The organism is Segetibacter aerophilus (assembly GCF_007991655.1).
Classification (GTDB): domain Bacteria; phylum Bacteroidota; class Bacteroidia; order Chitinophagales; family Chitinophagaceae; genus Segetibacter; species Segetibacter aerophilus.
This window is the reverse complement of the sequence record NZ_BJYT01000004.1, coordinates 111,868-169,538: the sequence shown is the minus strand read 5'-3', so window position 1 is coordinate 169,538 and position 57,671 is coordinate 111,868. Positions and strand designations below refer to the sequence as shown.

Sequence of the window (57,671 nt, the reverse complement as noted above, 5' to 3'; positions counted from 1 at the left end):
ATACAGAACTATGCTATTATTGATGAAATTGATATCGATTTCTCAAATACCCTAAATGTCATCACGGGTGAAACTGGCGCCGGAAAAAGTATTTTAATGGGAGCTCTAAGTCTTATTTTGGGCGAAAGAGCAGATACTTCCTCTCTCCAAAACCGGGAAAAAAAATGTTTTGTCGAAGGATTTTTTTCGGTTGATAATAAAAAAGCAGTTGAGAAATTTTTAACTGAAAATGAATTTGATTTCGAAGAGGAATTGGTCATTAGAAGAGAAATTTCTGCAAGTGGTAAATCGAGAGGTTTTATAAATGATACACCCGCAACCGTTCAGCAATTAAAAGAGCTTGCGTCATCTCTTGTTGACCTTCACCAGCAATTTGATACCCTAGAGTTAGGCGATTCCGATTTTCAACGGCAGGTTCTAGATGGATTGGCAGGAAACGCGGAGCTATTATCAACCTACCAAAAAAACTTTCGCAGTTGGGATAAGCAAAAGAATGAACTTGAACAATTGCAGAAACAAAAGGAAACCTTTCAAAAAGACTTCGATTACCACCAATATGTTTTTAATGAACTTGACCAATTGAGTTTATCGGAAAATGAGCTTGAAAACCTTGAAAGTGAGCTTCAACTCCTAACAAATGCTGAAGGGATTAAAATAGCGCTAACCAAGGTATATTTTGAATTAAAGGAAAGCGAACAACCAATTGTACCTCAGCTTAAAATACTGGCGAATCAACTAAATGCTTTTTCAGGATATCACAAAAATCTGCCTGAATTGGTTCAAAGGCTTCAAAGTGCGCAAATAGAATTGCAAGACCTTGCAGACGAAGTAGAAAGTTTAAACGATCAAACGAATTTCGACCAGAAGAAAATTGACCAGGTAAACGAACGACTTTCCGCGGGTTACAAAATGCTCAAAAAGCATGGCGTTCAGACCACCAACGATCTCTTAGCAATAAGAAATGACCTATCACAAAAACTGGAAGCTGTATTGAATATCGATGATACTATTTCAACAAAAGAACAGGAAGTAAAAGCTTTATTACAAAAAGCAGAAGACTCCGCAAAAACACTTTCAACAAGGAGAAAAAAAGAAATACCATCTCTTGAACAAAAGGTAAATGCACTACTGCACCAGGTAGGTATGCCTAACGCAAGACTCAAAATACAGGTTGAGCCTGCTCCTTTAAATATTTATGGCACCGATGCGATTGAATTTCTTTTCGATGCAAACAAAAGCAATCGATTTGAACCAATACGGAAAGTTGCGAGCGGTGGTGAACTGAGTCGCTTAATGCTTTGCATAAAATCGCTCGTCGCCCAATCCATTGATTTACCTACCCTGATTTTCGACGAAATCGATACCGGCATTTCAGGTGAAGCAGCAAAACAGGTTGGGTTCATAATGAAAGACCTTTCTTCAAACCGTCAATTAATCACCATTACACACCAACCACAGATTGCAGGTAAAGCGGATGCGCACTTTTTCGTCTACAAGGAAATAAAAGACGATGCGATAAAAACAAACATTAGACTACTGTCGCAAGACGAAAGAATAACCGCCATCGCACAAATGTTAAGCGGCGAAAAACCTACCGCAGCTGCCCTGGAGAATGCTAGAGAAATGGTGATGAACTAAAGAGGAATTTTTGATTGTGAGATGTAGTTATTTATCGATTTTATCCAACGTTCCAACAGCTAAATCACCAACTCTCAAAATCGCAAAATCAGCAATCTAAAATGTATGAAGAACGTTCCTCACTGGCAGCTGTTTGTTCTATTGTACCTGCTGATGGTGGCTGTGCCTGTTTATTTTGCTCACACTTTCTTGAAGCAACGAGCTTATGCTAATCGAACTTTCGGTAACCTCATCTTATATTTTGCGGGCGTGTTAGCTACAGGCTTTATTATGCACTCTTTTTCTACCTGGCTGTATTTTACATTCTTTTTTCAGAATAGGAATTGAATTTCTATTTTTACCACTTGTTAATAAAAACAAAAATCAACTCGTAATGGCATACAACTTATTGAAGGGAAAGAAAGGTATCATTTTCGGTGCATTGAATGAACAGTCGATTGCGTGGAAAATTGCAGAAAAATGTTATGAAGAAGGAGCACAAATTGTGTTGACAAATGCACCTATCGCTTTACGGATGGGTGAAATAAACAAGCTTGCAGAAACATGTGGAAACGCCCCGGTAATTCCTGCGGATGTTACCAGTAACGATGATTTAAAGAACTTATTGACAAAAAGTATAGAACATTTTGGAGGACAAGTTGACTTTATATTGCACAGCGTAGGTATGAGTATGAACATGCGCAAAAACAATCATTACACTGCCTTAAACTACGATTTTACACATAAGACTTTCGACATATCAGCAATGAGTTTTCATCGTGTGTTGCAGTTGGCTTACCAGATGGATGCAATTAGCGAATGGGGAAGCGTAGTGGCGCTTACTTACATTGCCGCTCAAAGAGTGTTTCCCGACTACAACGAGATGGCCGACGCAAAGGCTTTGCTGGAAAGTGTTGCAAGAAGTTTCGGCTACCAGTATGCGAAAAAGAACAAAGTGCGGATCAACACTGTAAGCCAGTCTCCTACCCGCACTACGGCCGGTAGTGGTGTAAAAGGTTTTGAAGGCTTTATTTCATTTGCAGAAAAAATGAGTCCCCTCGGCAATGCAACTGCTGAAGATTGCGCAAACTACTGCGTTACCCTATTTAGTGACCTTACCAAAATGGTTACTATGCAAAACCTGTTTCACGATGGGGGATTTAGTTTTACAGGCGTCACAGCCGAAGTGATCGAACAAATGGAAAAATAATCTTTTAAAAATTCTCCTCTTTTCGGGGAGTTTTTTTTTAAAGAAATATCGATACTTGCTTCGGTCTTTCATAGCAACATCGTTGCGTCGCAATCACTTCCACAAAAAAACTTTTTGGAGCTTCGGCCCCCCCACTATCAGTTCTCATAACCCTAACCCGCTTCCAAGCAACATTTAAGATGATAAACTTGTCAATCAGTTTACTTGAGATACCTGCTTACCAACTTCATTGGTTTGATTACATTGGTTATTTTGGTTCGTTTCTAACCTCCATTACTTTCATTCCACAAGTATACAAAGCATGGAAAACCAAAAGTGTTGGAGACCTAAGTATCTGGATGATGTTAATTGTAGTTTTAAGTACTATCGTCTGGCTTGTGTATGCATTTGCAATTGGAAGTGGACCGGTCATAGTGGCTAACACAATTGTCTTTATCCTTTCGCTGATACTTATCTATTTTAAGTATAGGTTTAACCGGTAATTGAAAGATAGGCGGCACGTCGCCAAGAAAGTTTAAGAAGATTAAGGGGCGGCTGACACGAAAACAAACGGTTGTAAAAATGATGCTATAAATATTTGCCATAATGAAAAAACAACTGCTTTTGTGTGCATTCCTTGCCATTGCTGTTTTCGCTCGTGCACAGGATCCGCTGCAAGACTTTTTAGATTCCATTTCCGGAAAATTAATTACTGAAATTCGTACGCAAGGCCGGCCAAAGGCTTTGCTGGAAACTGATAAATCGATCTTTAAAGCTGGAGAAAATATCTGGTTTAGAAGCTTCCTCGTAAACTCCATTTCGCAGAAAGTAACAAGGCAAAGCAAATATTTATTCGTTGACCTGGTCGACGAAAAAGACAGCACTATTACCTCCCTATTGTTAGATGCCGCAAGACAACAACTAAATTCTAAGATTACTTTACCAGCGGCCATCTCCCCCGGCTACTATTGGTTAAGGGCTTATACAAGACAAATGGCAGAAGGAGATTCTACCAATGCTGTTGTAAAACCTGTTTATGTAGTTGGATCCAATGGTAGAGTCATAACAAAACAATCCCCGGCAGCAACGGCACCGGCAAGCGGAGATCCGGTAATACAATTTTATCCCGAAGGTGGCAGCATCATTACAGGAGCAAATTCAACCGTTGCTGTTTTAATAAAAGATGCACAGGGAAACCCGATCGCCGCCGAAGGAGTTGTCAAAGATTCAAGAGATACAGTTGTTGCCCGCTTTACATCTAACAATCTCGGTCTTGGCAAATTTGAATTTACACCTTCCTACTTGAGAAGATACAAAGCTTCTTTTAACTGGAATGGAAAACAGACGACCAGCCCCTTGCCACCCTTCAACTTTTTCGCAGGACAAATAGCTGTCTTAAAACAGGAAAACGGAAGCAAGACACTGAGAGTATTACTAGAAGATAGTATCTACAAGAAAAATGTAGTTACCTACCTAGTTGGGGTGAGTAAAGACAGTTTGTGCTACGTTGCTATTGGCCGCGGATTGTATGAAGTATCGATACCGGAGCAAAAATTCCCAGAAGGAATTGCTACATTTTATCTACTGGACAACCACGGAAAGCTGCTGAGTGAAAGGAGTATTTATATGAAAGAACACAACGTTTTAGTAACTCCTACCCTGCTCAAGAATACCCTTTCAAAAAGAGAAAAAGTTGCTTTAAATATTTCAGTTACTGATGCTAACCATCAGCCCATTCCCGCGCTGCTTTCTGTAGCAGTTACAGATTCTGCATTTGTAATTCCTGCTGACAGACCTATCACTGATCCATTAAGTATTTTAAAGCAGGTAAATATCTCCTCTTCCAATTTATTAAGAAGTATGAATGCGGAAGAGGTAGACCTCCTGATGCTTCTGGTTAACAATACATTCCCAAAAGGTGGCAGTTATAACGCTAAGCAAACTTACAGTTCTGATGACAGCCTGCTGTTTATAAAGGGCAAAGCAGTGGATACAAAAGGAAGCGCAACTCCAAATAAAATTTTATCACTTATATCAAATGACGGAAAAGGCACTTTTTTGTTTGATACTACGGATGCCGGAGGAAAATTTATTTTTCCCGTATTTGACTATAGTGATAGCACAGAGTTCGCTATACACGCACGGGATATCAACAGCACTACAGAAAATATTAGCATTCAACGAGAGCCGCTACACTTTCCGTACTTTAAAACACCTGTTACCCTGAAAAATTATTTTCCGTACACCCCGACTTTTAGCGGTAAATATAAAAATGCCTACTTGGATTCAAGTCTTGACTATGCAGGAAAAGATTTGGCAAACTCAGTAATCGTCAAAGCAAAAAAGAAAAAAGAGGTAGCCTACAACGAAGCTTTAAGAGTGAGTCCTTCATCTGTGGTGATTGCAGGAGATCAACTTGATGAAAGAAGAAGTGTAGGCGACATTGTACAAAATGCTTCAGGCGTTCATATGTTAAATCGATTTTTGGTAATAGGGGGTCTTACATCAATAAAAACACCTGACGCCAGCTCCGAACCCTTGCTTCTAATTGATGGAGTACAAGCGCCGAATATGAGCGGCGTTAATGAGAGCCCGGTTATAGCAGCACTAAATAGTATCAACCCAAAAGACATAGATTTTATAGAAATCCTAAAGGGGCCCGAGGGCTCTAACTATGGTATCAGAGGCGGAAATGGAGTGATACTTGTGAACATGGGTCATAACCGCCGCGATGATTTCAGGCGCAATGTGGGCGGCCTGCAAACTTTTTTCGCAAAAGGAATTTCTAAACCTTCATCGTTTCCACTGATTAATTATGATTTGAAAGAAGTTAAGGCTATTCCGCAGGTTGATAATCGTTCCACTATTTATTGGAATGGCAGCGTACTGACCGGCACACAAGAACCTGTAAGTCTTAGCTTCTTTACAAGCGACATTCCCACTACTTATAAGATTACCATAACTGGTGTTACCATACACGGCGACCGCATATACAAAACCCTTACTTTCTATAATAAATAGGTTATAAGAAGCAACACATTAAATTAAGAACTAGTCTAAAAAGCTAAATAAACCCACAGAATGGTCTTTAAGGCGATTAGCTTACATTCATACAATCACAGCTTTAAAGCATTTTTGATATAAAATAAGATTAACGTTAAAATGAAGATTTACCTGGTCCCGTTCTTATTAATCTTTTTTATTTCACCCGCACTTAAAGCTCAGTTCTGTAATGGCAGCTCCGGAGATCCTATTGTAAATGTCACGTTTGGTACCCGCCAGGCACCTGTACCCAAAGAAAAAACTTCTCTATCCTTTGTAGGTGGTTGCCCGTTCGACACAGGTTCATATACTATCCGAACTTTAATATTTGGTTGTGGCGAAACTCCTGATGCACATTCCTGGCACATTTTGCCCGGCGACCACACACGAGATGTAAACGGACAGTATATGCTGGTGAATGCCTCGTGGGCTTTAGGTCTTACACATGCCCCGGTAATTATACATTTAGATACGGCAACAGGTTTGTGCCCAAACACAACTTATCAATACTCCGCCTGGCTCGCAAATGTGATGGGTAACCTGGCTTGTGGTGGTAAACCTCTTTTACCGGATATTACTTTCACTGTCTCGTCACTTTCAGGCGTAGTCTTAGCCACGTCAAAAAGTGGAAAGTTACCTGTCAGAGATGGAAGAGTTTGGCAGCAGAACGGTTTGACTTTTACCACTCCGCCTAATATAGACGCGGTTGTGCTGACGCTTTCGACAGATCCTGAACGTGGTTGTGGAAATGCTTTTGTAGTGGATGACATTACCCTTAGTATGTGTGGACCAGCAGTGCAAGCAACGATTGATGGTAAAACTGAACCTGCAAATGTTTGTGCAGACTATACCAATCCGTTTATTCTTAATGGTTCTTATGCAACAGGCTTTAAAGATCCCGTAGTTCAGTGGCAAAACAGTCTCGATAGTGGCAAGACATGGAAGGATTTGCCGGGCATAACAACTTTATCTTACGCCGTTCCTCGCAGAAGCATCGGCACTATTCTGTACCGTATGGCGGTTGCAGAGCGACAAAATATTAACTCGTTGAATTGTCGTGTCGTATCTAATCCGATTTATACTGAAGTTCATCCTGTGCCACCGCATCGTGCACCCCAGAATGTTATCGGTTGTCTTAGTAAGGATTTGCATTTACCCGAAACCGACCCATCCGCTTTGAACATTCAATGGACAGGACCGAATGGTTACTCGTCCAATGATTCAAAGTCCGTTGTTCCAAATATTAAATATGCTGACACCGGGATTTATCGCCTACAACAATCGTTTTATTTTGGTTGTACTTCAATAGATACTTTTAAATTAAATGTCTTTCCATCGACCACTATTTCGACCCAGAGCATCTATTCAATCTGTGAGGGGAACTCCGTTCAACTTTCTGCTTCAGGCACAGGCACTTTCAAATGGATGCCTGCTGTCGGACTATCAAGTGATGCCGTAGCTAACCCGATTGCATTGCCTCGCGACTCTACTTTATATAAAGTAATTGTTACCAATACTTACGGTTGTAAAGACTCAGCTGAAGTTCAAATCAACGTTTTTAGAAATCCTGTTGCCAATGCCGGTCCTGACCGCACCATTGTCCTTGGTGACACCGTTGTATTAAATGCCTCCATTAAAGGAACTGCAGTAAATAGCTCATGGAGTCCACCAACTTCCCTCGACAACGCTCAATTGGTTTCACCAAAGGCTTTCCCTAAACAAAACACAGCATTCACCCTTACGGCAACTTCTACCGTTGGGTGCGGCACCTCTTCTTCGACTGCCACGGTAAAAGTTTACCGGGACGTGTACGTTCCCACTGCGTTCACTCCAAATGGCGATGGAACAAACGATTTCTTTAAAGTCTTTGCTGCAGATGGCTATCGCCTGATTAAATTCATTGTCTACAACCGTTGGGGACAGCCTGTTTTCTCCGCGAAAGAGACTACCGAAGGCTGGGATGGAAAAATGAACAACCAGCAACAGCCAGCAGATACTTATGTCTATTATCTTGAAATTGAAAATACTCAATCGAAAAAAATAGTAAAGAAAGGAACGGTTACTTTGGTGAGATAGAAACTTTCGCGGTCGTTCACCACTAGCTATAACTAAGCAACCTATAAGATAGAAAAAACATCTTAAGGGATGAGCCTGAGTGGACATCAACAACAGCAAAATTATTTTGGAAGAATTAAAAAACTGGCTTTAAAATGTCGAAAGAACAGGTGAAAAAAGGCACCATTGAAGATAACATTTGCGGTCACACTACTCTTTGTATCTAACCTATTATTTTCGTTTTCTGCATTGAACAAAGCCAAACAAAAACCAAAATGGAAACTGGCATGGAAGGACGAATTTAATTATGAGGGATTTCCAGACAGCACTAAGTGGAGCTACGATGTGGGTGGTGAAGGATGGGGTAATGAGGAATTACAATATTATACGAAACAACGAAAACAGAATGTTGCTGTTTCGAACGGCTGCCTTTCCATAACAGCAATTAAGGAGAAGTATGAAGGCAATAACTACACTTCGGCGAGATTAGTAACAAAAGGAAAGAAAGATTTTAAATACGGTAAAATTGAAATTAGAGCTAAGATTCCAAAGGGAAGAGGCTTGTGGCCCGCCTTCTGGATGCTGTCCTCAAATGAGCCTAGAATATGGCCGGATGATGGAGAAATAGATATTTTAGAAAATGTTGGATATACGACAGGAGAAATTACAGGTGCAGCTCATGTGAGAAGAAATAAAACCAGCAATGCAATTATTACCAGCTCAAATAGTACGAACATCGAGGGTGCTTCTGATGCCTTTCATGTATACAAATTAATTTGGACGCCAGAAAGATTAGAATGGTATGTAGATGATAAGCTATTTCATTTTTACGACAAGGCCGATCGACCTCCTTTACATTGGCCTTTTAATGGAAATTTCTACTTAATCCTGAATGTTGCAGTAGGCGGAAGTTGGGGAGGAAAAAACGGCATTGACGATACAGTATTTCCACAATCGTTCGTTATAGATTATGTTCGTGTGTACGAAGATCAAAATCTTTAACTCGGCGAGACTTTTATAGCTGAACTATCAAGTATTCTAGAGTTTTGACCGTATTACGAAAATACCAGCAGGTAACAAGACACGCCCGCTAATTTGCTAACCCGTTAAGTTGATGATGAAGAAATTTGTACTTGTTGTATTGCTATTTTCCTGTTGTCGCCTATTTGCTCAACAACCTGCCTTTTCATTAGACGGAACTTTTCCGAATTTGTATTTTAATCATACGGTAATACACGGCCAGAATTTCCTGAGCCTTGCAAAAACCTATAATCTCTCGCCCAATATAATTGCCTCGTTCAATAAGCTTAGCCTTGGTGTTAATCTGAGGGAGGGAGAGGTGATCAAAGTTCCTGCAGCACGTACTAATTTTTTTTACCGGCTTCAGCCAAATTCTTTTCACGAATATATTCCCGTGTTTCACCGAGTAACCGAAAACGGGCCATTAAGTACAATCAGTAAAAAGTATGGAATCCCGGATACGACGATACAAAGGATGAATTCGCTTTCAACCAAAACGGTGAAAGCAGGCGATCAGTTAACGGTTGGTTATTTGAAAATTAGAAAAGACTACGAAAATATTTCAAACGCTCCCACTCGACCTGACACTATATCTCCCGCAGCCAGTAGCAGCCCTACATCAACACTTAAAAGTACAGCTGCCCTCCAGGACACGACTATCTCCAATGAGCCTGATGTAAACTCGGATAAACTTTTTGAGCAGGCACGTCGTATTGCCTTTGATAAAAAAGATTACGCTACAGCTTTGCTGCTTTGTTTTCAAGCCCTTAAAAAAAGTCCGGATTACAGCGACATTAGGATTTTTGCAGGAAGAATATATACGTGGACCGACAAATTAGATAGCGCTGTTGCCCAGTTTAACTATGTTCTTGAACACGAACCGGATAACAAGGATGTGTATGTTGGCTACAGTGATCTTCTTTATTGGAATGACCAATACTCTAAGGCGTTAGAAGTATGTGATAAAGGCTTGTCTTACTATGGAACTTCTAAAGACCTTTTAATAAGAAAAGTAAAAATATTAAGGGCTTTAAAACGACCGGGTGAAGCGCAGGAAGTATTGGAACAACTTTTAAAAATCGATCGTACAAATACGGAGGCAAGAGCATTACTGCAAAGAAACAAAGATGAGGTTTTGAAAAACAAGTTGGGGATGTCGTACGAGTATAACTATTTTGATAAACAGTTTAATGATCCGTGGCACATCGCAAGTATAGACTATAGCCGGCAAACCAAAATGGGTTCCGTCGGAGCACATCTTAATTATGCTAATCGATTTAGATCGGGGGGATTACAATATGAACTTGATGCCTATCCACATATTTCAAAATACTTCTATAGTTATATAAGTGGAGCTTACTCAACTAACGTAGGTGTATTTGCAAAGTACCGAGGCGGTTTTTCCCTTTATAGTATCTTACCAAAGAGCATGGAGGGCGAAGTTGGAATCCGGTACCTATACTTTTCTGACGCAACTTTAATTTACACCGCCGCTATAAGTAAATACTATAAAAGCTGGTTATTCACTGCCCGTACCTACATAACCCCTGGAGAAAAAAGCACCTCCCATACTTACAACTTTACCACCAGGTATTACTATGGCGGTGCGGATGATTATTTCTTAATAACGCTCGGCCGCGGTATTTCCCCTGATGAAACAGGGGCCGTTTTGCTAAATAACAAAGAATTTGATAAGCTGGTAACACTAAAGACTACAATTGGATTTAGGCACGAGTTTAAAAAGAAATATTTGCTCACCCTGGATGCGGGATGGATGAACCAGGAGTACAGGCCTAAAACCAAGGGCAATCAATTATCAACAGGCATAAGCTACCAGGTTAGGTTTTAAGGAAACATGAAAAGGAAATTACTTATTTTCTGTCTTGTAGCCATTATTTCAATTCCTTTTTGGATGTGGGTAGCATGGCTAATTACCCCTAATAAGAAAATGGTGGTAGCTATTATAGACAAAACAGAGTCAGTTCGCGAGGGTCGACAACATCTGTCACTGACGTGGGTATTGAATAATGAGAAATATAGCAAAACGCATAAAAAGCTTTACGACGTTAGCAACGATTACTATGGCTTTTATCCGACAAAAAAATCTGAATTTAAAATTAAAGGGCTCGAACGATTTTCTTCTTCTCAATTGGAACAGCTAAGTAACGACTGCGATGTTGCTTATTATGCGGATACATACGGTATCTATAATAAGGACTGGGCAGAGCAGAACAACTTACCCGAGCGAGGTGCAGGAATGATTTATGGGGGGATGAGTCAGCAGGATATTGATTTCCTGAAAAAGGTTAAAAGCAAAAAGAAACTTGTTATTTCCGAATATAACATTCTCGAGTCGCCAACTACTGCCGAGATTAGAAAGCAATTTGAAAACCTATATGGATTCAAATGGAGTGGATGGACATGTCGCTATTTTGATTCTTTTGATCCTTCCGAAAACAAAGACCTGCCTTCGTGGGTTGTTAATAATTATAAAGTTAGAAATGCCGGCAAATGGCCATTTACAAAATCAGGGCTTGCTTTTGTAAGTAGCCTGGGGGAAGTTGTTATCTTGGAAGACCTTGTTCACTTAGATAATCCATTGCCATTTATTAGTCTTTCCAAGGGCGAGCAAACCAACTTTCATTTGAAAGACAACGTCAAATTTCCGTTTTGGTTTGACATAGTGGTACCCGATGCTGCTATCAATAGAGTAGTGGCTAATTTCAACATAGGATTTAATCAAAAAGGCCTCGACGAACTTAATAAGCATAACATTCCCACAAATATTCCGGCAATAATTAGTCACGAAGGAAACGACTATCAATTCTATTATTTCTCCGGAAGCTTTTCTTCTACCAACACACTCTCCGCTTCTTCATCGCATTACAAATGGATATCTGCTTTTAAATATTTTTTATATAACGAAGATGATACATTAGAAAGCATCAGTTTTTTTTGGACCTTCTATCAACCGCTAATGGTGACAATCTTTGAAAACTATTATAAAAAAATCGGTACCTATCGAGGGAAATAACGATTGTAAATTGAGTCTGGCAAAAGGGGGGCACCGTTAATAGCCCTCTCGTTCTTCTTTTTAAACTCGTTAAATGAGTGCAGCATTGTTGCGGCCTTAGCTTCATCTTCAACCGGAGACGATTTCAGGCCCTGCTTCAGCTTAAAGAGCTGCAAATTGTTCAATAAAATATCCCCTTCTAAAAAATCAACCAATTCTGTTTTTGTTTGAAGCAATGGATAAGCATGCTTGCTATTTAAGGATCGCATCGTATCTAAACCACTTCCCATCCATGACACCAGGGAAGGTAACTGTACGGGGTAGTTAGCTTTTATGTAAGCTAATATACTTGGCGTAATATCGAAATGCGTTGAGATTGAAGAGATTTTTGCAGTTCTTGTAAGCAGAGGAGAATATATTAACATCGGCACATGATACCGGTCTATTTTACTTGCCATCGGTATTTCGGGCATACGATGATCGCCTGTTATGAAGAAGATAGTATTATTAAAATCAGCCCGTTTAGAGTAGGTGTTAATAAAGTTTCTGATAGCATCATCAGTATAAAGGATACTTGCATATTGATACTTATAATCTCTATACTCCTTCTTTCTATCATCTTCAAAGCCTAGTTGCTGCAGCCGCCCTTCAAACTTATCCAGGTATTGTTGCTGATCATTAACCAAAAAAGGCGTGTGTGTCGACACTGTTAACACAATATCTAAGAAGGGACTTTTCGCAGCAGTTGTACGGTCGTTAAAATACTTTCTGAACAGCTCTTTGTCGCCGTATCCCCATGAAAATCCGTTGACACTTTTTGGCATTAAAGCATACCCGGGGCCAAAATTCGACTCATCGGTCACCTTATCAATATTGCTCTTTTTAAGAAACAGCTGCATATTGTCAAACCTCGAGTCCCCACCATAATAGAAGGAAGTATGATAGCCATTTAGTTTAAGTAAACTGATAAGAGAGAGATGGGGCGGCATTTTATCACCTGCTTCTGCAAAACCATTTTTATAAAAAGGTAGTGAGCCAATTACGGAAGGCAATACTGCAAATGTCCTACCTCCTTCACTTAAAAAATTCTCCCAGTAAATACTTTCATTAGACAGAGAATCGATAAAAGGAGTAAAATTTCCAAGGTAAGCTCCCTCATTAGTGAACGCTCTACCTAAACCTTCAACCAATAGTATTACAATGTTAGGGGGGCCATTTTCCTTACGCAGGAAAGGAGATAAAACATCATGAGTACTATCTCTATGAAGAAAAGGATAATGAGATTCATCTATATAATCAAATCTTGCTATGGAAGATTCTCTATCATCATCATCACCGATATAGGAGTCCGCATAAATATCGGTTTCAGTTTCTTCGGGAAAAAAATGCTCAAGTGATTGAGTTAAAAAGAAACCAGTTTTATTAATGGAAAGATTGTTGAGAAACTCTGAACTTTCGGCAGCACGGGGAACAGCAATAAAGGAACTGAGCGTGACAGATATAGCAGCTGTTATGGCAATTAATAACAATGCTCTTTTACCTATTTTAATTTTTTTAGGAATGAAATAAAAACCAGCCGCGCAGATCATAATTAAAGCAAGAACGCCGAAAACAAGTGCCATTGATACATGCCCGGACGCGCCAATTGTCTGCTTGATTTCTGCAAAAGAATATCCGTAAACATCGGCTCCCAAAGGCACTAAAGCCTGTGAAAAATAGAGTGTAAGAGATAGTTGGAGAATAAGATAGATGAAGACAATTCCTCCAAATACTATGTTGCTTAATTTTTTATTTAGAAAAAACAGAGGAAGAAAGATTAAAAGCTGAAGGGCGCAAAACCTACACCAGAAGAATAAGTCGGTTAGGAAAGCAGATCTATAAAGAGTAAACAAGCGTACTTTAGTCGAATGGAAATAAAGATTGTAATTAAGTTCAAACAACCGGAGCAGCAGAACTATAAATAAACAAATAATTGACAATAAGGCAAATGACTGTAAGGCAATAAATAATCGTTCTGATATTCTTTTAAGCTTTCCTGTAATCTCCATTTACGATACCTGGTTTTAATTCTAAAGTCTTTGTACTAAATCCGCTTCTTGTCATTTCGCCCCAACTTTTCTTATTTCTTAAATAATCAACCATTCCCATAATACTCGACCAAACCATAAAAGGATGGAACAAAAAAGGCTCTGTAACGGCAACTAATAAAAGCTTTAAAATATCACTCCTTCTTTTATACTGATGATAGCTTAGTACTTCCATTAGAATGGCAAAAGACGAATACATACAGCCAAACGAGATCATAAATAAAAGCATTGAAAAGAAAAACTTCCACTTTATTATTCCTAAAATAGTTGCTGTTAAAAATATCGAGAAGCCGACAAACTCGATAGCGGGGCCCATCATTTCAAAAAAGAACCAGTAAGGATAGCTGATGTAACCCATCAGCCCATAACGTTTGTTAAAGAAAATTATTTTATGTGCTAACAATGTTTCTATCGTTCCGCGCATCCACCTGTTTCTCTGCCTACCAAGAACTTTATAAGTTGATGGAGCTTCTGTCCAACAAAGAGGATCGGGGATGTATTTGACACAGTGAGGTTCATTTGTTTCAACCATATATCTTCTCATTCGCACAATTAACTCCATGTCCTCTCCCACCGTTTTCGTATTATATCCACCGCATTTGATTACAATCTCTCTATCAAATGCACCGAAAGCACCAGATATTAAAAGCAGGCCATTTAATCTTGTCCACGCCATCCGGCCCAATAAAAACGAGCGCAAATATTCGAGCGTTTGAACCCTTGCCAAGTAATTCTTTGGCAAGTTGACCTTCACTAGTTTTCCATCTTCAACCACACAAGAATTGGCAATTCGCACTACCCCCCCAGAAGCTATCACCCTGACTTTTGGATAATCGATAAGGGTTTTGATAATCTTCAAAAGCGCATCCTGCTCCAGAATGCAATCAACATCAATTGCAACAATATAGTCTTTTGAAGCAATGTTGATGGCAGCATTCAATGCATCAGCTTTACCACCATTTACTTTATCAACTATTATCAATTTCTTATAAACGGGATTTGTACTTTTATAGACCCCTTTTACATGCTTTGACGGAAGTTGTTTTTCGATAAAAAAATCAACCTTTCGTAATTCATAGGCACTTATCAACTTTTGCAGTGAGTCGTCCGTACTTCCATCATTGACGATGATAATTTCAAGGTTACTATAGTACATTGATAAGAGTGAACGCACATTGTCTATTATTCCAACTCCTTCATTAAAAGCCGGAGCTATAATGCTGACTGAAGGACCAAGCTCTGAGGTGGCTAATAAAGAATAGTCAGTTGAATTATTTTTTTTATAGTTCCTTAAGGTTTCACCAATTGAAACTATGGCAAACAGCACGTAGAAAACCAGCATGCAGGCGCAATAAAAATAGAGGATGTCGGTTAGCATTCCCGCAAGTATTTCAAACCATATCATAATTAAACCCCTGATTTTATATGAAGAAAAATTTGAGAATACTGGCCACCTCTCCTGCCGCAATATTCTTCAAGCAAATAGTTGCCCTTTGCCCCCAGTTTGCTCAATGCTTTTGCCGCAGAAATTTTTAGCGTATCGTCATCCACGGATAATACATCCAGTAGAAAATCTAACTGGTCCTGGCTCCCGATTTCTCCCATAACTTTTACAATCGATATTTTATTTTTCCGTGACTCAGTTGCAAACTTTCTCAATAGTATATCCACTGTATACTCATTATGTATCTCTTTCAAGCATTTAATGGCGAAAAAACGAATAGTCTCATTTTTATTTGCCAGGCACTTTATCACCTCGCCGTGCATTGTCCTCTGTTGAAATAGACCAATTAGTTTAAGGGTGAAAATGACGGATGATTCGTTGGGAGAGGTAAGCAAGAGATGTAAATCAGGAATGTCGGAAAAAGGCAGAGTAGATAGCATACTTAACAATTTCATTTGCTGCCACTCAGAGATAGGATAGTTTAAGACATTTAAAAACCACAATCCACCAAAGCCTGACAGGCGTACTAATGCACATTGCGCTTCCATTCGTATTAATTCATTTCTACTGTTTATCTCATGAAAAATCTCCGTCATTTTATGATTTTGCTCCATAATAGCCAACTCCTGAATCCCTTTTACAACATCGTTCCAGTTTTTGCTTTTAAGCTTTTTAGAAGAATCATCGTTCATGTTAAGAGACACGTATAGCTTAAGGAATTCTTCACCTGCTTTGCCTTTTATACTTTTACGTCCATTGATAATTTCATCTATTATAAATTGTCGACCTCCTTTTTTTGCCATTTGCTTTTTTAAGAAGTCAGATGTGGATAGACTTCTATTTAGGTTTTCTGAAAATGTTTCTTCACGGAGAACTTCATTAATTAGCACCTTACGAATTGATGCCTTTAGTTGAGTATGTAATACCTCTTTTCTATTTCTTAATGCTGCAACAAAAAATATAATTACCAATAAAAAAAAGGTAATAGCTAGTTGAATTTCCACAAGAAAGAGAACTTTTCTTTCCCGGGTTGCAGGGCGCGGTTGAGGCTTTTTTATTTCTACCAGTGCAGGTCTTTTTTCTTTCAAAAGAGTCGACGAAGAGTTGACGATCTTAGGAAGGACAATAGCAGCCCTAATGGCTGAGACAGTATCAGCACCCCCTACTACAGCTGACGCAAGAGCTTTTTGTGGTACCGCTATCGCAATTGTAATTGCAGGTTTTAGGTCTGTTATTGCAGCTTTTTTGCCAGCTTGTTTAACTTGTCCAAAGTGTCTAATACCAGCAGGTACAACTGTTTCAACGACCTCGTTATTCACTTCATTGGTGTGTAAGTATCCGACTAAAAGCGGTGACCCGTTTACCCGCCTGATTAATGGGTTATTTCCATTTTTTTTATATCGAATAAGTCTTCCAGGAATTCCTTTAATTTGAAAAAGCGGCACTAAATGTTCGTTAGTAAAAGCGATTTTATCTATTGAAGAATTGCGTTTAGTTAAAGGAATGGTTAGATATTTAGGAATGACGTCACCGTCGTAATATTCAAGATTATTATAATCAGCAATCTCTTCTCCTGTCAGGCCATAGCTTTTACCAATTGAATTAAATGTCTGGTGTGGTAATACTATGTGCTTTAGATGACTATTAGGGAAGGTGCTGTTAGGGCGCTGTTTCTTTTGGGCAATTAAAAAAAAACAGTTGAGACAAATAACCAGGGTTAAAAAACTTCGGAAAAAAATATTTTTAGGATAGCGATAAGAAATGAAAATGGAAGGCATTGAGTGTTTACAGAGGTTGACCAGTTAAAAAAAAATAACTACAAGCGCTTTATTTGTCAAAGCTTTTCATCTAATTGGTATAATGTGTTTCGTGCCTTCACTTTTACAAGCCGCTTAACTCTCAGAGAAAGTTCAACAAGACTAAAGGGCTTTGTTAGGTAATCATCTGCCCCTAATTCAAAAGCCTCTTTTACAGCACTTTCTTGCCCCATCGCTGAAAGAACTACTACAGCAATTTTTTTATTAACTCCATTTTTTATTTTGGCTATAATCTCAAGACCGGAGTAAAAGGGCATCATTACGTCTGTTATAATGATATCAGGAAGATATTCTTCAATTTTTTGAATTGCCTCTCTTCCATTGTTAGCTGTTATTACCTGGTATCCTTCTTTGATAAAAAAAGTTTCCAGGGTCATTAATATCATTGGATCATCTTCAGCTATTAATATTACCATACCTCAAGTCTTAATAGATCATCTTTAAAGAGACGAAAGTCCTCGAAAAAAGATAATCATGATTTTGCCTAAAGACCAAGCACGCTTATAAAACAAGCGTTTTAGCCTTTTTAGAATAATTAATAAAAAATCGTAAGAAGTAAGTTTTACGAAAAACTTATTTGAGGAATTTCAATGAAGTGGATTAGATCTTCTTATAGAATAATAGCTGAAACTATTGGGGGATTGTATTCGATTAAGAGGACTTTTAAACTGCAATAGTAGCATATAAGAGCATTGCGTTATGATAATGTGCTATTATGAAACAGCTCGTTAACAACTCTCTTAAGCTTTCTATAAACGTAAATAATAAAAAGTCAATCAAATCTGTTCAAATATAACTTATAAAAGTCAACGTTGCAATCTTAAAAAGGTATTATATGAGGAATTATATAGTACTCTTTTTAGGTCTCTTATACGATAATGTTTACTTCAGAAGAAATTCGATTCATCAAATTAGAAACTAAATAAATTACATTTATAACAAATCAATAAAGTATAACAGGCTTCGAAAATGAGACGTCCAAATTGCTACTTTTTAGGATTAATATTATTCTCAAACTTCATCTTAAATTCTTTACTGGGTCAATACAGTCGCAGGCAAAGCTTCAACGAAGGTTGGAAGTTTTTTAAGGGAGATATTTTAAATGCGGAAAAAGAAGCTTTGGATGATAAGGCATGGCGTGAACTTGACGTGCCCCATGATTGGAGCATTGAAGATCTTCCTAATCAATCAGACAGTGTTATTGGACCTTTTTCAAAAGCCAGTGTTGGAAGTACATCAACAGGTTATACCGTAGGTGGAACTGCATGGTATCGCAAGCACTTTAAAACAGCCGGCAATGGCAACAAGAAATATTCAATCTACTTTGATGGGGTTTATATGGACTGTGATGTGTGGATCAATGGAAAGCATCTTGGCAATCATCCTTACGGCTATACAGGTTTTAGCTACGACCTTACGCCTCATCTTCATCTTGCTAAAGATGGACGGCAAAATGTACTTGCTGTAAGGGTACGAAACGAAGGCAAGAATACACGGTGGTACAGCGGATCGGGCATTTATCGCAACGTTTGGCTAACAACAACCAACTCTGTTTTTGTGAAGGAACACGGTGTCTTTATAAGCACAGTAAAAGCTTCTGACCAGGCTGCTGATATAAAAATCAAGACCATTGTGTCTAGTGATGTAGGAACAGCACCTGCGACACTGCTAACAAGAATAAAAGATAGAGCAGGCAAAATTGTTTCATCAGTTAAATCAACTTTTATACTCGAAAAAGAAAATGCAAAAGAAATCGTTCAAACTATTAACATAAGTCACCCTTCGTTGTGGTCACCTGATCATCCTTCTTTATATACAGCCGAGACAGAGGTTTGGAGAAATAACCGGGTAATAGATCAGCTCGCAAATTCCTTCGGCGTGAGATCCGTTGAGTACAGCGCAACAAAAGGTCTTTTAATTAATGGAAAAAAAACGTTGTTGAAGGGCGGATCCGTTCACAACGATAACGGGCCGTTAGGCAGTGTTGCGATACGACGTGCAGAAGAAAAGAAGGTAGAACTGTTAAAAGCTTATGGCTTCAATGCAGTTCGTACCAGTCACAATCCTCCTTCTAAGGAATTTTTGAATGCCTGCGACAGACTGGGATTATTGGTAATTGACGAGGCATTCGATCAATGGCAGTTGCCAAAAAATCCGCAAGACTATCACCGGTTTTTTAATAAATGGTGGCAAAAAGATATCACGTCTCTTGTTGAACGTGATAGAAATCATCCCTCCGTAATTATCTGGAGTATTGGTAATGAAATAAAAGAAAGAGTTGACTCTTCGGGACTGGCCATAACTAAAAAATTAAAAGATGAAATTTATAAGCTTGATGGAACAAGGCCTGTGTCTGAAGCGCTTTGTGACTTTTGGGATAACAAAGGTTATAAGTGGGATACTACTGAAAACGCTTTTAGGCTTTTTGACATAGGCGGCTACAACTATATGTGGCAACAGTATGAGCCCGACCACAAAAAACACCCCGACCGCGTTATGGTCGGCACTGAGTCATTTGCTAAAAATGCTCTTGATAACTGGCAACAGGTAGAACTGCATCCATACGTATTGGGAGATTTTGTTTGGACCGCCATGGACTACATAGGAGAAACAGGTATTGGTCATGCAGAGTTAGATACGGTTGTTTCGGTGATAAAGAAGTGGCCATGGTACAACGGTTATTGTGGCGATATAGATTTGATTGGAGGTAAAAAACCGCAGTCCTGGTACAGAGATATTGTTTGGAAGCGAAGCAACCTGGCAATGCTGGTACATGCACCAATACCACAAGGGCACAGAGAAGTTATTACACAGTGGGGATGGCCAGATGAATATCCGACATGGAATTTTGAAGGCAGCGAAGGAAAGGAATTGCTTGTAAACGTGTACTCAAATTACCCCTTAGTTCAGGTTGAACTAAACGGAAAGGTTATCGGTGAAAAAGCGGTCTCGTTACAAACCAGGCTAACTGCCGATTTTAATATTTTGTATGAACAAGGAGTTTTAAAAGCGTATGGGATAGAGGAGGGTAAAAAGGTCGATTCCTTTACATTGGCAACAACGGGAAAGCCTGCGGGAATAAGACTGAGAGCCGATCGAAGTTTAATAAAAGCTGATCGAAATGACCTTAGTTATATAACGGCCGAAGTTATTGACGAAGCTGGAAGTGTGATACCAAATGCGACAATCCCTGTATATTTTACTATCACTGGCAATGCAAACATAGAAGCAACAGGAAATGCAAATCCTGCAGAAATGGCAAGTTTTAAACAGTCACAAAGAAACACTTTTCGGGGAAGATGCCTGGCTATAGTGCGACCAGTCGGAAAGCCAGGCAAGGTGATTTTAAAAGCTAAAGCACAAGGATTGAAGTCAGCAGAAATATTGATCGAAATAAAATAATGCCCATTTTACTTCGATAGTACCAGCTCTCAACTTAGAGCTAAATCGGCATGGTTTGTAAATGTTGCAGATTGCGTTTATGTACAAGAGTGCGACGCAACGGAAGTACATAGATATTATTAGCTGGGTCAAAAAAATTAATAACGCTGCCAGGTTTAAATGAAAACTCACTTCATTAAGTGGTTATTGAAAGCTACAATCAGCTTGAATAAATCTTCATACTCGTTTAAAGGCAATGTCTCAGCCTTGTCAAACACGTCATGATACGCCTTGATACCGCCCAGCGTGTATAGAAAAAAAGCCGGAACTCCTTTTTCTGTAAACCAGTAATGATCGCTGTTAGCAGCTTTGCCCAGGGCTTTGATTTTAGTGAGATAATGAGCGCTGTCATTTACCGCATTGAGGACACTAAATTGCTTTGGAAACTCGGTAGCATTTACCACAGTGATGCCCTCATCACCCGTTCCTTCAAGGTCGAGGTTTAACAGGAACCGGATATTTTTTAGAGGGAAAAGTGGATGTTGGATAAAGTATTTTGATCCCAGCAAACCTGCCTCCTCACCCGCGAAAGAAATAAACGCGATCGTAAAAGGCTGTGGGTTGGCTGAATAGTATTTGGCAAGACCGAGCAGCAAAGAAGTGCCGCTGGCGTTGTCATTCGCGCCCGGAAAATAAGTATTCGCACCCATGCCGCCGAGATGATCGTAATGAGCAGAAATGACAATGATAGAGTCAGGCTGCCGCGTTCCTTTAACCCAGGCACAAACATTAGCAGTTTTAAAGTCAGCTACTTGTTGACTTTCTATATCGGCCTGTATGGTAAACGGAATGTCGCCCGCAGCTTTCTTGTCTAATTGAATACTCGTGTAATCAGCTGCTGCAGGAGCTACAGACCACGTTAGTTTATTTTCGAGAGAAACAATAATGCGGTAATTGGGATTAATGAAATGGGTGCTGTCTTTCTGTTCGAGTTTTGCAGTCGCATGCACGCTACGACTATCGGGTGTTACAATGAAATCTTTACCAGGCACCAGCTTTTTGTTGTTGATCATAACCGCCATTCTTCCGGGGAAAGTGTTAACGGGATAACTAAAAGCCTGTAAAAAAGATTGATTGCTTATGGGAACCAAACCAAAGCCGGCAAATTGTTTTGCGATAAAATCAGCAGCTTTAGCCATTCCATTATTGGTATAACCGCGTCCCCAGAAGTTAGGCGAGGTAAGGGTATCAACCATCTTACGGGCAAAGGCAACATCCTGCGATGACGAGCGAAAAGACACAGATAGCAACAAAAGAACAAGCAATTTTTTCATAGGATTATTTGAGCTGAGCTACTAACGAATAATGAACTGGTAAAAGTCTACAAACTCTTTTCGCCAAGTTGCCTCGTTGTGTTTGCCCAGTGGATTCATTAAGCGGCGGGTCTCGTAGTTTCCCTTTTTCTCGATTGTAGCAATCATCTTATCCATGTCAGGAACCATCGCCTCACTTTCCTTTCCGCCTGCATAGAAGTAAAACCTTTTTATGGCCCTGCCCAAATCTGCTTTGGCAACCTCATCATAAATAGCAGGTGCAGTCCAGAATGCAGGGGAAAAAATTCCTGCTCCTCCAAAGACCTCTGGATATTTGATTACGGCGTACAGACTTATTAGTCCGCCCATGCTGCTGCCGGCGACAAAAGTGTGGGTCGAGTCTTTTAACGTCCTAAACTTTTTGTCGATAAAAGGCTTTAAAGTAAGCGCAAGAAAGTCGACATATTTGCTCCCCTCTCCTTTTCCATAGTTCTTAAAATCGTAGGGGTTGTATTCCGTCATTCTTTTATCGCCGCCATTATCAACACCAATAATAATTGCTTCTTTTCCTGTTCGGCGGGTAAGCGTATCCAATGCTTCGTCTATACCCCATTCGCCAAAAGGTGCCGTTTGTTCGTTGAACAAATTCTGGCCGTCATGCATGTAAATGACAGGATATTTTTTTGTGCCGGTTGCATAGCTCTTAGGCAGGTACACCCAAATCCTCCGCTTCCTGTCAAGCTGCGGAATTACAAAGGCTGTATCAAGCACCTTCACTTGTGCAGTCGCTGTATTTGGCTTAGGCTTATCAGGATAATCATCCTTCCAACCCGGAACATTGAAATCTTGTGCTACATCTTCCTTTACAATGATTTCGTGGTTTGGTACGTCTTCGCCTTTTGCAGTTGTCTCTACTTTATCGAAGCCACCACGAGTAAACTTGAATTCATATTTTCCCGGAGCAACGTCTTTTAAAATGATAGCTCTACGCGAAAGGCCGAAAGGCTTTAGCTTATATTTTTCATCCCTTGGGTTCCAGTTATTAAAATTACCCGTCACATAAATATCATCCAGCTTCTTCGCGCCCACCTCGTTCACAACCAATCTAACAGTATACTGACTGTAACTTTCTTTCCCAACTATGAAAAATAATAATGCTACCAGGAAGTGTTTCATTTCATGAAATTAAATGTTTCAGTCTAACTTGACTCGCTGGTAGTTAGAAAGGATTTGAATTAGGTTTTTTTTAAGAAGTAACTATTTTTATAAAATGAAAGTGAGAATATCAGGCAATAAAATAAGGTTCCGGTTGAAAGAACCCGAGGTAAAAGAATTCCAACAAAAAGGTACTGTTTCCGAGATGCTGGAATTTGGAAGTGATGAAAAGGATCAACTAAAATTTACATTGGCTGAAAATGAATTAGACGAAATAAACATCCGGTTCGTGCAGAATGAAACAACTGTATCTGTCCCAAAAACAAAAGCTGATTTATGGACCTCCACAGAACTGGTAGGTTTCGAGGCAGAGGTAGATACAGGAAAAGGTAAAACAGTTTCAATTTTAGTAGAAAAAGACTTCATGTGCATGGATGGACGTGAAGAAGAAAACGTTGGATCTTATCCCAATCCACTTGCTAACCTTTAGCAACGTAATCTAAATCTTCGACCTTAGTTTCCCCACTTTTAAGCCTCTTACAGTTTGAACCTTTTGAGGATAAAAACCCGCTTTTGTTTAATATCCACCCGTTCTCTGCAATAATTAATAAAACATGTGGTGGCATAAGTTGTGCAAGTATTGTAATTTGCATGAAATTTATAAAATGAAGCTTTTTGTAGCCGGACTTCCCAGTGATTTTGATGATACCGATTTAAAAGAAATGTTTGAATTGTATGGGGAAGTCATTTCTGCAAAAATTGTAATGGACAGGGCAACGGGAAAAACCAAAGGCTTTGGTTTTGTAGAAATGAAGAATAAGGCAGAAGCACTTGAAACGATCGAAGCACTGGACGGCGCCGGCCTTCCACGCGGAAAAAAGATAGTTGTGAAAGAAGCAGAAGAGCAACCGCCAAGGAACAGCAACTTTAACCGAAGTAATAATAACAGGGGATTTAATAATAACAGGTATTAGTTGCTTTTACGACCCATCAGCTAATGACCTTTTTCCCCTACATTTTCTCCAACCTTAAGAAGAATTTTTTCACAGGCAGAATAATTAATACCACAAAAATCCGTTAGCATACTAATAACTCTGGCACAGTTAGTGTTTGAAACATACTGAATTAAATTATTGGCACCGGCACTACTCTTTAAGAAGGACATAGGCCGGTGCTATCTATTTAGGCTTATTGTAACCGTTAAACCACTTGGTAAGAAGTTTTAATTGACCATTACCTCATCAATAAATATCCAAGGTTTTTCATCTTTAGCCTTTTCAGCTGCACTTCTTTTATCTTTGCTCTTTTCAGCTATAGGTTCTGCGCCTTTAACCTTTTCTTTCTTTGCTTTCTCTAATTCCGCTTTTTTAATTTTGGCCTCTTCAATTTTGGCTTTTTCACGTTCATCTTTGAGCCATGCCGGTATTTTGGATATAGGTTTTGCTATGATTTTAATAAAGCTAACGTTAGTTGGAGCAAATTCACACGTTATGGGAAAATTGTCATTAGGATCACCCTTAACGGTAGGTTTGGGCGAAAGGTGCATTAATAGCTTCAATTTATTTTTATCTGTCCCTCCCCAGATCTCAACACTGGCAGGTGGGAAAATGAGTCCTTTTACGTCACGTAGCGTGCTTAAAATCACGGAAGTTGCTGGTATTGGTTGCCTGAAGAAAAGTAGGGCTTCTAAATTATTATCCCTGAAGCCCAGCCATTTTCCTGAACCCCTTCCCGGGTCGCTTTTCACCAGGTCATTTAATGTCCGGCCTTCCTTCGCTTTATATTTTGCGTCCGCCGGTTTTAGCAATTCAATGCTATCAGGAACATAGCGACTTGTAAAAAAATAACGTGAAACAACATCGCTGCTATACCAGCCCGGCTTTACGGCCCTCGTTTTTAGCTCAAACATCTTCTGTACCTGCAAGTCGTTTTTAAAGATCGGAGAAGATATGCTGTCAGGATCGGTGCCATCAGTTGTATAGCGAATAGCTGTTCCGGGAACATAGTGTTTTAATTGTACAGCTACAGGTTTTGTAACAATTGAGTCCCCATTTGCTATGATCGGTGGTGTGAGTTTCATTACTACTCCCGCAGCATCGAAACCTGTTTCAAAATGTATTTTACCTTGTTTGTTTATTGCTGCCAATGCAGTTGGAGAAATTCCCGTATTCCAGATAAAAACCGAACGCAGCTTTGGAAACTCCTGCAAAACTGCTAATTGTTTAGCCGTAACCGCTGTGCCCGTTAGCGACAGGCTTTTAAGCAGTGGAAGCTTTTTTAATTGGTCAAGGGTATTACCGGTGATGGCAGAATAGTTCAGGTTAAGTGTACGTAAATTAGTAAAGCGCGCGATCGTTTTTAGATCTTCATCTTTGACTGGCATCTTACTAAGATTTAGTTCGACCACCTGTTGATCTATGTCAGCAAGTTCCGCTAATTGCTTACTGCCAAAATAAGGACTATTGTAAAAATTAACTACAAGAGCAGGAGATTTCGCAGCGATGGGGTAAATAACACGATTTGTATTATTAAGCTTTTTTATAGTGTTTTCATTTGCAGCGGTAAAGTCATATTTTTCTTCTGAAAAAGCTTTTAATCTTTTGTAGGCAATTGTTCTTAAAGTATCCGAAGGAGGTAATTCAATTACCTTTTTATTCATATCAGCTCCCCCTTTGATCCACCTTTCGAGTATCACCATTTCCTCATCAGTTAGCTGAGGTTTCCCTGAAGGAGGCATATGTTCCTTTTCATCTTCGGGTAAATGTATCCGCTGCATCAGTAAACCAAGATCTGCTTTCGTTGTGTCCCAAAGCCTACCATCTTTTCCACCCTTTAATAGTAAACCCGCGGTTTCCATCACCAACTCTCCTTTAGCTTTTTTGCTGTTGTGGCAAGACAAGCACTTAGCCTCCAATACGGGTTGTACGACATCAGCGTAAACAAAAGCTTCTTCAAATAGAACTGTCTTTCGCTCTTTTTCAGGTGTTATTGGTGCCATCAAAAAATTTTCTCCATGCGTGATGGCTGCGCCTAAATCTCCTGCAACTATGATTGTTATCAGCATAACAAATGAAGCCGAAATATTAAACCACCTGCTTACGTTTTTTGCAGTACTTATCCAGTACCAGAAAATCAGCAAAAAAGCAATGATGGAACCTGCCCATTTGTGTGTTTGCAAAGCGTCTGGATCATACCCCGGTTCGCGTGATAAGAGAAGGCCACACAATGCTGTGATAACAGAAGTGATAGAAGATAATAGTAAAAGATCGGATGCTATCTGTTTGTAGTGACTATTGCTGACTGCAAATAAGATCCATAATACGTACAAGACAATAAGTGCTATCGGAAAATGGAGCAATAAGGGATGCATCCTCCCTCCCACCTGCAACCATGCAGGAATCACCATTTTATCACTGAGTAATAATAAAAAAAGGAGTAAACAATTAAGTGCGAAGGTGATATTGAAAAAAGCGTTCTTCCAGCGGGTCATGTAGGTTTAGGGGTTTAAACTAATCAAACTACCGGTTCCAATTTATAAGGATACACGTGGCCGGAGTTCCATTGGGCCACATACATGTTTTGCTCGTCGTCAATGCACACGTCATGGGGATATTGAAATACATCGCTGCTTTGGTGCATTTCACCAGGCTTACCATTCTCATAAACGGCGGGAGTACCTCCTAAGTTAGAGACGACTTTAAAATTTTTATCTAACACCGTTACCCAACCTGAAGGCTTATCAGGAGCGGAACTGCTTTTTAAAACAGCAGCATATAAATGGTCTCCGTTGATCACCGGCCGACAAACCCATGCACCAGGTAGTGGAACAGTATTGATGTATTTACCATCCATTGTGTACCTCTTGAAAGCATTTTGCTGACGGGAGGTGACAATTAAAGTTGTTTGTTTCTTATCTCTTTTATCTACACATATTCCGTGAGCGTTCAACAGGTTTTCATCCTTATCGCCCCTGCCGCCGAAATGCCTGATGTACTTACCCGAATGATCATACTGTATGATAAAATCTTTTCCGTAGCCATCTGCCACATAAATATCTCCGTTCGCTGCAATGGCTGTCTCAGTTGGAATGTATTCCTCCGCCTTCGTATATTTTTCTGTTTCTTTCGGGTAATCCAATGTCATCAATACACTTCCTTTGAGATCGGTCTTAATAACCTGGTGGCGGTTGTTGTCGCAAATAAATAAAACTTCATGGCCGTTCTCGTTGAATAACGTCAAGCCATGTCCGCCCGGATACTCATGCCCCCAGGTGTCAATCAACTTACCTTTTTTATCGTAGATAATAATGTTGTTTTTCACTTCATTGGTCAGCAGAATTATTCTCCCTTTGCTGTCCTGCACCATTTCATGGCAATCTTTGACTGGGTTCTTGGAGAAGTCGACCTGGCTCCATGCTTTGTTGATGCGGTATTGTTTTTTACCCTGCCCCAGCATTAGGTCGTCCCTCTTATTTGCTTTCAAAATGGCGGGAGCACAAAACATTCCTGCTGCAGCTAAACCAGTGTTCCGGATAAATGAGCTTCTTTTCATCGGGATATTTTAAGCGATTAAATCTTTTACTACTTTGCCTGATACGTCTGTAAGCCGGTACCTGCGCCCCTGGTGCTTATACACCAATTTCTCGTGATCGAGGCCCATCAGGTTTAGTATGGTGGCGTGAAAGTCGTGCACGTGCACCGGGTTCTTTACAATGTTATAGCCGAACTCGTCTGTTTCGCCATGTACAATACCGGGCTTGACTCCACCTCCCGCCATCCACACTGTAAAACACCTTGGGTGGTGATCTCTACCATAGTTGTCCTTTGCAAGTTTTCCCTGGCAATAATTAGTTCTGCCAAATTCTCCGCCCCATATCACCAATGTCTCATCTAATAATCCACGTTGTTTTAAATCGGTTATCAATGCTGCAGAAGCCTGGTCAACGTCCTTGCATTGCCCTTTTATTTGTCCGGGTAAGTTATCATGCGCATCCCAGCCTTGGTGATATAACTGAACGAACCGCACACCATTCTCACTTAATTTCCTTGCTAACAAACAATTTGCGGCAAAAGTCCCGGGAACTAAGGACTCCGCCCCGTACATTTTGATGATGGACTCCGGCTCCTTTTTCATATCAGTGATATCAGGAACTGCGGTCTGCATCCGGTAGGCCATTTCGTACTGCTGAATTTTTGTACTGATTTCCGGGTCACCGAATTCTGAATAATTCTCCTGGTTTAATTCGGCCAGTTTATCCAACATTCTCCTTCGGTCTGTTTTATCCATTCCCTCAGGATTATTGAGGTATAACACCGGATTTTCACCACTGCTAAACTGTACTCCCTGGTGGATCGAATCTAAAAAACCATTTGACCATAATTTGGAATAAACTCCTTGACCGTTGCCCTTTCCCTTACTTAGCAATACGCAAAAAGCCGGAAGGTTTTTATTCTCACTTCCAAGTCCATAACTCAGCCACGAACCCATGCTGGCCCTGTTACCAACCTGCGCGCCAGTTTGGAAGAAAGTCAGCGCCGGATCGTGATTAATCGCCTCAGTGAACATACTTTTTACGATGCACAAATCATCTACAACGCTTGCTGTGTAAGGTAGAAGCTCGCTTATTGTAGCCCTTGCCTGCCCATATTCACTAAACTTAAAAGTTGTTCCCGCTAAAGGAAATTTTTTCTGGTTTGCCGTCATGCCTGTTAGGCGTTGCCCCATTCGTATTGATGCTGGTAAATCTTCGCCATGCATTGTTTGCAACATTGGCTTATAGTCAAACAAATCAAGTTGCGAAGGAGCACCGTTTTGAAACAAATAAATGATCCTTTTCGCCTTGGGCGCAAAGTCCGGCAAGCCTGTAATTAAGGCCTCTTCCTCTTTACTTTGAAACAGGTCGGGAATAAGCAATGAACCTAAGGCCGCGCTTCCTATACCAAGACTCAGCCTTGATAAAAAACGCCTTCGGTTCATATTCAGCCTATGCTCGAAAAATTCTTTGTTCATAACAAACTTTTTATTAGCAAGATCCTTCTCCATCCCATCCTTACTAATTATGTTTTTGTAATTGTTTCCTCCAGGTTATATATAGCCTGGATGGTCTTCATCAACGCTGCCGTTTTTATTGCGTCAATCTTTTCATTCACCTGGCTTTCACCCACAGCTATGGTTGTTTTTGCATCCATTTTCTTTTGTTGGTATAATTGAAATTCCTCGTCATAATAGCTTTCCAAGATCTTCGTTTCTTTATCTGTAGGTTTTCTACATACGACCAGTCGAAATGCGGTAACAATATTATTTTTCGCATCACCGGATTTTGCAACAAGGCTTTGAGACAATACCCGTGATGCCTCTAACACCGTTGGATCATTCATCATCACGAGCGCCTGCAAAGGTGTGTTCGTCTTAGATCTCTTAACCTCGCATTGATCCCTGTTACTTGCATCAAAGATCATCATAGAAGCAGGTGGCACAGTTAGCTTAATAAACGTGTACATGCCCCGCCGATACAAATCCTGTCCATGATCCTGCTCGTATTTCGCCAGCACACCACGGCCCGAAGTTGCGCCCTCCCAAAGACCAGGAGGCTGGTATGGCTTTACACTTGGACCCCCAATTGTATTGTTAAGCAACCCGCTACTAGCGAGAACAATGTCGCGTACAAACTCAGCAGGCACACGATAACGAGGACCTCTGGACAACAAGATATTTTCGGGATCCTCTTTCAATTTTTCAGGTGAAACTTTTGAAGATTGTCTGTAAGTTGCAGACATCATTATTTTCTTCATCAGCCTTTTTATATCCCAACCGCTTTCCATAAAGTCAACAGCAAGCCAGTCAAGTAATTCCGGATGAGTTGGTAGTTCTCCCTGCATTCCGAAATCTCCTGTTGTTTTCACGATACCTCTTCCAAAGAGTTCCTGCCACATCTGATTTACAAAAACCCGGGCAGTTAAGGGATTGCTTTTATTGGTGGTCCAAAGGGCAAGGCCAAGCCTGTTACGGGCTAGCTTTACCGTATCGAAAGGCATTACTGCAGGTATCGCATTAGGCATTACTTCCACTGTTGGATTGTCGTATGCTCCCCGTCCAAGTATGAATGTTTTACGCAAAGAATCACGTTCGCCCATCACTGATACCGTTAGCTTACCTGTATCTTTTTTGTTTATATAGGACAGTATGTTATGAACATCCGAGTCAGAAATAGCCAGAATAGGATTTTTAGCAGGCTTTGAAGTCGACACATCACCCTCATATCCTTCTTCTTTGGTATTATTGAAAAAGGCAAACAAATCATAATAATCCTTCTGACTAAACGGATCATACTTATGATCATGACACTGTGCACACTCAATCGTCACGCCCATGATTCCCCTGCCATATGTTTTAGTTTTGTCTAAAATGTATTCTATCCTGTATTCCTCAGGCACTACCCCACCCTCTTCTGTGTACTTATGGTTGCGAAAGAAAGCTGTAGCCAGCACCTGCTCTTTGGTGGCGTTAGGTAGCATATCACCTGCCATTTGCCAGGTAAGGAATTTGTCGTAAGAAAGGTTGGTATTAAATGCATGAATAAGCCAGTCGCGCCAAGGCCACTGCGTTCTGATATTATCATCCTGGTAACCGTAAGAGTCAGCATACCGCGCAATGTCGAGCCAATGAACTGCCATCTTCTCTCCATACCTTGGTGATTTCAGTAATTCATCCACGATTTTTTCATATGCATTGGCGCTATTGTCTGCAAGAAATTTATCCATCATTTCTACAGAAGGTGGAAGACCTGTGAGATCAAAGGAGACTCTTTTGAGCAGTCGCTCTTTATCAGCTTCTTCATTTGGCCGCAGGTTTTGATCTTCCATTTTTTTTGCTACAAAAAAATCGACCTCATTCTTGCACCATTCCTTATTTTCTACTGTAGGCAGAGCAGCCTTTTTAGGAGCAACAAAGGCCCAGTGTTTTTCATACTTCGCCCCTTGTTCGATCCATTTTTTTATTAAGGCAATTTCATGATCGTTAAGAACAGCCAAATGAGACTCAGGCGAAGGCATCAGATACGAAGGATCTTTGGAAGTAATTCTTTTATACAACTCCGATTGTTCAGGCTTACCTCTTACAATTGCCAGTGCACCCTTTGTCTCTTTTAAGGGCGCAAATGCAGAATCTTCAATATCGAGTCTAAAACTTGCTTTGCGCTTGTTGGCATCAGGGCCGTGACAGGCAAAGCATTTATCTGATAGAATGGGACGAATGTGATAATTGTAACTGACGACCTCGGGCACTGAGTTAGTAGCAGCAGGACCTTTGCTATTACAAGATAAGATGAAGCCGGCAACAGTGGCAACCAGTATTGAGATAATTATGAATACTCTTTTATTCATATGATGGCAAGTCGTTTAGATGAACCGGTTTTCTTAAAACAGGTTAGAAAAGTACGAAAAAAAGAAGAATTGTCTGTAGAAATTAACAACCCTTGCAGATAGAGCAGGGAGCTAAACAAAGCATTAAAAAACAACTGCAGCTTCAGGCTAGTGGCTTTTCTTGTAGTGCTCTAATAAAGCATCTCCACCAAAATCGTGTTGCAGATCACGCACGACTGTATGCACGTGGTTTCCGTTGTTTTGGGTGTTGTCATATTCTATGATGATAGTCGGACCTTTTATCCTGTAGTATCTTTTATTTCCTACTCCATTTTCTTTGCTTCCGGCCCAGGCAAAGATTAATTTATCCATACCAACCGCCTCAATATCATGCATCATGCTGTTGGCAAACAAGCGGGTATAACGATGGATATACAGGCTGAGCAATTTTATAAATATTGCTTTTTGCGATGCAGTCAAAGTTGAAAAAGCGATGCCGTTAGTGTTGTCGATCATTGCCTTCCTGCTATTGACTGTGATGATATCTCCCGGAGCTTCTGTTTCGATAATTGCTTTTGCAAGCTGCTCTGCATTCAGCGCTTTCAAAAACTCGAAGGCCAGTTCATTTTCTTCTTTTAGGATTTCGAGCCCTTTTTCAGGTCCGCTTAAAACTATCGCCGGGTTAGCTCCCATAAACCCGGGCGTGCCCGATACAATCTTGTTATTTTCTGAAGAGAAGCTGAAAGATAAATGATGTCCATCAAGACGCCAGCCCCATACGGAAGAAGCAGAAGGCGTTCCGAAAAGTGTGAAGTAATATTTTCCCGGATCTCTGTAGTGATCGCTTTCCTGCCTGTTTTCAATTGCCTTAAGCACTGTTTCAAGCGCCATTATCTGGCTTGCTTTCTTATATGCATTTTCGCTTAGAGCAGACTTCACCAGGGCGATTGCTGCATCTTTTTGTTGAGCATTTAGTTCATTTATCGAAATGCCCTTTCGATCATTTAAAGGAACGTAATGCCACCTATATCTTTCGGCTGAGTCGAAAGGATATTGAGCCTGTGCTTTCTGGTTGTTATCCAGCGAATTCAGAAAAACATTCGCGGTCTTATAAAGATCGTTTCCCTGTGCAGAGGTTGAAAAGGAATCAAGCAACAAAAGCGATACAATTATTAGTAAAATTTTCATTATGGTAAGTTAGTTTATTATGACTTACAGCAGAAGTCTGTTAAAAACATCAATAGTAGCTGAGAGACGACTTGTTCAATTTATAAAACATCAGTACAAGAGTGCGACGCAACGAGGTTCAATAGCAGCATTATCGATGGCAAAAAAAAAATTTGCAGCAACCCTCTTCTTACTTAACCCTGTTAAAAACAAACAGGTCTTTAAACGCCCATTTGCCTTCGGCTAAGTTACCGCGCATAATAGCGAACTGATCGTTAGAACGTTTTTCGTAGATGATCCTCAAGTCTTCACCTTGTTTCTGAAGAACTACTTTGCCCTTACTTGCCTCGACAAAATTGTATTGGTCGAATTTTTCCTTTTCCTCCATTCCTATCATGCCCGGCTTAAAGTGCTTTACTCTTGACACAAGCCCCTGTTCGCTTTGCTCATACGCCAGAAGCTCATACATACTTGCTTTGTTTCCGCTCATCATCCTCATAAAGCCTAACATGTTGTCGCCATCTTGCGGCATCCATTCTCCTTCCACAGTCCGATCACTCATCGTTGCCTTCCAATGACCTTCTATGAAACTAAGATCAGACAAGCTGCCCGTTTTCTGTTGAGCCCAACTTTCTTCTACACTCGTAAGAGCCAACAAAAAGAGCAACGGTAAAAGAGTTTTAAAAAGAGGATGCTTCGAAGATTTGCTATTCATATGATGCTTGTTAGATGATAAACTTTTACTAAGATAACGAGTGCCACCTGAATCTGAATTGAAGCTTTGATTTAATTTTTAGAGGCGAATGAGGCGACGCTATAAACTTTAAACATTATTGTTTGTTGTAAAAACAATCAAATTATTAGCAAAACTTAAAATGTCTAATAACGGCCGTTATAGATATTTTTGCTGAAATAAATCAAAAAGATAAATATGAATAAGGCTTTTTTGTTCTCCCTCTCTTTCGTTTTACCTGCATTATTGGTTCTGTCACTTTCTTCTAATTGCCAAACTCAAACCGGCTCTGCTCAACAACCCACTTCAGACTCTTCTCAATTTACTGTCGAGAAATTGTATGGAGACTTTGCTAATCCATGGGGAATGGTTTGGCTTCCTGATGGAAGAATGCTTGTAACGGAACGTGCCGGTGAGATACTGGTTTTTAAGAATGATAAGTTTACTGGAGAAAAACTGGTTGGCGTGCCGAAGGTTTTTAGCCAGGGACAAGGTGGTTTACTTGACATAAAACTTCATCCTGATTATAATAAAACAAAATGGATTTATATATCTTATTCAAAGCCTGTTGAAGGTGGTGCTACCACCGCTATCATGAGGTTTAAATTGGCCGGAAACCAGTTGACTGACAAGCAGGATATTTATATGGCAAAGCCTTTTTTAAAGGCTGATTTTCACTTTGGAAGCAGGATCGTTTTTGACAAAAAAGGTTTTCTTTATTTCAGTTCCGGTGAAAGAGGAACGCAACCAAAAGTGCAGGAGCTGGATAATGACCACGGAAAAATCCATAGGGTGTATGATGATGGACGCATCCCTGCTGACAATCCGTTTGTAGGTCAGAAAAACGCACACGGCTCCATCTGGACGTATGGTCATCGCAACCCCCAGGGGATGGTGTATGATGCAGCAACTGATCGTATCTGGGCTGTTGAACACGGACCAAAAGGTGGTGACGAACTTAACCTGATAGAAAAAGGCAAAAATTATGGCTGGCCCAAAACATCTTATGGAATAAACTATGACGGCACTATATTAACGCAATTCAAAGAAATGGAAGGCGTTACAAATCCAACGCGTTACTGGGTACCGTCCATTGGTCCGTGCGGAATGACGATTGTAACAAGCGATAAGTATCCCGGCTGGAAAGGAAACTTGTTGGTCGGTGCACTTGCGTTTCGCCACATAGCTCGCGTGCAACTCGACGGTACCACTTACGTTACCGAAGAAAAATTATTACAGGATGTGGGTCGCTTCAGAGCTGTAGCCCAAAGTCCTGATGGATTTATTTACGCTATCACAGAAGGACCAGGTTTATTAATCAAACTAATCCCAAAAAAGTAACTCAGCGTTTCGAGGTAAGTTGATGGAATTATAGCACAACTTATTACCGTATTTACACTAAAAAAATCTTTCCCGTTATTGTCATCAATAACGGGATTTTTTTGTTGCAAGCAGCGGAACTTAATCAAGCTCTTGTTGCGACGCTCCTTTCAACATTTTTTAAAGAAGAATCGTATTTAGCGAAATTTTTTATACATCACATAAACATGTTGCAAAATGAACATAAAACCAGCAGCAAGAAGATGAAGTATGCGATTTTCAATCACATCTTTTATAAAAAATTCTCCTGTAAGTTCTCTTTCTAATTCGAAATCAGTAAATTATACATTGTTAAATTTATTGTTATTTACCTTTTCCCGCTTATAATGGCGTATGGCATTCCATAAATAAGAAAGCCTACTTCATCTATAAACCAGTTGCATTTCGCCATTGTCAGAAATAGTTTTGATTCATTAAAAAACCGAAACTAAAAGTCATGTTACGAGATACATATCAAGTAAAAGCTGAAGTCATCAGCAAAGCAAGCAACGGAAAAAAAATCTTGTTTGCTACCGTTCCGGCCGACGGTCATGTGAACCCTTTGACCGGGTTGGCAGTTTATCTAAAAGGTATTGGTTACGATGTTCGCTGGTACACTTCGAATACTTATGCAGAAAAAATAACTAAACTCAATATTCCTCATTTTCCCTTTATCAAAGCGCTCGACGCTCGGGGAGATAATATGGAAGAGGTCTTTCCGGAAAGAGCAAAATATAAGACTGCTGTTGCCAAAGTAAATTTCGATATCATCAATTTCTTCATCAAGCGTTCAACAGAATATTATGAAGACATAAAACGAATCTATCGCACCTTCCCTTTTGATCTGATGATTGCTGATTGTTGCTTTACGGCAATTCCTTTTGTAAAAGAGAAAATGAATATCCCAGTCATATCAATTGGCATTCTTCCTCTAACTGAAACTTCGAAAGACCTGCCGCCTTCTGGTTTAGGCATTACGCCATCTAAAACAATTGTCGGAAAGTTGAGACAAAGCATGTTAAGATGGCTGGCAGACAACCTTCTTTTTGCAAAATCAACTAAGGTATTAAAGGCACTTGCCACAGAGAACAACTTGTCTTATAACAATGAAAACATCTTTGACTACCTAGTCAAAAAAACAACGTTGTTATTACAAAGTGGCACACCGGGTTTCGAATATCGAAGAAGTGATATGGGTAGCAACATCAAATTTGCCGGACCTTTTCTTCCCTTTTCACCTTCAATAAAAAAGGATCCATGGTTTGATGAAAGATTAAATAAATACGACAACGTTATACTGGTTACCCAAGGCACCGTAGAGAAGGATGTAAAGAAATTAATTGTGCCGACACTGGAGGCCTTTAAAGACACGGATGTATTAGTGGTGGTTACAACAGGCGGCTCGCGGACAAAAGAGTTAAGGCAAAAATATCCCCATCCCAATATCATCATCGAAGACTTCATACCTTTTAGTGATGTGATGCCTTATGCTGACGCATATATCAGCAATGGTGGTTACGGAGGAGTATTGCTTGCTATCGAAAACGAATTGCCTTTAGTTGCAGCAGGAATTCATGAAGGCAAAAATGAAATTTGTGCCAGGATAGGTTACTTTAAATTAGGTATTAACCTGAGAACAGAAAGACCTACACGCCGACAGATGCGCAGAAGCATTGTAGAAATACTTAACAACTACACCTACAAACAAAATGTAAAACGCCTTGCAGCCGAATTTGCAAAATATAATGCGAATGAAATATGTGCGAAACATGTAAGCGAATTAATAGCAGCAAATGAATTGGCCAAGTGGGAAGAGCCGGTTTATTAAACAACAATCAAAACCAACCAGTAAGCATGACTCGATTGAAGTCATGCTTTTTTGTGTTTTGAAATTTTGCCAGCCAATAAGCTTTCGACATGTTCTTACCTTTTAAAGAAAATAAATATTGCTCCAATTACGGTTAGTACAAAAACTATTTTGCGGTAACTATTGTCTTTTATTTTCGCCACGATAGCAACTCCTGCTAAAAAACCAACAATAATTATGGGCAGCAAAAAGAGGTCAATTTTTAGTGAAGCAAGTGTAATGTTGTGCCAATAGATCACCTGGAAAGGCAGCTTAAAAAAATTGATTACCAGGAATATCCAGGCCGCCGTTCCAATGAAATCATTTTTGACCATCCGGGTAGCAAGGAAATAAATATTAGAAAAAGCACCTCCAAGGTTACCTAGCATCGTGGTAAACCCGGCAATCAATCCCATGCTGACTGCAAAGAGTTTATTTTCGGGTATTTTAATATTCTTGCTCATTTCGATTAAAAGCAGCAATGCAACGGTAACAATGATGATGACTGCCATTACCTTTCTAAATAGAGCTTCATCTAGATCTTTGCCTACAAATACTCCAATTAAAATTCCAATTGCAAGCCAGGGTAAGAGTTTCCAGAAATGACTCCACTGTGCATGACGATGATAATATTTGACTGCCATCAAATCTGCAAAACAAAGCAATGGCAATACGACCCCGGTAGATGCCTTGCCTCCAAACACAATTGCCATAATGGTAATGTTGATCATCTCAATCCCCTTTATTCCTGATTTTGAAAGACCAATAATAAAGGCTGCTAACCCAATAAGAATCCAATTAGCAACTGACTGATGAAATAAAACATCCATAAACTTACATTGTAGATTTTGCTTTGGCAGACTAAGATCACCAAGGAAATAGCGATAAAGATAGCGGGCAAATTTATGATAGAAGTTACAGGGGAAACAAAAGGAGAAATCGCAGAAGTATTAGGAAGTCAAATATGTTGACTCGTTGTAGCTTTAAACAAATCGACGGTGTTTTTTATAAAATCCCCAAAAATAAAAATGTCAATTACAGGGCGGTTAGCTTACATGGAAGAAACGTTGGTAGCAAACTCTACTTTTCTATGCGGATTTTTTGTTGCGTATTGATACACTAGCCCGCGTATATATTCACTTTCGGGGTACTGCGTAACATGCTTTTTATATTCGTCGATATGAGTAAAGGAAGTATTTGCAGGAACGTAACCCATTCCATAAAACCGTCCCTTTTCCATTAGGATAATACCTTGCTTTTCTTCCTTTTTAGGCAAGGCAACATCTTCAACAACTGCAAAACTTGGAAGCGAACTTCTTAAATGTTCAATAGCCCTGCTTACTCTTTCGTTGTATTCAACTGCAGTAAGTTGATCAGCCAGGGTAGGGCCATAAGTCTTATCAACATAGCACAACCGCGCGCACAGTTCGAATTGCTCAATTAATTGTTTCAAAAGATTAAGACCATCGAGCAGGAGATTGAAAGTGTAGAGTGGCTCAAGCTGCTTTTTCATTTTTTCAATAATCAACCTTCTATACCCTCGGCCATCTTCATACATGTATAATCCAAATGTCTGCTGAAAACCTTTCAAGCTTCGATTATACAATGGCCACAATCTTTTTATCTCGATGCTTTCGAGTATAAAAGCCATCAGCTCGGACCCGCAGACCTGGAATGAAACGTTGTGGATCTCGCGTAAAAAGTCCTGCTTCTGCTTGCCGGGTTTGTTATTAGAAAAATGACTGTTGACGCGTTTTTTTAAATCTTTTGCCTTACCAACGTAGACTATTTTGCCCTTGGAATTATGAAAGTAATAGACGCCCGGTGAAGACGGTAGTTTAGCAACTTTTTCAACGGGCAGATGCGGGGGTAGAAATTGCTCTTTCGCTTTGCCCTTCAGCATGGTTTTAATCTCGCCGTCCACATCATTTTTTAAAATGCATTCAAACAACTTAACGGTTGCCAAAGTATCCCCACCGGCGCGGTGACGTTGTTCAATCTCTATTTCCAAACAACGACAGAGATTTCCTAAACTATAACTTGGATGACCGGGTAAAACTTTCCGGGCAAGGCGAACTGTACACAGCTTTTTGGTATCAAGTTCGTACCCATACTGCGCCAATTGATGCTTTACAAAAGAATAATCGAAATTGACATTATGCGCTACAAAAACTTTATCATGTAATAGCCCATAGATCTTCGGAGCTACTTCCTCAAAGAGTGGCGCCTGGCTAACCATTGGATTGGTGATACCGGTAAGTGCCTGTATATATCTTGGTATTGGCGTTTCAGGATTGATGAGGGTTTCGAAATAATCTACCAATCGCTCCCCATCGTGTACAGCAATAGCAATTTCAGTGATAGAATTACCACTTGCATACCCCCCGGTTGTTTCTATATCTACTATTGCAAACATCAAAATTGTAAAGGTTAAAGGTAAGCGGATTTTAAAAGGAGCAATAACTTTTCCCAAAAAAATTAGCAAAAAGACGGTTGCATGAGGGTAAATCTTCTGCACTATTACACGCAAACAAACTTGCTACAGTAGAATTAAAATCTGATTAGCCAACAAGATTTACTCTTCAAAAAAAATTAAAAACTTCTGTAACAAAATAAAAGGCAGCACGTCTAACTTCTGAAAAAAGCTTTTATACTGCTCCTGTTAACAATTATTAACACAGGTAAAATAAAACTTATATTTATTTTAGTCATACAAAACCAAAGCTGATGAAAAAGCTTCTTTACTCAATATTCTTCGTCTTAATTCTGGCAACTACTTCGTGTCAGTTTATAAATAGCTCGGCTAAAGTTTTGGTTAAGTGTTGTAGGTCGTTGTTAATTGCTAACCGCGATAAAACCGACGATAGAAAAGATAAGGACCTTGAGTATTTAAATACCGCTTCACTTCGCCCTGTAAACTCGTGGGACGGAAAAATGATGATCTGGTAAATTGTTATCAAGCCGATTTATTAGGTCCGTTGCAGGGCCTTTTTTTATGCCCTCAATGGTTTCTCAAACAGCAGTTCGTTTTAGTACATTTGCTCTCCGAATTTTTTTTCGATCGATCATTTCCGGATACTACCGGTAGAAGTACACATTCAACTATGGAACTAAGTAAAAATTATATCCCTTCGGCTACTGAAGAAAAATGGTATAAACACTGGACCGATAAGAAATATTTCAACAGCCATCCTGATGGAAGGCCCTCTTATACTGTCGTAATACCTCCCCCTAATGTTACTGGTGTCTTACACATGGGCCATACGCTCAACGAGACCGTACAAGACATCCTTGTTAGAAAAGCGAGGATGAGTGGCTTCAATGCATGCTGGGTTCCGGGAAGCGATCATGCAAGTATAGCCACAGAAGCGAAGGTGGTGCAAATGTTGAAAGAGCAAGGCATCGACAAAAGCACTTTGAGCCGTGAAGAATTTTTAAAGTATGCCTTTGAATGGAAAGAAAAATACGGCGGTATTATCTATAGCCAAATTGCTAAGCTAGGTTGCAGCGTTGACTGGGACCGTACCACATTTACTATGGACGATCATTACTATAAAGCCGTAATGAAGGTGTTTGTAGATCTGTACAATAAGGGCCTAGTGTACCGCGGAGCCAGGATGATTAATTGGGATCCTGCTGCCAAGACTGCATTGAGTGATGAAGAGGTGGAGTTCAAAGACATTGTTGGGAAGCTGTATTATTTAAAATATCGGTTGGCCGACACCAGTGCAGAGACGACGGATAAAAACGAGAGCGATCAGTCATTTGAGAACTATATTACCATTGCGACCCAGCGCCCGGAAACTATCATGGGCGACACAGCCATTTGTGTAAATCCTAACGACGAACGATTTGCGCACCTGAAAGGGAAGTACGCCATTGTTCCGTTAATAGATCGTCGCATCCCTATAATATTTGATGAATATGTAGACCCAACTTTTGGTACCGGTGCTTTAAAGGTTACCCCGGCCCACGACATCAACGACTACAACCTTGGTTTAAAACATAACCTTGAAGTAGTAGATACGCTAAACGAAGACGGAACCCTGAGCGAAGCTGCTCAAATTTATGTTGGCGTAGAACGGTTTGCAGCCCGCAAAAAAGTACTGGTCGAACTGAAGGAAAAAGGCTATTTCTTAAAGGAAGAGGAATACCCCAGCCGGTTGGGATACAGCCAACGAAGTGGTGTAGTAGTTGAACCACGCATCAGCACCCAATGGTTTTTGAAAATGAAAGAAATGGCGGGTCCAGCTTTGCGTGCTGTGCTTGATGGAGAAATAAAAATACACCCGGGAGAAAAATTTTTAGCGACTTACAAATATTGGCTTGAAAATGTAAAAGATTGGTGCATCAGCCGCCAACTCTGGTGGGGCCAGCAAATACCCGCATGGTACGATGACAAAGGAAATGTGTTTGTAGCGGAGACAAGAGAGCAAGCTGCAAGCCTCAAGCTGCAAGCTTCAAGGGCAGAACAACAAGATGGGGAAAGCTTGCAGCTTGCAGCTGATAGCTTACAGCTAACCCAAGACTCTGATGTTCTCGATACATGGTTCTCTTCATGGTTGTGGCCTATGGAGGTTTTTAAAGGCATTTCTGATCCTGGCAATAAAGAGGTGGATTACTACTATCCGACCTCCGTTTTGGTGACAGGACAGGATATTATTTTCTTCTGGGTTGCCAGGATGATTATGGCAGGGATGCATTACAAAAATGTGAAGCCTTTCAGCGACGTGTACTTCACTGGTATGGTGCGCGATAAGCAAGGCAGAAAAATGAGCAAAAGTTTAGGCAACAGTCCCGACCTGTTAGACCTGATTGATAAATATGGCGCCGATGCAGTTCGTTTCGGTATCATGATTTCTTCGCCTGCAGGTAATGACTTGTTGTTCGACGAGGCAAGCCTCGAGCAGGGCCGCAATTTTAATAACAAGCTGTGGAATGCCTTAAAGCTCGTGAAGATCTGGGAAGGCCGGCAAATGGCTGAAGATACCAAAGAGATTGTCGACGATAATTTTGAATTGGTGGATGAGACGAAACAACTTTTTGGCGAAATCGATCATCTACCTAACGAAGCACATCTTGATCACGCCAATTATGCTATCAACTGGTTTGCAAACAGGTTGCAACAGGTAAGAGCAGACGTTGAAATTCTATATAGCCAATTTAGGTTAAGCGAGGCTTTAAAAGTTATTTACTCCCTCATCTGGGACGACTTTTGTAGCTGGTACCTCGAATGGATCAAGCCTGGTTTTGATCAACCGATCGAAGATGAAGTCTACCATAAAACAATCCAATTTTTTGAGGAACTGATGCAATTGCTGCATCCGTTCATGCCTTTTATTACAGAAGAGATATATCATCTGCTCAGCGATAAACAAGATGATTTATGTGTAAAACAATTTTCTGCCATAAAAGAAGCAAACCACGAGATCTTAACATCCGGTGAATTATTGAAGCAGGTAATTTCAGCGTTGCGGGACGCGCGAAATAAAAGCCAATTGAAGCCAAAAGAAACTATTAAGCTGTTTATTCAGTCTGAGCATAGTGAGGTTTACAGGAAAATCGAAAGCATTTTGCTAAAACAGGTAAATGCAGAAACGATTAGCTATGTGCAGGAGACTGTAGCAAATGCTACGGTGGTGGCTATAGAGAAGGATAAGTTTTATATTGAAAGCGAGAGAAAGGCAGATATACAGGCAGTAAAGGCCGAGCTTTTAAAAGACCTGGAACATCAGAAAGGTTTTTTGCAGAGTGTACTTAAGAAGTTAAGCAACGAGCGGTTTGTAGCCAATGCTAAAGCAGAAGTGGTGGATCTTGAAAAAAAGAAACAGGCCGACGCTGAGGCAAGAATCAGAACGATAGAAGAAAGTTTGGCGAACCTGGTCTAAGTAAGCCGAATGATTTGAAAACTGGTGCGAACATACCTTCCAAGGAGAAATGTGTATCCCGGCAGTTTACTACTATTAAGCTTTCGTTGCGTCGCACTCTTGTACTGGTGAAATATATGGAGCAAAAAAAACGGTAGCAGAACTATAGCTGAAGTTGGTTGGATGCACTAGAAAAATATTAATCAAACAGAAAAGTTAGTAGAAAAAATGATTGCAGTACTGGAACAAAAACGAGGATTTAATTATCGAAGACATACGTTGTTCGCTGATAAGGTTCTTGTAGAAACGAAATCAACGAGCAAAATAGATAAGTACGAAGTAAGGATTGAAAAACTCGGATTTCAAACACAATACCAGGCCGACAATACGATGCCCGGAAAGATTTTTCTTGTTGTATGTATTCTAATTCCTGTTGCCCTGACTATTTCAGAACTTCTTCTTCACAACGTAGGCATGAGGAACCTCATCGTTAATTATGTTTGTTGGTTAGGTCTTGCCATCTTTAGTATTTTCAAGCAGCACCAGGATGATATTTATTTAGTGGGCGGCGACAAGAACCTCGTTTTTTATAGAAACATTCCTTCCGAACAAAAGGTCTTGGAGTTTATTGAACTGGTTATTAAAGCAACAAAAGACAACATCAAAAACAAGTACCTCACCTTCGACCCCAACACTCCTGACGAAGAATACATAGCAAGGCTCAATTGGCTGAAGGAGACTGATATGATTACAGAAGAAGAATTAGAGAACTACAAAATTGACCTTGAGATCAAGCGGCTGCTGTCGTAGCTTAAGGTCACTCGCTCTATTGTTGCTTAAACTCAAAAGTACAAGAGTGCGACGCAACCATTGCTTATGAACGAACTGTAAGCCCGGTACAATAAGTAATTTTTACATGAACAATCAAATACCCTCTGCAGGATTAGCGATAAGACCTGCTTCTTATAATGATATTCCATTTATCCGCGACATAGCAAATAAAACATGGCCTGCTGCCTACGAGGCCTTGTTAGGTCGGGACCAGCTGACATATATGCTTGACAAGTTGTACAGTCCTTCTGCACTGGAGGATCAGATGAAAAAGCACCACTATTTTTTTCTTGCGTTAAGAGAATATGCACCCGTCGGCTTTGCATCTTTTTCTAACCTCGAGAAAGATATTTACAAGCTTCAAAAGTTATACGTTTTGCCCTCGGAGCAAAAAAGCGGGCTGGGAAGAACGCTGCTTGAAACAGTCGAAACGGTCTCGAAGAGTATGGGTGCAACTAAATTACAGCTGAATGTTAACCGTAAAAACATAGCCAAAGGTTTTTACGAAAAACAGGGGTTTTTTGTAATTAAGCAAGAAGATATTGATATAGGAAGCGGCTACTATATGAATGATTATGTAATGGAGAAAGACTTGTGAAAGTGCAGGATCCGTTAGCATCTATGGAATTGCTACGCCCGCCGCATCTTATTGAAAACAGCGCATATGAAACTTTTAAAAAATGCAGCAATCGGGGCACTTGTACTCTGCTCACTCACAGCGAGTGCTCAAAAGAAGAGCAGTAGTAAAACAAAGTTCACTCCACCAGTCATCGTAAAAGATGAAGAAGTTGCGGAGTCAGAAGAAAAGAAGAAAGAATACAAGTCGAAACAATGGCACCAGGGAGATGAAAAGGTGTCTGAACAAAACTTGAAGACGGAAAAAACGAAGACTTCGGGCAAAAAAAAGTACGGTGAACGTGAACAGGTTCCACCACCGCCTCCTCCTCCTCCTCCACCTTTGCCAAAACAAAAAGGAAAATTGTAGGATTATTGCTGAAACTTTTATAGCTACTGCCAATGGAAGAAAGCTCAAAGAAGACTTCTATTTGCAGTAGCTATTTTATTGCTTGTAATACTTTTTAAACGTTTTATCTAAAATCGAAATACAAGGCTCCTGTTAACGGAACACTTCCTTGTCGGCCATTTTTTTGGCTTTGCGGGCCCATTACTTCCGCTTTTTGAAACTTTGTACCTATTGCAGAAATGGCATGCATAAAACCGATAGTGTTGCCGGGAAAAGCGGGATTTGTATTGTTGTTCCCGGACGCTTTTGCTTTTTCTGGTTGTAACATTTGGAAATAAATATTTTGCTGATCGGTATATATTGTAAAATCGCTTTCCTCATTTTGCAACTTCACCCAGTTCATCTCTGAGTGCCAGCCTTTGAATTCGGGGTACTTCCAATTTTCGCCGGTGATAGTGTTGTTGTAGGCCTTTTCCCAAACGCCAAATTGCGGACCTTTTAAACGATTTTTCCAGACATGATATGGTCCTCTCCCCATCCACTTCATGCCTTTAATTTTTTCTTCGGGGTAGTTGAAGGTGATGCCCATATAATCGGCAGTATCCTTTGTGAGATAGCTATACTCCAGCCTCGGCAGTCTTCCTTTGCGGAAAGTCCATGTTACCTGTAAGCTGTCTCCGCTATAGGTTGGTTTCACGACATATTCGTCCCCTTGTTTAAAACTTTTAAATTGACTAAGCTTTTGACTACTACCAGCCAGAGCCGGTCCGCCACTCAGTGAAATTTCTTTTTGGCCGTTGTTTACTTTTTGAAGATAGCCGGTCGTTTTATCAAAATAATAAGTAAGGCCATCAAAAGTGAGTGCCAATGCCTGTGCATCTTCTTTTGCGGAAACATCAGTTTTTAAAAAGACTGTAGGTATTGCATTGGCTATTGTTTTTGGCGAACTGCCCGCCCAGCTCCATGTACAAATGGTATCGCCTTTTGCAGTAAAAGCTGTAAGGTATAACGCATCTGCTTTGGCATTTCCCGGTAGTGGAAGATCTAGCATACCTTTTTGACCTGGTGCTAGCGAAGGCCCTTGCAACGTTCCTTTTTGAAGCACCTTTACACTTGTTCCAGTTTGCCAGGGTTTTTGAAAGTCAACCAATTTCCATTCGAACTTTACTTGCTTAAGATCCGTATAGAAATACCTATTTTCTATTTCAAAGCTGCTTTTAAAGTTTTGCGTTGCCGACTTACTGTCAATGTAAACCGGGCTCCATAATTCTTTAATCGTATAGTAACTTCCTTCTTTTTCTCTATGAGGTCCAACGATACCGTCTGGTCCCCTGTTTCCTGCTACGTCGATGCTGTCGTGCCAATCGGCCCGTACCAATCCCTCATCATGCAAAGCCCATAAAAAACCGCCCGCAAAATGGGGATGCTTCGTCATCTCGCTCCAGAAGTCTTCCAGCGCGGCACCATGTCCGCCATCGAAAAGGCCATGCATGAACTCAGTTGGAAAAAAAACTTCTTTAGCATTGGCCACCTCATTTTGTATGTACTTGAAATCAGGGTAGTGCTTCGTGTTAGTTCCGTTAAACCGCTCCCAGGGATGAATGACATGTCTTTTCTGAGGATCATACCAGGCGTAGTCTCCATCAACCGCACGGTTCCAACCGCCCTCATTTCCATTATCCCATATAACTACTGAAGGATGGTTTACATCTCTTATCACCAGTTCCTTAACCAGCTTGCGAGCAATCGTCGTATCGTATGCTGCCTGCCAGCCTGTGAGTTCATCCAACACAAATAAGCCAACGCTGTCGCACAAGTCTAAGAACTCTTTATCGGGCGGGTAATGACTCATTCTGACTGCATTCATATTCATATCCTTCATAGCAGCAATGTCCATTAAGTGAACTGAACGACTTAAAGTCCGCCCAGTTTCTGGCCACTCACTATGTCGACAAACGCCTTTAAAAATTACCTTTTGCCCGTTTACATAAAAACCGTCCTGTTCTCGTAGTTCTGCCGTTCTAAAACCAAATCGTTGCTTTATAGTATGAATAGTTTTATCGCCATCTTTAATAGAAACAACGACGTTGTACAAAATCGGCTGCTCAGGATTCCATAATTGAATGTTGGTAAAATGATGACGAAGCATTGTATCCCCTACTAGTAGTTGAAAAGGCTTGTCAACGGCCTTACCTTTTAAATCGTACACTTGTGCTTGTACGGTTTGTTTAGTGGTGGCATTTGTAAAAACCTGCATGTTAAAATCTCCACTTGCCTTTGCATCAATCGCCACTCTCTCTATTGCGGTAGCAGGAAGAATTTCCAAATACACAGGTCGAAAAATTCCACCGAACAGCCAAAAATCACTTTTACGTTCTGCACGATTAATAGAGGCATTTGTAGATTTCTTACTTACTGTTACCTCAAGCAAATTGAACTTTTCAAATTGCACAAGGCTAGTGATATCGTATTTGAACTGATAGAAGGCGCCCTGGTGAATTGGGCCTGCTGATCTGCCGTTTATCTTCACCTCGGTATCTGTCATCGAAGCATCAAAGACAATTACAATCTTTTTGCCCTTGTGCTGCGGCGCAACTTTAAAATTGTATTTATACAATCCCTGCTCATCAGGGTTCTGTGTGTCTTGAGAATAATTATAAGAACCAAATCCTTGCGTCTCCCAGCAAGACGGAACAGGGATAGTCGACCACTTACCGCTATTGCGACCTTTGGTACACATGAAATCCCATTTTACCGTATGGTCTTTGTCTGTTCCTGATAGGTATTGAATAACGGTTTGTTGAGCAAATACCAGTTTACAAAAAACGGAAGCGACAAGAAAGAGAGCTATTGTTTTCATTGGGGAAGATTTAAGCGTAATCTTAGCCATTTTTAGTAAGAAGCAAAATGATAGAGAAATTCAAAAACTCTTAATTCTCATTAAATTGTTGATGTAGCGAAATGAAACCCAATAAAAAAGCAGAAATAATTACTTCTGCTTTTTTATATAATGACATTTTTGGGTGTTTGATAAGACATCAACTTGTCGTTTCTACTATCCCTAAAAGTTATTCATTTATTTAATCGGAGAATAATCAGTAGGCATCATAAAAACAGACTCAACCTTGGTTGTAAGTGACCCACCACCTTTTACTTCAGAAGCCGCTTTGACTTTCACCCACTCAGGATCTTCGCGAAAAGCTTTCCATGAAGCGTCGGCAGTAGCTCTGTCTTTGTGTGCGATAATGTATACTAACATGTCGCTTTTAGTTCCGTCTGCTTTCGGCATTGGTTGCCAATATACAATATTGGCAATTCCATGTTTCTCAAAAAGCTTCTTTGTGTGGCTACGAAAACGCTCATGTAGATTTTGAAGATTACCAGCAGAAGATGTGTACGTGCGCAACTCAAACGTACGGTTTGGAGACTTCGCCTCTGCTTTTACTGAGGGTGAATAATCAGTTTCCTGCATATAAACACTCTCTACCTTAGCCACCAGTTTTCCATTGGCTTCTGAGGCCTTAGCTACTGCCTGCCACTCAGGATCGGAACCAAAGGCTTTCCATGACGCTTCTCTTGCCTCACGGCTAGGATAGGATAAAACATACACAAGCTTATTCTCAGGGTTTTCAGTTGGGATCCAATAGCCAACATTGGTCATACCATGCTTAGAAAAAATGCGCGTTGTATTATTTCTGAAGCGGGCGCTCAAATCATCAAGTTTTCCGGGTGCGGCAAAATAGGTTCGCATCTCATAAACGGGTGTGGGCCTCAACACAGTTTCCGGGGTAACTGAGGCAGACTTTTTAGAAGATGAACATGCGATAAAAAAAACACTTAAAATCAAAATAGCAGAAAATAACTTCTTCATACGGCTGTAACTGTTTATAACAATTTGGTGATAAATTTCGATTGCGGCAAGATAATGCAGATTGAATAAACGCCTTGAGTTTAAAAAAGAAATGCAGAAAATAAAGCAGTTCAAAAACCACTTTATCCTCTGCATGAAAAACCCCAATAAAAGGTTTATTGCTTCAGCATAATATTTCTATACTCCACTTTCATTGGCGGACCAACATGTACTTGCACACCTAACAGTCCGTCAGATTTTCCATTTACTTTATCCTCATCAATAACGTCACTCATTAGGATGCCATTGATGTAGTGCTGCAAATGATTTCCCTTTGCTACGATCCTGCAGGTGTTCCAATCTTCAGATTTAATTTTTTCTTTCAGTTCATCAGAAGTTCCTAAAGACCCTGTTACTGTTCTTTCTAACCAGGCATTATTTTTTGTATGCTCTCTCACTGTAGTGGCTGCTTCGGTAAAAGGTTTAATAGTCACCTTCTCGCCACGATAAGCCAAGGTAGTTCTTGCTCGTTCTTCGTAATTCTGACCCGTATATCGGTGGGCTCCATCGATGTCTGCCTGGTAGCCTTTCAGCGCATGTGGTACATCGGGCACTTCAACACTCCTGTAGTTGATACCGCTGTTGCCCGCTTTAGTAATTTTAAAATCGCAGGTTAGCTCAAAGTCTCCGGGCTTGCCTCCTTTCCATACAATAAAATTATTGGTTTTTAAAAGTGTTGTAGGGGTAATTTCCCCAACCAAACTTCCATTTTCTGCACGCCAATAAGTAGGGTCGCCCTCCCATCCGTTGAGAGACTTTCCGTCAAATATCTGCACAAAACCTTTTTGACTTTGCTGCCCCTGCCCCGATACTTTGCAACTGGAAGTGGTTAGAGCCATAGAGACAAAGGAAGCCAGTATGATTGCAAGCGAAATAATTTTAGAACTTTTTTTTTGTAGCATCGTATAAGTTGTTATTTGATTTTAGAAGCCTTTATTGTAAAACACATAGAGCCCATCTTTGCCGGCAACGATAATATCCTTCTTACCTGAACCGGTAAGATCAGCTACGGCAAAATATAAACCTGTCCCCTTGCCTTCTCCAAATTCACCATAGCTAACAATTCCTTTTGAAAAAGCTTCGCCGTTCCATTTAAAATAATAAACACCCAGCGGATCATTTTCACCAGGATCATTACCATTATGAGCGCGGTAACGTTTGCCGGTGATCAACTCTTCCTTTCCATCCCCATCCAGGTCTATCCAAGCCATTGTGTGGTACTGGGAATTAAATGGATCAATAGTATGTTTTGTCCACGTAGTTTTAGCGCTTTTATCCCTCTTTTGTTCATACCAATCCAACCCGTAACCGTGCGCCTGACCAGCAATTAAGTCATTCAAGCCGTCTTTATTTACATCTGCAACAACTACCGGTATGCTCGTTGTACCAAGCATGAACTGCTCATGAAAAGTCCATTTATCTTTAAAACGATTTACGGGAGCCTCCAGCCAACCTGTGCTTACAATAAAATCATTTCTGCCATCACCATTGATGTCACCAAAGCCCAAGCCGTGCCCACTCTTCAGTTGGCTAAGCGTGATAGTTTCGAACTTTCCGGTGCCTTTTCCCTGGTTGTCTTTAATTAAGCGGTAGATGATCAAAGGATCGTTAGGCGTATTGGGAACGATTTCAACAGTACCGTCTCCATCAATATCCCATGCCCGTGTAGTTTCTATGTTACCCGGTTCCGCAATGGAGTGTTCCATCCACTCTTTTGTATTTCCCGGATTTTCGCGCCAGCTTAAAACCTTGCCGAACCATCCGCCGGTTACAAAGTCAACGCGGCCGTCTCCGTTGACATCTAATGGTATTGTAGAAAAATCGTCGTAGTACTCTCCTATTCTTTTGGCCGAGCCAATGTAATTTCTCTTCCAAAAACCAGGTCCTTCATACCAGAATGCTCCGGATACAATGTCCGGAATCTTATCATTGTTTACATCGAAAACATCTACAGACTCAAAGCTTTCAGAAGCAATTTGCTTCTTTATAAATTTAAGTGGCTTCGTTACATTTTCTGGAGTAGCTGGATGTGCCTGTGCAAAACCGTATCCTGCAATTAATACTAAAATCAAAGTTTGTATGAAAGCTTTCTTCATCATCATTATTTGGTTCTTTGAAAAACCTTCATATTTAGTTCAAAGTAAGGAAAGGTCAAATCATCTTTAGTTAGAAGTCAATAGCTGTTTTCGATAGCTTCATCCTTGCGACGCTCCGTTTATCTATTGTACAAATAGCATCTTCAGTTTTCCTTTTCAACTCACCGTCAAAACTTTTTAAGCTATCCACATAAATGGACTTAAAACATTTAAAGCTAACCAGACTCTCTTATTAACTAAAGGACTTGCCCATTGTAACAATCGAACAACAGTTCTTGCTAGAAGAACATTAGCCAGTTGAGTGCCAAGCGAAGCGAAGGCATTTCAAAACATGCGTAGCAGTTTTTAAAACAAGCGTAGCAGTCCTGTTGCAAGAACGAAGCCCAGCGGCTTGAGCGCTAATATGATTTTGAAACGTTTTGAAAACAAAAGTCTTCTAATATTCATTCACGCCCTTCCAACTCTTGGCCGCAGCCGAATCAAGAACAGCCTGGCAAACCTTCTGTGTTTCAAGCGCCTCCCTGAAAGTAGGTGAACAAGGCTCTCCTGTTTCCAGGCTCTTTAAGAAGTCCGCTACCTGGTGCACAAATGAATGTTCGTACCCAATAGATAACCCCGGAACCCACCATTTATCCATATAAGGCTGATCACCATCAGTAACATGAATAGTACGCCAACCACGAACAATAGACTCGTCGCGATGATCAAAATATTCAAGTTTATTCAAGTCATGCAAATCCCAGCGAACAGATGCATGTTCTCCATTAATTTCAAAAGTGTACAAGGCTTTGTGACCACGTGCATACCGCGTTGATTCAAAAAGCCCCAACGAACCATTATCAAAATGGCAGTGAAAAATACACGCATCGTCTATGCCTACCTTTTGCATTTCTCCCGTTGCCTGGTGAACTCTTTCTTTGATAAAAGTTTCGGTTACGGCTGATACATCAGTAATAGAACCGTTCAACCAGATAGCGGTGTCAATACAATGAGCCAATAGATCCCCGGTGACACCTGATCCTGCAGCATCAACATCTAGGCGCCACGTTCCTTGCCCACCCTGCGGCACATTTGCATTAATCGTCCAGTCTTGCAGGAAATTAGCACGATAATGAAAAATGCGTCCAAGTTTTCCTGAAGCAACTATTTGCTTTGCCAAAGTCACAGCGGGTAGGCGGCGATAGTTGTACCAGACGGTATTGTTCACTCCAGCCTTCTCAATCGCATCCACCATCTGGCGACCTTCCTCAAGCGTGCGCGAAAGAGGTTTTTCGCACAAAATCATTTTGCCTGCTTCAGCTGCGGCTATTGCAATTTCCGCATGCATATTATTGGGAGTGCAAATATCAACAGCATCGATATCATCCCGGGCCACCAACGACTTCCAATCTGTCTCTACTGACTCGTAACCCCACTGTTCTGCAAAAGCATTTACTGTTGCAGCCGTGCGCGAACAAACGGCTTTCAAGACAGGACGATTTTGAAGATCGGGAAAAAAATCACTGACCCGCTTATAGCCGTTCGTATGTGTTCGTCCCATAAAACCAACACCAACTAAACCTATCCGTAATTCTTTTTTACTCATTTTAAAAGTGATTGTTTTAAAAAATAGTGCAAGGGAATTTGAAGGAATGACGTCCGGCTACCTGTTACGACCGCAAGCTCCCCAAAGGGGTATCTGGTAAATGGAAACAGGTAATTGGAAACTCTTCGCTACTCCGCTTCATACCAGCCATGAAGTTTTCTTACTTCAATCATTTTTGCCAGGATATCGTTCCAGGTTTGCTGTTTCATCATCACTTCGTTGGCGAACATGCAACCGTCCCAGCAAATGTGTTTGAAAGCTTTTGTCAGGTTACCATTTTCATCCCGCAGCCAGTAGCCGGCGTCTTTTGCTATGTCAAGCTTTCCATTAGGGTCTGTTGCCTGGCAGTGGCGGCCGGTCTTATCATGTGAGCCCGTTCCATGTACTGTTCCATCGTTTTGTGCGACGTGGAAGTCGATGGTCCACGGTCTTAGTGCTTTGGTTACAGTTTTTATCCCGTCCGTGAGAGCCTCACGATTACTCCAATCAAAATCTTCGGGAAGTATGCGATCTTCAGGCCTGTTGTAACCTAAAAGGTATAAAGTGGTATGAGACATGTCGGCCTGGAAACCAATATTGGGACGATTGACCATTTCAAGTGTATTAATCATAGTCTTCCAGCTATGCATGCCACCCCAGCAAATTTCTCCCTCGGCAGCTAATTTCTCTCCATACTCCGCTGCCACATCGCAAGCCTTTTGAAAAGTTTCAGCGATCAACTTTGTATTGTTTTCAGGGTCTTTATCCCAATCAGCCGGTGAACTCGCTGAGTCAATCCTTATCACGCCATGCGGGCGAACTCCTAGGTCACGTAGCACCTTACCAAAATGACAGGCTTTACGAACCATTTCAACAAAATGTTCCCGCTGTTCATGTGTGCCCATTGCGGGTCCTCCCCAAATGGGCGCAACCAGGCTGCCTACCCTGAGGTTATAGGAAGAGATCTTATCAGCAAGCTGTTTAATCTCATCATCTGTACTATTGATGTTTACATGAGGATCCAGAAGTCCTAAGTCAACCCCGTCGAACTTGACCCCGTCTACCTCAGCAGCAGCGGTCATTTGAAGCATGGTATCAAAAGGGATTACCGGTTCTGAATCTGCTCCTTTACCCACTATACCGGGCCAGGTAGCGTTGTGTAATTTGGGATAATTATTCTCGTTCATATGGTCTACAATCTACTATTGATTAAAATAACTAAGTAATGAAAATATCTTCAATTATGTCTGCTCCATGGTTTCAATATTCTCTTGCAGTTTTTCATGCAATGGGCAAAAATTACAAGAAGGCTGTCGTTAATAAAAGTTCCTTATCAAGTTTTAGTTAGCATGAAAAGAGCATCATTTTCTAGAAATCAAAAAACCATGTCAGGATTTCCAGGACCGAAATGTTTCAACATTACTATCGGATCTGTAGTCGACGGATTTACTATTCTCACACCCTCCATAGCAGTTTTTTCACTTACGAAAAATTCATCGTTGGTTAACTGCCCATAGCGGATGAGGGCTGGAGTTTCAATGTCCCACACGCCCATTTTTCCATGCCCCTGCATAACGATAAGGCCATAGGCAGCACTGTCTTTAATGGTAACAGTCTGGCCAGGGAAAACTGTCAGTTCTTTCGCGCTGAAAGCGTCAGAAAGATAGCAGACCCAATTCTCAACGTATCCTTCGGCCTCCATTTCGCTTACAGGCTTTACAGGTTTAGGACGCATAAAACGCGTTTCCAGAATATTTGGGCTGGTATTCAGCTCCCAATCTATTACCTCCATCAACTGGTCATAGTCACCTATTCTATCTGGCGGTGTTCCGTTCCATAATAGTTCTTCAGGTATAATTGCCTCATTCACCAAAGATTGATACATCGCAAATACGTCGGACGCTTTTTGCGGCTCGTAAGTACACATGCTTCCCGGGGCGTGGAGCATTCCAGGAGGAACATCCCAACCGGTGCCTGGATATAAAGGAAATGCCTGCGAGTAGCTCGTGAGCTTGTTGTCTCCTTTGGTAAAATTCATTAGGCATTCTTTAATTTGCTCTTTTGTGGTACCTGGTGCTACTCCAAAAAAAGTATAGGGAAAATCACCGCCATGATTATTCAGTTGCGGCGGAAAGTAATATGCTTCTGGCTTACCCAATTGTCCAATCTTAGCTGCATGTTCATCATTGTGATGAATGTGATGAGGTAACGGGCCCATATTATCAAAGAACTTTGAGTACATCGGCCAGCTCTCATGTTCGTTCCACAACCGATCACCAATTAATTCTCCTTTCAACTCGTCAATTGCATCCTTCAAAAGCAATTGAACTTCACTCTTGCCATCATTGAAAACTACTTTACTTAATCCTTCGTGCTCTCCCGTTAAAGGACCGTTTTTAGCAGGTGTAGTGGAAGATAGCCAGCGCTCATCTATTCCTCCCCTGTTACCACCAAGCACGTAATAATCATCCGGATGTAACTTGATTCTTCTACCAGGTACGCAAAACGATCGCGGAACCCACGTCGGCGCCAGCCTTAAGATTCCCTGTCCCTGTTCTAGTGCTTTTGATGCCAGGCTTGTTTTTTCCAGTGTTTCCATTAAAAGTTGGTTTTGAATTATTGTCGTTAAAGGAATTAAAAATACGGGCTTAACGCTGCCTCATCTGCAGGAAGGCCGTAAACCAAATCTATATTGGTAAAGGCGTTATTAGGCGGAACATTACCGGCCGGATAATAATAAGCTTGTGGATTTGCTTTTACCCTGTTTCCGTATGCTGTAATAACCTCCACAGCTTTGCCTGTTCTTACCAGGTCATTCCAGCGTTTGTTTTCAAATGCCAATTCAACTCTTCTCTCTTTCATTATAATATCGCGTAGTTGAACCTGCCCTGTAACCGTTACCGGAGAAACCCCAGCACCAAAGGCACGATCCCTTACTCTATTCAAATAAGTTAAGGCTTCTGCACCCTTGCTTTGCTCATTTAATGCCTCTGCCGCAAATAATAAGACTTCTGCGAAGCGGTAAACCGGCCAGTTATTCCCTGTATTATTATGCTGAGCATGTGGAGCTGCAAACTTTTTAATATAAGGATACACCTTATTATCACGCAAACTCTGGCTCAGAGTTACGTAGGCAATAGAGGCATCTTTTCTTTTGTCGCCTGCTTCGTAAGCGGCAATGAGATCAGGCGTCGGTGCATTGTTCCCTTCACCAGATAGTCCTTGCGGATTAGAGGTTCCTGTGATAGGTTGCAATTCTCCTGCAGTTATCGGAAGAGGAAGAAATCTATAAATCAGGTTCCCATTATAACCCGCAGATCCTTCCTGGAACTGTACTTCAAAAACCGACTCCGCATTGTTCTTATTGCTATTAGTGCCAGAGAAAGCATCCGCATAATTAGGCATTAATGAATATTCATTACTTGCAATCACTTCTTTTGAAATTGCTTCGGCATCAGCCCACCTTTTTTGAACCAGGTATAAATTAGCCAGCAAAGTTTTAGCAGCTCCGGATGTAGCCCTTCCGGGTTCCTGCTTTGCCTTATTCAACAATCCCTGGGCAGCGCCTTTTGCATCACTTTCAATTTGCTTGTATAGCTCATCAACTGATGCCAGCTGAGCTGCTGCCTCCTGCCTGTTGGTTACTGGTGTCAGGTGCAGGGGAACTTTTCCAAAGTATTGTACTAGTTTGAAGTAGGCAAATGCTCTTAGAAACTGGGCCTGTCCCTTCAAATTAGATTTAGAAGCGGCATCAAATTCAACCTTATCAATGGTCGCAAGAACCTGGTTTGCGCGCGCAATAATCTGGTAGAAGTTGCGGTATTCATCCCGTACGTTTGTGTTGGTAGTAAGACCGTTGGAAGTAGGCAAACTGAAATCAGCAATATTCTCCTGCTGTTCCGTGGCGCCGAAAAGTATGTTGCGATAGTAGTAGGTGTTGTCAGAATGCATCTCTCCCAAAAGCCAATCGAAATTATTATAAATAGTTCTGAGGGGAACATAGGCTGCATTGACTGCCTGCTTAAAATCTGCTTCCTGGGTAAAAAAGGTAGCTGAACTTAAAGACGTCTGCGGCACTACCTCAAGGTTTTTAGAACAGCTCGTTAACCCCAAACCAATAAGGCAGGTTATTATAACTCTTGTTGTCATTTTGTTGGAATAATGAGTTTAAAAAATAATAAGTTTTTCTAGAAATTAAGGTTAACACCTAAAGTGTAGGTACGTGGAACAGGGTAACTGGAAAAGTCTACTCCCTGGCTTAGATTACCACCGTCACCATTACCATCTCCCTGTGAACTAACCTCAGGATTTGGACCGCCCCAATAATTGGTGAATGTATATAGCTGTTGAATAGAGGCATACACGCGGGCAGATTTGAACACTTTATTCTTAACCCCAATGTTATAGCCAAGAGTAACATTTTTAATAGTAAAATAAGAAGCATCTGCCACGAAGCGGCTATTGATCCAGTCTCTCTCGATACCGGTTACATTACCACCTCCAACGGTTGTTCCGAAAAATCCTTTACCCGGGTTAGATGGCGATCTAAAACGGTATTTCACCTCCTGCAACAGATTGAACACACCGTCAAGGTTAGCTGTACTGTAAATGTGACGAACAAAGAGTTGGTTGCCGTAAGATCCAGAGCCTACTACACTAAAATCAAAGTTTCCGTATGTTAGAGAATTAACGATGCCATAAGTAAACTTAGGAAATGGACTTCCTATAATCGTTCTGTCGTCAAAGTCACCACCATAAGTAATAACACCATCACCATTTACGTCCTTTAATTTTATGCTACCTACAGTGGAACGGCCAGGAATTTTTGGACTTTTATCAAGATCTGCCTGGTTTAGATACATACCTTCTGATACCATACCATAAAACTGTCCAAATGGCTGCCCTACTTTGGTAATATGGAAAGAACCGTACACTCTATCTATCCCTTCAGCTAAAGCCAATACCCTGTTGCGGTTGAAAGAGATATTCGCGTTGGTGGTCCACCTGAGTTTACCCTCAGTATTTCTTGTGGTTACAGCAAACTCATGACCCCAAAATTTAATTTCACCTATGTTATCATTGAAGTTACCAAATCCTGCTTCCTGCGCAATTTGAACACTGTACAGTAAGTTGGTAGTGTTCTTTGTGTAGAAGTCATATGTGAACTGTATCCTGTCGTTAAATAAGCCAAGGTCAAAACCGAGATCAATTTGTTTTGTAGTCTCCCAACCGAGGTTTGGGTTAGCAAGTTGGGTAACCTGTGCACCTGTTGCAACAGTGTTTCCAAAAACTGCGTTCACTGTATTATTAACAAGCGCGTATTGAGTGTAATTACCAATATTGTTGTTTCCAATTACTCCATAACTCGCTCTCAACTTCGCAAAAGATATTCTCTTCGAGTTCCTAAGGAAGTTTTCGTCTGAGATAACCCATCCTGCCGAAGCAGAAGGGAACGTACCCCAACGATTGTTAACCCCAAAACGAGATGAACCGTCGGTACGAACCGAAGCAGTAAAGAGGTATTTTCCTTTAAAATTATACGTTAACCTCGAGAGAAAGGAATTAAGCCCCCACTCGTTTACCTGGTTGTTTGTACCTCCACGGGCAATGTTTAATGCTCCCTGGATGGTAGGAAGCCTGTCATCAGTATAAGTATCAGCCTGTATCCGGGTGGCGTTCTGGGTAAATTTCTGTTGCGTAAATCCGCCTAACAATTCAAAATTATGTTCTCCAAAACTATGCGTATACGTTGCAAGGTTCTCGTTGAGCCAACTTATGTTTTCAGTATTTTGCCTGATTGATACTGCTGTTGTTGGTATGGGAACATTGATAGCATTGGTA

Annotated in this window: 42 protein-coding genes (2 of these 42 only partly in view); 19 read left to right on the top strand and 23 right to left on the bottom strand. The window is 40.6% G+C overall.

Annotated features, from left to right (window positions below):
• The 9 genes from recN to SAE01_RS06695 form a co-directional block, all read left to right on the top strand.
• Positions 1 to 1,638 carry the 3' portion of a DNA repair protein RecN gene (gene recN / locus SAE01_RS06735; protein WP_147202905.1) on the top strand. 18 nt of this gene lie to the left of the window's left edge, so 1,638 of the gene's 1,656 nt are visible here — the last part of the coding sequence; its start codon lies off the left edge, out of view; it ends in the stop codon at positions 1,636 to 1,638.
• A 105-nt stretch (positions 1,639 to 1,743) separates the two neighbouring features.
• Positions 1,744 to 1,965: a hypothetical protein gene (locus SAE01_RS06730; RefSeq protein ID WP_147202904.1), complete on the top strand. Its 222-nt coding sequence runs from the start codon at positions 1,744 to 1,746 to the stop codon at positions 1,963 to 1,965.
• A 46-nt stretch (positions 1,966 to 2,011) separates the two neighbouring features.
• The gene (locus SAE01_RS06725) at positions 2,012 to 2,827 is read left to right on the top strand and encodes an enoyl-ACP reductase FabI (protein ID WP_147202903.1); all 816 of its coding nucleotides are present in this window, start codon (positions 2,012 to 2,014) and stop codon (positions 2,825 to 2,827) included.
• 179 nt (positions 2,828 to 3,006) lie between these two features.
• Positions 3,007 to 3,309 carry a SemiSWEET family sugar transporter gene (locus SAE01_RS06720; RefSeq protein WP_147202902.1) on the top strand — a complete coding sequence of 101 codons (303 nt, stop codon included), beginning with the start codon at positions 3,007 to 3,009 and terminating at the stop codon, positions 3,307 to 3,309.
• Between the two features lie 103 nt (positions 3,310 to 3,412).
• A complete protein-coding gene (locus SAE01_RS06715; protein WP_147202901.1) occupies positions 3,413 to 5,827 on the top strand; it encodes a TonB-dependent receptor plug domain-containing protein in 2,415 nt (804 codons plus the stop codon).
• Between the two features lie 141 nt (positions 5,828 to 5,968).
• The gene (locus SAE01_RS06710; protein ID WP_147202900.1) at positions 5,969 to 7,924 is read left to right on the top strand and encodes a T9SS type B sorting domain-containing protein; all 1,956 of its coding nucleotides are present in this window, start codon (positions 5,969 to 5,971) and stop codon (positions 7,922 to 7,924) included.
• Between the two features lie 165 nt (positions 7,925 to 8,089).
• Positions 8,090 to 8,905 carry a glycoside hydrolase family 16 protein gene (locus SAE01_RS06705; protein ID WP_218029101.1) on the top strand — a complete coding sequence of 272 codons (816 nt, stop codon included), beginning with the start codon at positions 8,090 to 8,092 and terminating at the stop codon, positions 8,903 to 8,905.
• A 112-nt stretch (positions 8,906 to 9,017) separates the two neighbouring features.
• A complete protein-coding gene (locus SAE01_RS06700; RefSeq protein ID WP_147202899.1) occupies positions 9,018 to 10,772 on the top strand; it encodes a YaiO family outer membrane beta-barrel protein in 1,755 nt (584 codons plus the stop codon).
• 6 nt (positions 10,773 to 10,778) lie between these two features.
• Positions 10,779 to 11,957 (top strand): hypothetical protein, encoded by a 1,179-nt coding sequence (locus tag SAE01_RS06695; protein ID WP_147202898.1) that lies wholly within the window; start codon positions 10,779 to 10,781, stop codon positions 11,955 to 11,957.
• On the opposite strand, the gene SAE01_RS06690 is transcribed toward SAE01_RS06695, so the two are convergent.
• The 4 genes from SAE01_RS06690 to SAE01_RS06675 are packed head-to-tail and all read right to left on the bottom strand — an operon-like array spanning position 11,942 to position 17,700.
• Positions 11,942 to 13,984, bottom strand: a complete 2,043-nt coding sequence (locus SAE01_RS06690) for an LTA synthase family protein (protein WP_147202897.1) — start codon at positions 13,982 to 13,984, stop codon at positions 11,942 to 11,944. The genes SAE01_RS06695 and SAE01_RS06690 overlap by 16 nt on opposite strands.
• Positions 13,962 to 15,428, bottom strand: a complete 1,467-nt coding sequence (locus SAE01_RS06685) for a glycosyltransferase family 2 protein (RefSeq protein ID WP_147202896.1) — start codon at positions 15,426 to 15,428, stop codon at positions 13,962 to 13,964. Before SAE01_RS06685 ends, SAE01_RS06690 begins: the two co-directional genes overlap by 23 nt.
• A gap of 2 nt (positions 15,429 to 15,430) precedes the next feature.
• Positions 15,431 to 17,245, bottom strand: coding sequence for a HEAT repeat domain-containing protein (locus SAE01_RS06680; protein WP_147202895.1), 1,815 nt, complete (start codon positions 17,243 to 17,245; stop codon positions 15,431 to 15,433).
• A 56-nt stretch (positions 17,246 to 17,301) separates the two neighbouring features.
• A complete protein-coding gene (locus SAE01_RS06675; RefSeq protein ID WP_147202894.1) occupies positions 17,302 to 17,700 on the bottom strand; it encodes a response regulator transcription factor in 399 nt (132 codons plus the stop codon).
• Between the two features lie 553 nt (positions 17,701 to 18,253).
• Between SAE01_RS06675 and SAE01_RS06670 the strand changes: the two genes are divergently transcribed.
• Positions 18,254 to 20,686 carry a glycoside hydrolase family 2 TIM barrel-domain containing protein gene (locus SAE01_RS06670; protein WP_147202893.1) on the top strand — a complete coding sequence of 811 codons (2,433 nt, stop codon included), beginning with the start codon at positions 18,254 to 18,256 and terminating at the stop codon, positions 20,684 to 20,686.
• A 167-nt stretch (positions 20,687 to 20,853) separates the two neighbouring features.
• Here SAE01_RS06670 and SAE01_RS06665 read toward each other — a convergent pair whose 3' ends face one another.
• Both SAE01_RS06665 and SAE01_RS06660 read right to left on the bottom strand, forming a co-directional pair.
• Positions 20,854 to 21,999, bottom strand: coding sequence for a M28 family metallopeptidase (locus SAE01_RS06665; RefSeq protein WP_147202892.1), 1,146 nt, complete (start codon positions 21,997 to 21,999; stop codon positions 20,854 to 20,856).
• Between the two features lie 21 nt (positions 22,000 to 22,020).
• Complete coding sequence (locus SAE01_RS06660; protein WP_147202891.1) at positions 22,021 to 23,154, bottom strand: alpha/beta hydrolase-fold protein; 1,134 nt, start codon at positions 23,152 to 23,154, stop codon at positions 22,021 to 22,023.
• 94 nt (positions 23,155 to 23,248) lie between these two features.
• Between SAE01_RS06660 and SAE01_RS06655 the strand changes: the two genes are divergently transcribed.
• Positions 23,249 to 23,623 (top strand): DUF7009 family protein, encoded by a 375-nt coding sequence (locus SAE01_RS06655; protein ID WP_147202890.1) that lies wholly within the window; start codon positions 23,249 to 23,251, stop codon positions 23,621 to 23,623.
• Positions 23,624 to 23,798: 175 nt separating this feature from the next.
• Positions 23,799 to 24,107: an RNA recognition motif domain-containing protein gene (locus tag SAE01_RS06650; RefSeq protein ID WP_147202889.1), complete on the top strand. Its 309-nt coding sequence runs from the start codon at positions 23,799 to 23,801 to the stop codon at positions 24,105 to 24,107.
• A gap of 248 nt (positions 24,108 to 24,355) precedes the next feature.
• On the opposite strand, the gene SAE01_RS06645 is transcribed toward SAE01_RS06650, so the two are convergent.
• The 6 genes from SAE01_RS06645 to SAE01_RS06620 form a co-directional block, all read right to left on the bottom strand.
• Positions 24,356 to 26,623 (bottom strand): FN3 associated domain-containing protein, encoded by a 2,268-nt coding sequence (locus tag SAE01_RS06645; protein ID WP_147202888.1) that lies wholly within the window; start codon positions 26,621 to 26,623, stop codon positions 24,356 to 24,358.
• A gap of 23 nt (positions 26,624 to 26,646) precedes the next feature.
• Positions 26,647 to 27,684, bottom strand: a complete 1,038-nt coding sequence (locus SAE01_RS06640; protein ID WP_147202887.1) for an NHL repeat-containing protein — start codon at positions 27,682 to 27,684, stop codon at positions 26,647 to 26,649.
• A gap of 9 nt (positions 27,685 to 27,693) precedes the next feature.
• Positions 27,694 to 29,142, bottom strand: a complete 1,449-nt coding sequence (locus SAE01_RS06635; protein ID WP_147202886.1) for a DUF1501 domain-containing protein — start codon at positions 29,140 to 29,142, stop codon at positions 27,694 to 27,696.
• Between the two features lie 47 nt (positions 29,143 to 29,189).
• A complete protein-coding gene (locus SAE01_RS06630; protein WP_147202885.1) occupies positions 29,190 to 31,514 on the bottom strand; it encodes a PSD1 and planctomycete cytochrome C domain-containing protein in 2,325 nt (774 codons plus the stop codon).
• 147 nt (positions 31,515 to 31,661) lie between these two features.
• On the bottom strand, positions 31,662 to 32,681 hold the full coding sequence (locus SAE01_RS06625; protein WP_147202884.1) for a DUF3500 domain-containing protein: 1,020 nt from the start codon (positions 32,679 to 32,681) through the stop codon (positions 31,662 to 31,664).
• Between the two features lie 169 nt (positions 32,682 to 32,850).
• Positions 32,851 to 33,375, bottom strand: coding sequence for a DUF6265 family protein (locus SAE01_RS06620; RefSeq protein WP_170234100.1), 525 nt, complete (start codon positions 33,373 to 33,375; stop codon positions 32,851 to 32,853).
• Between the two features lie 216 nt (positions 33,376 to 33,591).
• Between SAE01_RS06620 and SAE01_RS06615 the strand changes: the two genes are divergently transcribed.
• On the top strand, positions 33,592 to 34,734 hold the full coding sequence (locus SAE01_RS06615) for a PQQ-dependent sugar dehydrogenase (RefSeq protein WP_147202883.1): 1,143 nt from the start codon (positions 33,592 to 33,594) through the stop codon (positions 34,732 to 34,734).
• 475 nt (positions 34,735 to 35,209) lie between these two features.
• Entirely contained in the window at positions 35,210 to 36,580 is a 1,371-nt protein-coding gene (locus SAE01_RS06610) for a glycosyltransferase (RefSeq protein WP_147202882.1), read from the top strand.
• 95 nt (positions 36,581 to 36,675) lie between these two features.
• Here SAE01_RS06610 and SAE01_RS06605 read toward each other — a convergent pair whose 3' ends face one another.
• Both SAE01_RS06605 and SAE01_RS06600 read right to left on the bottom strand, forming a co-directional pair.
• On the bottom strand, positions 36,676 to 37,428 hold the full coding sequence (locus tag SAE01_RS06605; protein ID WP_147202881.1) for a sulfite exporter TauE/SafE family protein: 753 nt from the start codon (positions 37,426 to 37,428) through the stop codon (positions 36,676 to 36,678).
• 221 nt (positions 37,429 to 37,649) lie between these two features.
• Entirely contained in the window at positions 37,650 to 39,014 is a 1,365-nt protein-coding gene (locus tag SAE01_RS06600; RefSeq protein ID WP_170234099.1) for an exonuclease domain-containing protein, read from the bottom strand.
• Positions 39,015 to 39,325: 311 nt separating this feature from the next.
• Here SAE01_RS06600 and SAE01_RS06595 point away from each other — a divergent pair, with 311 nt between their 5' ends.
• The 5 genes from SAE01_RS06595 (at position 39,326) to SAE01_RS06575 (ending at position 44,281) form a co-directional block, all read left to right on the top strand.
• Positions 39,326 to 39,547, top strand: a complete 222-nt coding sequence (locus SAE01_RS06595; protein ID WP_147202880.1) for a hypothetical protein — start codon at positions 39,326 to 39,328, stop codon at positions 39,545 to 39,547.
• Between the two features lie 155 nt (positions 39,548 to 39,702).
• Positions 39,703 to 42,486 carry a valine--tRNA ligase gene (locus SAE01_RS06590; protein WP_147202879.1) on the top strand — a complete coding sequence of 928 codons (2,784 nt, stop codon included), beginning with the start codon at positions 39,703 to 39,705 and terminating at the stop codon, positions 42,484 to 42,486.
• A 207-nt stretch (positions 42,487 to 42,693) separates the two neighbouring features.
• Positions 42,694 to 43,275: a hypothetical protein gene (locus SAE01_RS06585; protein WP_147202878.1), complete on the top strand. Its 582-nt coding sequence runs from the start codon at positions 42,694 to 42,696 to the stop codon at positions 43,273 to 43,275.
• Positions 43,276 to 43,381: 106 nt separating this feature from the next.
• Positions 43,382 to 43,894 (top strand): GNAT family N-acetyltransferase, encoded by a 513-nt coding sequence (locus SAE01_RS06580; protein ID WP_147202877.1) that lies wholly within the window; start codon positions 43,382 to 43,384, stop codon positions 43,892 to 43,894.
• Between the two features lie 66 nt (positions 43,895 to 43,960).
• Positions 43,961 to 44,281, top strand: coding sequence for a hypothetical protein (locus SAE01_RS06575; protein ID WP_147202876.1), 321 nt, complete (start codon positions 43,961 to 43,963; stop codon positions 44,279 to 44,281).
• A gap of 103 nt (positions 44,282 to 44,384) precedes the next feature.
• On the opposite strand, the gene SAE01_RS06570 is transcribed toward SAE01_RS06575, so the two are convergent.
• The 9 genes from SAE01_RS06570 to SAE01_RS06530 all read right to left on the bottom strand — a co-directional run.
• Positions 44,385 to 47,120 carry a glycoside hydrolase family 2 TIM barrel-domain containing protein gene (locus tag SAE01_RS06570; protein WP_170234098.1) on the bottom strand — a complete coding sequence of 912 codons (2,736 nt, stop codon included), beginning with the start codon at positions 47,118 to 47,120 and terminating at the stop codon, positions 44,385 to 44,387.
• Between the two features lie 216 nt (positions 47,121 to 47,336).
• The gene (locus tag SAE01_RS06565; RefSeq protein WP_147202874.1) at positions 47,337 to 48,131 is read right to left on the bottom strand and encodes an NIPSNAP family protein; all 795 of its coding nucleotides are present in this window, start codon (positions 48,129 to 48,131) and stop codon (positions 47,337 to 47,339) included.
• A 155-nt stretch (positions 48,132 to 48,286) separates the two neighbouring features.
• Positions 48,287 to 49,072 carry a 3-keto-disaccharide hydrolase gene (locus SAE01_RS06560; RefSeq protein WP_147202873.1) on the bottom strand — a complete coding sequence of 262 codons (786 nt, stop codon included), beginning with the start codon at positions 49,070 to 49,072 and terminating at the stop codon, positions 48,287 to 48,289.
• A 21-nt stretch (positions 49,073 to 49,093) separates the two neighbouring features.
• Positions 49,094 to 50,242: an FG-GAP repeat domain-containing protein gene (locus SAE01_RS06555; protein WP_246113175.1), complete on the bottom strand. Its 1,149-nt coding sequence runs from the start codon at positions 50,240 to 50,242 to the stop codon at positions 49,094 to 49,096.
• Positions 50,243 to 50,702: 460 nt separating this feature from the next.
• Complete coding sequence (locus SAE01_RS06550; RefSeq protein WP_147202872.1) at positions 50,703 to 51,851, bottom strand: Gfo/Idh/MocA family protein; 1,149 nt, start codon at positions 51,849 to 51,851, stop codon at positions 50,703 to 50,705.
• Between the two features lie 128 nt (positions 51,852 to 51,979).
• Positions 51,980 to 53,017, bottom strand: a complete 1,038-nt coding sequence (locus SAE01_RS06545; RefSeq protein WP_147202871.1) for a sugar phosphate isomerase/epimerase family protein — start codon at positions 53,015 to 53,017, stop codon at positions 51,980 to 51,982.
• Between the two features lie 188 nt (positions 53,018 to 53,205).
• Positions 53,206 to 54,429, bottom strand: a complete 1,224-nt coding sequence (locus tag SAE01_RS06540) for a class I mannose-6-phosphate isomerase (protein ID WP_147202870.1) — start codon at positions 54,427 to 54,429, stop codon at positions 53,206 to 53,208.
• A gap of 35 nt (positions 54,430 to 54,464) precedes the next feature.
• Entirely contained in the window at positions 54,465 to 55,979 is a 1,515-nt protein-coding gene (locus SAE01_RS06535; protein WP_147202869.1) for a RagB/SusD family nutrient uptake outer membrane protein, read from the bottom strand.
• Between the two features lie 38 nt (positions 55,980 to 56,017).
• Positions 56,018 to 57,671, bottom strand: partial view of a SusC/RagA family TonB-linked outer membrane protein gene (locus tag SAE01_RS06530; RefSeq protein WP_147202868.1) — the 3' portion only. It continues 1,433 nt past the right edge of the window; only the last 1,654 of its 3,087 coding nucleotides appear in the window; the start codon falls outside the window, past its right edge — the gene reads right to left on this strand; the stop codon is at positions 56,018 to 56,020.

Bases quoted from the DNA above. Each gene is read 5' to 3' on its own strand.
- SAE01_RS06635 (WP_147202886.1), bottom strand. From the start codon at position 29,142: ATGAACAAAGAATTTTTCGAGCATAGGCTGAATATGAACCGAAGGCGT.
- SAE01_RS06730 (WP_147202904.1), top strand. From the start codon at position 1,744: ATGAAGAACGTTCCTCACTGGCAGCTGTTTGTTCTATTGTACCTGCTG.
- SAE01_RS06565 (WP_147202874.1), bottom strand. From the start codon at position 48,131: ATGAAGAAGTTATTTTCTGCTATTTTGATTTTAAGTGTTTTTTTTATC.
- SAE01_RS06620 (WP_170234100.1), bottom strand. From the start codon at position 33,375: ATGAATAGCAAATCTTCGAAGCATCCTCTTTTTAAAACTCTTTTACCG.
- SAE01_RS06625 (WP_147202884.1), bottom strand. From the start codon at position 32,681: ATGAAAATTTTACTAATAATTGTATCGCTTTTGTTGCTTGATTCCTTT.
- SAE01_RS06560 (WP_147202873.1), bottom strand. From the start codon at position 49,072: ATGCTACAAAAAAAAAGTTCTAAAATTATTTCGCTTGCAATCATACTG.
- SAE01_RS06665 (WP_147202892.1), bottom strand. From the start codon at position 21,999: ATGAAAAAATTGCTTGTTCTTTTGTTGCTATCTGTGTCTTTTCGCTCG.
- SAE01_RS06680 (WP_147202895.1), bottom strand. From the start codon at position 17,245: ATGCCTTCCATTTTCATTTCTTATCGCTATCCTAAAAATATTTTTTTC.
- SAE01_RS06610 (WP_147202882.1), top strand. From the start codon at position 35,210: ATGTTACGAGATACATATCAAGTAAAAGCTGAAGTCATCAGCAAAGCA.
- SAE01_RS06550 (WP_147202872.1), bottom strand. From the start codon at position 51,851: ATGAGTAAAAAAGAATTACGGATAGGTTTAGTTGGTGTTGGTTTTATG.
- SAE01_RS06575 (WP_147202876.1), top strand. From the start codon at position 43,961: ATGAAACTTTTAAAAAATGCAGCAATCGGGGCACTTGTACTCTGCTCA.
- SAE01_RS06645 (WP_147202888.1), bottom strand. From the start codon at position 26,623: ATGACCCGCTGGAAGAACGCTTTTTTCAATATCACCTTCGCACTTAAT.
- SAE01_RS06650 (WP_147202889.1), top strand. From the start codon at position 23,799: ATGAAGCTTTTTGTAGCCGGACTTCCCAGTGATTTTGATGATACCGAT.
- SAE01_RS06655 (WP_147202890.1), top strand. From the start codon at position 23,249: ATGAAAGTGAGAATATCAGGCAATAAAATAAGGTTCCGGTTGAAAGAA.
- SAE01_RS06585 (WP_147202878.1), top strand. From the start codon at position 42,694: ATGATTGCAGTACTGGAACAAAAACGAGGATTTAATTATCGAAGACAT.
- SAE01_RS06535 (WP_147202869.1), bottom strand. From the start codon at position 55,979: ATGACAACAAGAGTTATAATAACCTGCCTTATTGGTTTGGGGTTAACG.
- SAE01_RS06640 (WP_147202887.1), bottom strand. From the start codon at position 27,684: ATGAAAAGAAGCTCATTTATCCGGAACACTGGTTTAGCTGCAGCAGGA.
- SAE01_RS06595 (WP_147202880.1), top strand. From the start codon at position 39,326: ATGAAAAAGCTTCTTTACTCAATATTCTTCGTCTTAATTCTGGCAACT.
- SAE01_RS06685 (WP_147202896.1), bottom strand. From the start codon at position 15,428: ATGATATGGTTTGAAATACTTGCGGGAATGCTAACCGACATCCTCTAT.
- SAE01_RS06540 (WP_147202870.1), bottom strand. From the start codon at position 54,429: ATGGAAACACTGGAAAAAACAAGCCTGGCATCAAAAGCACTAGAACAG.
- SAE01_RS06690 (WP_147202897.1), bottom strand. From the start codon at position 13,984: ATGGAGATTACAGGAAAGCTTAAAAGAATATCAGAACGATTATTTATT.
- SAE01_RS06700 (WP_147202899.1), top strand. From the start codon at position 9,018: ATGATGAAGAAATTTGTACTTGTTGTATTGCTATTTTCCTGTTGTCGC.
- SAE01_RS06660 (WP_147202891.1), bottom strand. From the start codon at position 23,154: ATGAAACACTTCCTGGTAGCATTATTATTTTTCATAGTTGGGAAAGAA.
- SAE01_RS06695 (WP_147202898.1), top strand. From the start codon at position 10,779: ATGAAAAGGAAATTACTTATTTTCTGTCTTGTAGCCATTATTTCAATT.
- SAE01_RS06710 (WP_147202900.1), top strand. From the start codon at position 5,969: ATGAAGATTTACCTGGTCCCGTTCTTATTAATCTTTTTTATTTCACCC.
- SAE01_RS06600 (WP_170234099.1), bottom strand. From the start codon at position 39,014: ATGTTTGCAATAGTAGATATAGAAACAACCGGGGGGTATGCAAGTGGT.
- SAE01_RS06570 (WP_170234098.1), bottom strand. From the start codon at position 47,120: ATGAAAACAATAGCTCTCTTTCTTGTCGCTTCCGTTTTTTGTAAACTG.
- SAE01_RS06675 (WP_147202894.1), bottom strand. From the start codon at position 17,700: ATGGTAATATTAATAGCTGAAGATGATCCAATGATATTAATGACCCTG.
- SAE01_RS06580 (WP_147202877.1), top strand. From the start codon at position 43,382: ATGAACAATCAAATACCCTCTGCAGGATTAGCGATAAGACCTGCTTCT.
- SAE01_RS06590 (WP_147202879.1), top strand. From the start codon at position 39,703: ATGGAACTAAGTAAAAATTATATCCCTTCGGCTACTGAAGAAAAATGG.
- SAE01_RS06630 (WP_147202885.1), bottom strand. From the start codon at position 31,514: ATGAATAAAAGAGTATTCATAATTATCTCAATACTGGTTGCCACTGTT.
- SAE01_RS06670 (WP_147202893.1), top strand. From the start codon at position 18,254: ATGAGACGTCCAAATTGCTACTTTTTAGGATTAATATTATTCTCAAAC.
- SAE01_RS06715 (WP_147202901.1), top strand. From the start codon at position 3,413: ATGAAAAAACAACTGCTTTTGTGTGCATTCCTTGCCATTGCTGTTTTC.
- SAE01_RS06720 (WP_147202902.1), top strand. From the start codon at position 3,007: ATGATAAACTTGTCAATCAGTTTACTTGAGATACCTGCTTACCAACTT.
- SAE01_RS06615 (WP_147202883.1), top strand. From the start codon at position 33,592: ATGAATAAGGCTTTTTTGTTCTCCCTCTCTTTCGTTTTACCTGCATTA.
- SAE01_RS06725 (WP_147202903.1), top strand. From the start codon at position 2,012: ATGGCATACAACTTATTGAAGGGAAAGAAAGGTATCATTTTCGGTGCA.
- SAE01_RS06605 (WP_147202881.1), bottom strand. From the start codon at position 37,428: ATGGATGTTTTATTTCATCAGTCAGTTGCTAATTGGATTCTTATTGGG.
- SAE01_RS06545 (WP_147202871.1), bottom strand. From the start codon at position 53,017: ATGAACGAGAATAATTATCCCAAATTACACAACGCTACCTGGCCCGGT.